Below are 57,671 nucleotides of genomic sequence, written 5' to 3'. Positions count from 1 at the left end.
GCTGGGTGCCGCCGGCGCCGGGGATGACGCCGAGCAGGATCTCGGGCTGGCCGACCTTCGCCCCGGCGCCCATGACCCGGAAGTCGGCGCACAGCGCGAGCTCGTAGCCGCCGCCGAGGGCGTAGCCGGTGATGGCGGCGATGACCGGCTTGGGGATGCGGGCGACCGTGGTGAAGCTGTGCGTGAGCTCGCGGCCCCAGGCCACCATCGTGGAGCCGGTCAACTGCGACATCGCCTTGATGTCGGCGCCGGCGGCGAACACCCGCTCCCCGCCGTAGACCACGACGGCGCGCACGTCGGCCCGCTCGGTCGCCTCGATCGCCGCGGTCCGCACCTCGGTGTGCAGCTGCTCGTCGATCGCGTTCATCTTGGGCCGGTCGAGGCGGATCGTGCCCACCCCGTCCTCCACCGACAGGGTCACGAACTCGGGCGCTGCCATGCACGGCCTCCAGCGAGGGGGGACGACGTCGTCGCCTGGACCCTAACCAGCGGGCCGTGGTCAGCCCCGGCGACGGGCGGTGAAGCGGCCGTCGGAGCGCTCGAGCGCCAGCGGCAGGCCGAACGTCTCCGACAGCAGCTCGGCGGTGATCACCTGCTCCAGCGGGCCCGACGCGACCACCGCCCCCTGGCGCAGCAGCAGCGCGTGCGTGTAGCCCGGCGGGATCTCCTCGACGTGGTGGGTGACCAGCACCTGCGCCGGGGCGTAGAGGTAGGTGGCGAGGTCCGACAGCCGGCTCACCAGGTCCTCGCGGCCGCCGAGGTCCAGGCCCGCGCCGGGCTCGTCGAGCAGCAGCAGCTCCGGGTCGGGCATCAGCGCGCGGGCGATCTGCACCCGCTTGCGCTCCCCCTCGCTGAGGGTGCCGAAGGGCCGGTGCGCGATCCGCTGCACGCCCCACTGCTGCATGAGCGTCGCGGCGCGGGTGAGGTCGTGGATGTCGTAGCGCTCCCGCGCGCGGCCGACGATCGCGTACCCGGCGGACAGGACGACGTCGCCGGTGCGCTCCCCCGACTCGATCCGCTGCGCCAGCGCCGCGCTGGTCAGGCCGATCCGCGGGCGCAGCTCGAAGACGTCGACCGCGCCCATCGTCTCGCCGAGCAGCCGCACCTCACCGCGCGTGGGGTGCATGTGCGCCCCGGCCAGCTGCAGCAGCGTCGTCTTGCCCGCGCCGTTCGGGCCGAGCACCACCCAGCGCTGCTCGGGCCGGACGGTCCAGTCCACCCCCCGCAGCAGGTGCGACTGCCCGCGGACGACGTCCACGCCGCTCATCTCGACGACCGGTTCTGCTCCGCCGACGGCGGGACTGCTCGACACGACCCCATCCAACCAACCCGCCCGCCTGCACCCGGGGAGGTGGCGGTCTTGGCACGATCACCCGGTGAGGACCACCAGCGAGGACGTCGAGGTCTGGCCGGGCTCCCCCGCTCCCCTGGGCGCGCACTGGGACGGCACCGGCACGAACTTCGCGCTGTGGTCGGCCGGCGCCACCGCCGTCGACCTGTGCCTGTTCGACGACGGCGGCTTCGAGCACCGGCACCGGCTGCAGGAGACCACCCACCAGGTCTGGCACGGGCGGCTGCCCGGCATCGGCCCCGGCCAGCGCTACGGCTACCGGGTGCACGGGCCCTGGGACCCCGGCGCCGGCCACCGGTGGAACCCGGAGAAGCTGCTGCTGGACCCCTACGCCCGCGCCGTCGACGGCGACCTCTCGCTGCACCCCGCGCTGTTCGCCTACCGCGCCGACGGCCCGGACACGGGCCCGGCCGACCCGCGGGACTCCGCGCCGTACGTGCCGCGCGGCGTCGTCGTCCACGACTCCTTCCCCTGGGACGGCGACCGGCGGCCGGCCACCTCCTGGTCGGACACCGTCGTCTACGAGGTGCACGTCAAGGGCGCGACCATGCGCCATCCCGGCGTGCCGCCGGCGCTGCGCGGCACCTACGCGGGGCTGGCGCACCCGGCGTTCGTCGAGCACCTGGTGTCGCTGGGCGTCACCGCCGTCGAGCTGCTGCCGGTGCACCACTTCGTCAGCGAGCCGCACCTGCTGCGCCGCGGGCTGACCAACTACTGGGGCTACAACACCCTCGGCTACTTCGCCCCGCACGCCGCCTACAGCTCGGCCGGGTCCGGCGGGGCGCAGGTGACCGAGTTCAAGGCGATGGTGAAGGCGCTGCACGCGGCCGGCATCGAGGTGGTCCTCGACGTCGTCTACAACCACACCGCCGAGGGCGACCACACCGGGCCGTCGCTGTCGCTCAAGGGCATCGACAACCCCGGCTACTACCGGCTCAACGGCGAGAACCGGGCCCGCTACACCGACTACACCGGCTGCGGGAACACCCTCGACGTCCGCCGGCCGCAGGTGCTGGCGATGCTCATGGACTCCCTGCGGTACTGGGTCACCGAGATGCACGTCGACGGCTTCCGGTTCGACCTCGCCGCCGCGCTGGCCCGGTCCTTCCACGACGTCGACCGGCTCTCGGCGTTCTTCGACGTCGTCCACCAGGACCCGGTGGTCAGCCAGGTGAAGCTCATCGCCGAGCCGTGGGACGTCGGCGAGGGCGGCTACCAGGTGGGCAACTTCCCGCCGCTGTGGACCGAGTGGAACGGCCGCTACCGCGACACCGTGCGAGACGTCTGGGCCGGCTCGCACGTCGGCGTCCGCGACCTGGCCTACCGGCTGACCGGCTCCTCGGACCTCTACCGCTCCGACGGCCGCCGCCCGTTCGCCAGCGTCAACTTCGTCACCGCCCACGACGGGTTCACCCTCACCGACCTGGTCACCTACGAGCGCAAGCGCAACGAGGCCAACGGCGAGGACAACCGGGACGGCGAGAGCCACAACCGCAACTGGAACTGCGGCGTCGAGGGACCCACCGACGACCCGGAGGTGCAGGCGCTGCGCGGCCGACAGGTCCGCAACCTGCTGACGACGCTGCTGCTGTCGACCGGCGTGCCGATGCTCACCGCCGGCGACGAGCTCGGCCGCACCCAGGGCGGCAACAACAACGCCTACTGCCAGGACAACGAGGTGTCCTGGATCGACTGGGACGCCGTCGACGGGGACCTGCTCGCCTTCGTCCGCCGGCTGGTGCGGCTGCGCCACGACGCGCCGGTGCTGCGCCAGGAGGCGTTCTTCGAGGGCCACGAGATCCCGGGCACCGGCGGCACCCGCGACCTGGCCTGGTTCGCGCCCGGCGGCGGGCAGCTGACCACCGCGGACTGGTTCGACACCGGCCTGCAGACGGTCGGCATGTACCTCGACGGCCGCGGCATCCGGCACCGCGACGAGCGCGGCCGCCCGGTCGTCGACGACTCCTACCTCGTGCAGCTGCACGCCGGGCCGGAGCCGGTGACGGTGCAGCTGCCGGGGGCGCCGTGGTCCGACGGCTACGAGCTCGTGCTGAGCACCGAGTACCCGACCGGGGCGCCGCCGCGGCCGGCCGTCGTCGCGCCGGGACCGATCGAGGTGCCGCCGCGCACCGTCTGGCTGCTGCGCGTCCTGCGCCGCCCGCACGATCAGGTGAGCTGATCGTGCGGCGTCCCGGCTCACCGTCGACGCCGAGCCAGGACGCGTTCCGGTGAGCCAGGACGCGTCGAGGTGAGCCCGGAGACGCCGCGGGCCCGGTCCCCTCGGGGAACCGAGCCCGCGGAGGGCAGTGCGCCTAGTCCTGGGGCTGCTCGTAGGTGATGACCGTCCAGCCGAGCAGGAGGCGGTCGCCGTCGGAGAGCGGGTGGGCGACGCCGGGCTCGAGCTGGGTCCACTCGGTGGCCTCGGGGCCGGCGACGTGGGTGCCGTTGAGCGAGCCGAGGTCGGTGAGGGTGACCTCGCGGCCGGAGCGCTGGATGGCCGCGTGCGCCGAGGAGAGCACGTTCTGCGTGTCGGCGATCGGCACCGGCCGGGCGTTGCCCGCGGTCACCAGCTCGTGGCTGTCGGGGCGGCGGCCGAGGACGAGGTCCTCGTCGACGGTGACGACCAGGCCGTCGTCGAAGCGCAGCACCGGCGCGGCGGCGGCGTCGGGCTTCCAGAACGCCGTCTCCTCGCCGCCGTCGTCGACGCGGGTGGAACCCTGCCCCGACGGCGAGGACCCGACCGCGGCGCCGTAGGACGGCGCGGCGGCGAAGCCGGCGTCCGAGCCCGCGCTGAACGACGACGCCGGCGTGTGGGTGGCCGGCGGGACGGCGGCCGGGGCGGCGGAGGCCGCCGCGAGCTGCAGCAGCGCGCCGGCGCCGGGGACCGCGCCCTCGACGAGGTCGTAGGCGACGCCCGGCGGCATCTGCGGCGTGGCCTGGCCCGGGCCGACGTAGAGCGTGGCGCCGAGCGGGAACCCGGCGGCCAGGCTGCACCCGTCGGCCGGCTGGCCGGAGACCGGGACGCCGTCGACGGCCGGCTGGCCCTTGCCGGACCACAGCGCGACGCCGGTGCCGGTGCCGCCGCTGGTGTCGACGAGGACGAGCGCGAAGGAGGCCGAGCCGCCCCCGAGCGCGGGCACCTGGGCGGCGACCGCCGCGAGGACGCGGTCGGCGCCGGGGCCGGACACGCCGAGGCAGGCGTGCAGGGCGGCGACGAGGGCCGGCGAGCCGGGAGCGTCGACCCAGAGCAGTCCCCCGCCGCGACGGGCCACGAGGGCGTCTCCGGGCAGGACTTCACAGCGGTCGGGCATGCGCGCCAGCCTAGTGACCGCACGCCGCCGCGCGTGGTCCGGCCGCACCGCCACGCCACCCGTGGGGACGCTGCGACCGGCGTGACTGGTGGGTCGCCGCTACGCGGAACGCACCAGGCCCAGCTCCGCCGGGTCGGCCAGGTGCTCGGAGTGCGGCAGCACGCGCACCGTGTACCCGAACGCGCCGGTGCGCTCGAGCGGCAGGGTCGCGGTGAACCAGTGCCGCGAGCCCTCGGTGTGCTCGTGCCGCATCGGCACCGTCGTCACCTGGTGCAGGCCGTCGGCGTCGTCGACCCGCCCGTAGGCCGCCTGCACCTCGACGTCGGCCGGGGTGAGGTGCGGCAGCTCCACCTCCGCGCGCAGCGCCAGGGTCGAGCCGATCTCCGGGGTGTCGCCGGCGCCGGTGGCCTCGACGTGGGCGACCCGCACGCCCGACCAGTTCTCCAGCAGGTGCGCCCGCCACTGCGCCTCGGCCCGCGCCGGCGCGTACCCGCCGTCGGCCATGGTCCGCGACGAGCCGGCGGCCGGCACGTACAGCCGCTCCACGTAGTCGCGCACCATCCGGGTGGCGAGCACCTTCGGGCCGGTCTCGCGCAGCGTGTGCCGGACCATCTCGACCCAGCGGGTGGGGATGCCGTCGCGGTCGGTCTCGTAGAACCGCGGCAGCACCTGGGTGGACAGCAGGTCGTAGATGGCCCGCGCCTCGACGTCGTCGCGTCGCTCGGGGTCGGTGACGCCGTCGGCGGTGGGGATCGCCCAGCCGTTCTGGCCGTCGAACCACTCGTCCCACCAGCCGTCGCGGATGGACAGGTTGAGCCCGCCGTTGAGCGCGGCCTTCATGCCCGAGGTGCCGCAGGCCTCCAGCGGCCGCAGCGGGTTGTTCAGCCAGACGTCGCAGCCCCAGTAGAGGTAGCGGGCCATCCCGATGTCGTAGCCGGGCAGGAACGCGATGCGGTGCCGGATCGCGGGGTCGTCGGCGAACTTCACCATCTGCTGGATCAGCTGCTTGCCGCCGTCGTCGGCGGGGTGGCTCTTCCCGGCGATGACCAGCTGGACCGGCCGCTCCCCGTCGAGCAGCAGGGCCCGGAGCCGGTCGGGGTCGCGCAGCATGAGGGTCAGCCGCTTGTAGGAGGGCACCCGGCGGGCAAAGCCGATGGTGAGGACGTCGGGGTCGAAGGCGGTGTCGGTCCAGCGCACCTCGGCCTCGGCCGCGCCGCGCGAGCGCGCCGTCTCGCGCAGCCGGCGGCGCACCTCCTCGACCAGCCGGCCGCGCAGCATCCGGCGGGTGTTCCACAGCTCCAGCGCCGGGATCCGGTCGACGCCGTCGAACGACGCCGGCCCGGTGCCCTCGAACGGGTCGCCGTCGCTGGAGGTCTGGGTGCCCAGCTCCACCAGCTCCCGGGCGGTCCAGGTGGGCGCGTGCACGCCGTTGGTGATCGAGGTGATCGGGACGTCGGCCTCGTCGAAGCCCGGCCACAGCGGGTTGAACATGGACCGGCTGACGTGCCCGTGCAGCTCGCTGACGCCGTTGGCCCGCTGCCCCAGCCGCAGGCCCATGTGCGCCATGTTGAACTTCGTCGGGTCGTCCTCGGCACCGAGCGGGATGAGGTGCTCGAGCGGGACGCCGAACCCGGCGAAGTACCGCTCGATCAGCGCGCGTGGGAACCGGTCGATGCCGGCGGGCACCGGCGTGTGCGTGGTGAACACCGTGCCGGCGCGGACGGCCTGCAGCGCCTCGGGGAAGGTCAGCCCGTGCGACTCGGTGAGCTCGCGGATCCGCTCGATCCCCTGGAAGCCGGCGTGGCCCTCGTTGGCGTGGAACACCTCCGGCTGCGGGGTGCCGGTGAGCTGGCAGTAGGCGCGCAGCGCCCGGACGCCGCCGATGCCGAGCAGCATCTCCTGGCGCAGCCGGTGGTCCTCGTCGCCGCCGTAGAGCCGGTCGGTGACCCCGCGCTCGGCCGGGGCGTTCTCCTCGATGTCGCTGTCGAGCAGCAGCAGCGACACCCGGCCCACCTGCGCCCGCCACACGTGCGCGTGCAGGGTGCGGCCCTCGGGCAGCGGGACGGCGATGACGACGGCGGCCCCGTCGGGCTGGCGCAGCAGCTTGACCGGCAGGCCGTGGGGGTCCAGCGACGGGTAGTGCTCCAGCTGCCAGCCGTCGGCCGACAGGCCCTGCTCGAAGTAGCCGGCCCGGTAGAGCAGGCCGACGCCGATCAGCGGCACGCCGAGGTCGGAGGCGGCCTTGAGGTGGTCGCCGGCGAGGATGCCCAGGCCGCCGGAGTACTGCGGCAGCACCTCGGTGATGCCGAACTCGGCGGAGAAGTAGGCGATGCTGCGCGGCGCCTCGGGGCCCAGCGACTGGTACCAGTGCTCGGAGGACAGGTAGTCGTCGAGGTCGTCGACGACGTCCTGGAGGCGGCGGAGGAACCGGCGGTCGGTCGACAGCGTGGCCAGCCGCTCGGCCGACACCTCGCCCAGGACCTTCACCGGGTCGTTGTTGCAGGTCCGCCAGAGTTCGGGGTCCAGCGCCTCGAACAGGTCGCGGGTCTCCGGGTGCCACGACCAGCGCAGGTTCATGACCAGCTGGGACAGCGGCATGAGGGCCTCGGGGAGGGCCGCCCGGACGGTGAACCTACGCAGAGCTCGCACGCGGGGAGCCTAGCCAGCGGGACGCCTCCGGACAGGTCGGAGGCACCACACGACCGGGTGCCGGGCACCCGGTGGGGGACGTCTCGGCGGCCGAGGTGTGACCGGTGCCGGACCTGGATAGCGTGGCCGGGATGACTCGCCGCGCTGACCTCCGCCTCGGCATCACCGATGTCGCCCCCGTCGTGTCCTGCGGGTCGTTCTCGGCCCGCGCCGTGGTCGGCGAGCACCTGCCGGTCACCGCCACCGTCTTCCGGGAGGGCCACGACGCCGTCGCGGCCGACGTCGTCTGGACCGCTCCGGACGGCACCCGGGGTCCCCTCAACCGCATGCGCCGCTTCGGCGAGGAGCCCGACCGGTGGATCACCACCGTGGTGCCCGACCGGGAGGGGCGCTGGACGTTCCGGGTCGAGGCGTGGAGCGACCCGCTGGCCACCTGGCACCACGCCGTCGAGGTGAAGATCGAGGCCGGCCAGGGCCCCGGGGAGCTGGCCAACGACCTCGAGGAGGGCGCCCGGCTGCTCGAGCGGGTCGCCGAGGGCGCCGACGACGAGTGGCGCGGCCGCCTCGGCGAGGCCGTCGCGGCGCTGCGCGACACCTCCCGCACGCTGCCCGACCGGGTCGCGCCCGCGCTGGCCGCCGGGGTGCAGCGCTACCTCGACGAGCACCCGGTCCGCGAGCTGGTCACCCCGACGCCGGAGTACGAGGTGTGGGTCGACCGGCCGCGCGCGCTCTACGGCTCCTGGTACGAGTTCTTCCCCCGCTCCGAGGGCCCCGTCGTCGGCGGCGTCCCCGTGCACGGGACGTTCCAGACCGCGGGCGACCGGCTGCCGGCGGTCGCCGAGATGGGCTTCGACGTCGTCTACCTGCCGCCGATCCACCCGATCGGCAAGGTCAACCGCAAGGGCCCGAACACGCCGCAGTTCCCCGGCGGCAACCCGCACGAGGTCGGCCCGGACGACGTCGGCTCGCCGTGGGCGATCGGCAGCGACGAGGGCGGCCACGACGCCGTCCACCCGCAGCTGGGCACGATGGAGGACTTCCGCGCCTTCGTCGCCCGCACCCGCGGCCTGGGCATGGAGGTGGCGCTGGACCTGGCGCTGCAGGCCGCGCCCGACCACCCGTGGGTCAAGGAGCACCCGGAGTGGTTCACCACCAAGCCCGACGGGACCATCGCCTACGCGGAGAACCCGCCGAAGAAGTACCAGGACATCTACCCGGTCAACTTCGACAACGACCCCGAGGGCATCTACGCCGAGGTGCTGCGGGTGGTGCGGGTCTGGATGGACGCCGGCGTGCGGATCTTCCGCGTGGACAACCCGCACACCAAGCCGCTGGACTTCTGGCACTGGCTGATCTGGAAGGTCAAGGAGACCGACCCGGACGTGCTCTTCCTCGCCGAGGCCTTCACGCGGCCGGCGATGATGCACCAGCTGGCGCGGATCGGGTTCACCCAGTCCTACACGTACTTCACGTGGCGGACCGCCCGCGGCGAGATCGAGGACTACGGCCGCGAGCTCGCCACCAACGCGCACTACATGCGGCCGAACTTCTTCGTGAACACCCCGGACATCCTGCACGCGAGCCTGCAGTACGGCGGCCCGCCGATGTTCAAGATCCGCGCGGTGCTCGCGTCGATGATGAGCCCGACCTGGGGCGTCTACTCCGGGTACGAGCTGTACGAGCACGTGGCGGTGCGGCCGGGCAGCGAGGAGTACCTCGACAGCGAGAAGTACCGGCTGCGCCCGCGTGACTGGGCCGGCGCCGAGGCGGCCGGCCGGAGCCTGGCGCCCTACCTGCGGAAGCTCAACGAGATCCGCCGCCGACACCCGGCGCTGCAGCAGCTGCGGACGCTGCGGTTCCACCAGGTCGACAACCCGAACCTCATCTGCTTCAGCAAGACCGACCCGGCCTCGCAGGACGCCGTCCTCGTGGTCTGCGCCCTCGACAGCCAGAACCGGCAGATCGGGACGACGGCGCTGGACATGCCGACCCTCGGGCTGGACTGGCACGAGCGCTTCGCCGTCACCGACGAGGTCACCGGCGCCCGCTACGACTGGGGCCAGTTCAACTACGTCGAGCTGGACCCCTACTGGGAGCCGGCGCACGTGTTCTCGGTCCACCTGCCCCGGCCGGTGACCTGGCCGCCGCCGGTCTCCTGACCCCTCCCCCACCTCCTGACGAACGAGGGCTTCCCGCACCGATGACGCTCCCCGTGCCCGACTCCCCCGACGCGGGCTCCGCGCTGCCACCGCGGGGCAGCGACCCGCTCTGGTACAAGCGCGCCGTCTTCTACGAGGTGCTCGTCCGCGGCTTCGCCGACAGCAACGCCGACGGCGTGGGCGACCTCCGCGGCATGATCGACAAGCTCGACTACCTGCAGTGGCTCGGGGTCGACTGCCTCTGGCTGCCGCCGTTCTTCGCCTCGCCGCTGCGCGACGGCGGGTACGACGTCAGCGACTACACCGCGGTGCTGCCGGAGTTCGGCGACATCGACGACTTCCGCGACCTGCTGCACGCCGCCCACGCCCGCGGCATCCGCGTGATCATCGACTTCGTCATGAACCACACCTCGGACCAGCACCCCTGGTTCCAGGCCAGCCGCAGCGACCCCGAGGGCCCCTACGGCGACTTCTACGTGTGGGCCGACGACGACACCGGCTACGCCGACGCGCGGATCATCTTCGTCGACACCGAGTCGTCCAACTGGACGTTCGACCCGGTCCGCAAGCAGTACTTCTGGCACCGCTTCTTCTCGCACCAGCCGGACCTCAACTTCGAGAACCCGAAGGTGCAGGAGGCGATCATCGACGCCCTGCGCTTCTGGCTGGACCTGGGCATCGACGGCTTCCGGCTCGACGCCGTCCCCTACCTGTTCGAGGAGGAGGGGACCAACGGCGAGAACCTCCCCCGCACCCACGAGTTCCTCAAGCACGTGCGCAAGGTGGTCGACGCCGACTACCCCGACCGCGTGCTGCTGTGCGAGGCCAACCAGTGGCCGGCCGACGTCGTCGAGTACTTCGGCGAGGACGGCGACGAGTGCCAGATGGCCTTCCACTTCCCGGTGATGCCGCGCCTGTTCATGGCCGCCCGCCGGGAGCAGCGGTTCCCGATCTCGGAGATCATGGCCCAGACGCCGCCGATCCCCGACAACTGCCAGTGGGGCATCTTCCTGCGCAACCACGACGAGCTGACCCTCGAGATGGTCACCGACGAGGAGCGCGACTACATGTGGGCGGAGTACGCCAAGGACCCCCGCATGAAGGCCAACATCGGCATCCGCCGCCGGCTGGCGCCACTGCTGGAGAACGACACCAACACCCTCGAGCTGTTCAACGCGCTGCTGCTGTCGCTGCCCGGCTCGCCGGTCCTGTACTACGGCGACGAGATCGGCATGGGCGACAACATCTGGCTCGGTGACCGCGACGGCGTCCGCACGCCGATGCAGTGGACGCCCGACCGCAACGGCGGCTTCTCCACCGCCGACCCGCAGCGGATGTACCTGCCGCTGAACCAGGACCCGGTCTACGGCTACCAGACCACCAACGTCGAGGCGCAGCTGCGCAACACCAACTCCATGCTGCAGTGGATCCGCCGGATGATCGCCGTCCGCAAGGAGCACCCCACCTTCGGCCTGGGCAGCTACGAGGAGGTCGGGTCGCGCAACCCCACGGTGCTGTCGTTCGTCCGCGAGTTCGGCGACGACGTCGTGCTGTGCGTCAACAACCTCTCCCGCTTCCCGCAGCCGGTGGAGCTGGACCTGCGCCGCTTCGAGGGCTACACGCCCATCGAGCTCACCGGCCGGGTCGAGTTCCCGCAGATCGGCGTGCTGCCCTACATGCTCACCCTGGCCGGGCACGGCTTCTACTGGTTCGAGCTGGCCAGGCCGGTGGAGCCGGCCGAGGAGCCGGCCGCGGAGCCGGAAGCCGCCACCAGCCCGGTCGCCGACTCGCTGCTGGCCGCCGGCCTGGTCAGCGAGGCCGAGGAGATCCCCGGCGACAGCGACACCAGGACCGGCGACGACGTCCCGCCCAGCACCGGAGGACCCCGATGAGCGGAGCACCCGAATGAGCGGAGCACCCGAATGAGCAAGGCCCTGGCCGACGTCCTGCGCGAGTGGATGCCGCACCAGCGCTGGTTCGGTGGCAAGGGACGGGAGTGGGCCGACGTCACCGAGGAGGGCTTCTTCCTCTCGCGGTCCGAGCCGGTCCTGTCGGTCCACCGCGTGCGGGTGACCTACGCCGACGGCGCCGTCGAGACCTACCTGGTGCCGCTGTCGTGGCGGGCGCACCCGGAGGAGGAGCTGTCCTCGGCGCTCGTGGGCGCCGTCCCGGCCAGGGGCGCGGACGGCGCCGACCGGGAGAACTACGCCTACGACGCGATGCGCGACCGCGACGCCACCCCGCCGTGGCTGGTGCACCTGGTGGCCGCCTCGACGGTGGGGCCGATGCACTTCCACCCCGCCGGCGTCGCGCCGATCCCCGAGGGCGTGCCCGGCGACGTCGTCTCGACCGAGCAGAGCAACACCTCGCTGGTCTACGGCCAGGACGCCATCTTCAAGCTGTTCCGCCGCCTCGAGCCCGGGCTCAACCCCGACGTCGAGATCGGCGAGGCGCTGCGCAAGACGGAGAACCCGCACATCGCGCCGCTGCTCGGCTACATCGAGATCGACGACCCCGACGGCGGCGAGCCGGCGACCGCGGCGATGCTGCAGACGTTCGTCCGCGGCGCCAGCGACGGGTGGCGGCTGGCCACCGCCAGCGTCCGCGACCTCTACGCGGAGGGCGACCTGCACGCCGACGAGGTCGGGGGCGACTTTGCCGCCGACAGCGAGCGGCTGGGCGCGGCGACCGCCTCGGTGCACGCCGACCTCGCCCGCGTCCTGGACACCGAGCCGGCCGACCGCGAGTGGTTCGCCGCCACCGCGCGGGCGATGACCGACCGGCTGGAGGCCGCGCTGCCCGTCGTCCCGCAGCTGGAGGAGCACCTCGAGGGCCTGCGCGCGGTGTACGCCGCGGTGGCCGACAGCCCGGAGCAGGTGGTGCGCCAGCGGGTGCACGGCGACTTCCACCTGGGCCAGGTGCTGCGGACGGCGACCGGCTGGGTGGTGCTCGACTTCGAGGGCGAGCCGGCCCGGCCGCTGGCCGAGCGGCGACAGCTGGACAGCCCGCTGCGCGACGTGGCGGGCATGCTGCGCAGCTTCGACTACGCCGCCCGGCACATGCTCGTGGAGCAGCCCGACGACCCCCAGCGCGCCTACCGGGCGCAGGAGTGGGCCGAGCGCAACCGCGGCGCGTTCTGTGCGGGCTACTCGGCGGCCAGCGGCATCGACCCGTGCGGGGACTCGCCCCTCCTGCGGGCCTTCGAGGCGGACAAGGCGGTCTACGAGTGCGTCTACGAGGCGCGCAACCGGCCGAACTGGCTGATGATCCCGCTGCACTCGCTGTCCCGGCTCACCGCCGCGAGCACTTGAGTCCCCCGCCAGACGACACGCAGCAGACGACGCAGCAGACGACGACGCAGCAGACGACGAAGAGGACGGCAACGCGACGATGACGACGAGCGACCCGACACCCGCGAGCGGGACGGCCGCCGAGACCGCTGACTCGCCGGCCACCAAGGAGCAGCTGCAGCGGGCGGTCGAGGAGATGACCGCGCAGGCCGAGACCGCCGAGGCCGAGCCGGTCGTGAACCCGACCCCGGCGCGCAAGCGGGCGCCGGCGAAGAAGGCCGCCGCGAAGAAGGCCCCGGCCAAGAAGGCCGCCGCGGAGAAGGCCCCGGCTGCGGACGCGGCCACCGCCGCGGTGGCCGGCGGCGACGGCGCCGCCGAGCCCGCCGCGGCGAAGAAGGCCACGAAGCGGACCGCGAAGAAGGCCGCGCCGGCCGCCGACGGCGAGGCGCCGGTCAAGGCCACCCGCAAGCGGGCGCCGCGCAAGACGGCCGCGGAGAGCATCACCGAGCCCACCGCCGAGGTGGTCGCCGAGCAGGGCGGCACCGCGGCGCCGGTGGTCGCGCCCGCGCCGATCGCCGAGCCCGGCTCCCCCACGGGCGCGCCCGCCGGGCAGCCGGAGCCGCCCTCGCCCGACCCGGCCGAGCCCTCGACGCCGCAGGCGCCCGAGGAGGAGTCGGCTGCTGTCGGCACCGCCGACGCGGGGACGGCCGCGCCCGCGCCCGCGCCCGCAGCCGGCGACGGTGGCGGCCTCACCAGCGGCGCCGGCGGCGGGGGCGAGCACGACGCCCCCGAGGAGGTCACCGAGGAGGACCTGCGGGCGATCGTCGACGGCTGGTCCCGCGACCCGCACCGGGTGCTCGGCGCGCACGCCGCCGCCGAGGGCTGGGTGGTGCGCACGCTGCGGCCCGACGCGTCCGCGGTGGTCGTCGTCGACCAGGACGACTCCCGCTACGAGGCCCGGCGGATCCACGGCGGCGGGATCTACGAGGCCGCGCTGCCGCAGCAGCCCGGGGACTACCGGCTCGAGGTGACCTACGGCGGGGACACCTTCACCGTCGACGACCCCTACCGCTGGATGCCCACGCTCGGCGACCTCGACCAGTACCTGATCGGCGAGGGCCGGCACGAGCGGCTGTGGGAGGCGCTCGGCGCGCACGTGCGGCGCTACGAGACCCCGCGCGGCACCGTCGAGGGCGTCTCCTTCGCCGTCTGGGCGCCCAACGCGCAGGGCGTGAAGGTCACCGGCGACTTCGACTACTGGGAGGCCCGGGCCTACCCGATGCGCCAGCTCGGCGGCATCGGCGTCTGGGAGATCTACATCCCCGGCGTCCAGGCCGGCACCCGCTACCGCTTCCACGTCCTGGGCGCCGACGGCGTCTGGCGGGAGAAGTCCGACCCGATGGCGTTCGCCACCGAGGTGCCGCCGGCCAACGCCTCCGTCGTCGTCGAGTCCTCCCACGAGTGGAACGACGACGCGTGGCTGGCCGAGCGCGAGCGCGGCAACTGGCACGAGCGGCCGATGAGCGTCTACGAGGTGCACCTGGGCTCCTGGCGGCAGGGCCTGTCCTACCGCCAGCTGGCCGAGGAGCTCGTCGACTACGCCGTCGCCGCCGGGTTCACCCACCTGGAGTTCCTGCCGGTCGCCGAGCACCCGTTCGGCGGCTCGTGGGGCTACCAGGTCACCAGCTACTACGCCCCGACGTCGCGGTTCGGCAGCCCCGACGACTTCCGGTACCTCGTCGACCGGGCGCACCAGGCCGGCCTCGGCGTCATCGTCGACTGGGTGCCGGCGCACTTCCCCAAGGACGCCTGGGCGCTGGGCCGGTTCGACGGCACCGCGCTCTACGAGCACGACGACCCGCGCCGCGGCGAGCAGCCGGACTGGGGCACGTTCGTCTTCAACTTCGGCCGCACCGAGGTGCGCAACTTCCTGGTCGCCAACGCGCTGTTCTGGGCCCAGGAGTTCCACGTCGACGGGCTGCGGGTCGACGCCGTCGCCTCGATGCTCTACCTGGACTACTCGCGCAAGGACGGCGAGTGGATCCCCAACGCGTACGGCGGGCGGGAGAACCTCGAGGCGGTGTCGTTCCTGCAGGAGGTCAACGCCACCCTCTACCGCGAGGTGCCGGGCGTGGTGACCATCGCCGAGGAGTCGACCGCCTGGCCCGGGGTCACCCGGCCCACCTACCTCGGCGGCCTGGGCTTCGGCTTCAAGTGGAACATGGGCTGGATGCACGACTCGCTGGCCTACGTCCAGCGCCAGCCGGTGCACCGCAGCTACCACCACAACCAGCTGACGTTCTCGATGATGTACGCCTACTCCGAGAACTACGTGCTGCCGATCAGCCACGACGAGGTCGTGTACGGCAAGGGCTCGCTGCTGCGGAAGATGCCGGGCGACCGGTGGCAGCAGCTGGCCGGCGTGCGCGGCTACCTCGCGTACATGTGGGCCCACCCCGGCAAGCAGCTGCTGTTCATGGGCTCGGAGTTCGCCCAGGACGGCGAGTGGGCCGAGAGCCGCTCGCTGGACTGGTGGCACCTGGACGACCCTGCGCACCGCGGCGTCCTGCAGCTGGTCACCGACCTCAACGCCCGGTACCGGGAGACCGAGGCGCTGTGGTCGCTCGACGTCGACCCGGCCGGCTTCCAGTGGATCGACGCCAACGACGCGTCGGGCAACGTCATCACCTTCCTGCGCTACGGCCGGCCGAAGGTCGCCGACGTCCCGACGCCGACCGAGGCGGCCGAGAGCGGCACCGACGCCGCGGTGGTCGAGGGCGGCGGGCAGACGCCGGGCCAGGTGCTCGCCGTCGTCTGCAACTTCTCCGGCGCCCCGCACCACGGCTACCGGATCGGCCTGCCGCGCGGTGGGCGCTGGCGCGAGGTCCTCAACACCGACGCCGAGGGCTACGGCGGCTCCGGGGTCGGCAACTACGGCGGGGTCGACGCGGTCGAGGAGCCCTGGCACGGCCAGCCGTTCTCGGCCACCGTCTCCGCGCCGCCGCTGGGCACCCTCTGGCTGCTGCACGAGGGCTGATCCCGGCCGCTCCCCCGGCTCCGACCTGCGACGGCCGGGCCGCTCCACCCGTGGAGCGGCCCGGCCGTCGTCGCGCGCGGACCCGTTCCCAGCCGCTGCCCGCCCGTGCATCATGGCCCGGCTCCGCGCCCCGGTGGCGCGGGCCGGCCCCGGCTCCCTCGGGGGCCCGCACCCCGGCAGAGAAGGAACCCCAGCTCCATGAGGCATGGTCTGCGCCGCGCGATCGTCGCGGCAGCGGCGGGCAGCGTGCTGCTCACCGGTTGCTCGAGCACCGTCGTCGGCGCCGCCTCCCGCGGGCCGGGCGTCCCGGTCGACGTGTCCGACGGCGAGTTCCCCATCACCGGTTCCGCGGACACCGAGGCCGACCGGCTGGCCCGCAACGCCCTGGCCGACCTCGACACCTTCTGGAGCGAGGCCTACCCCGAGTTCTTCGGCGAGGAGTACCAGCCGATCACCGGCGGCTACTTCTCGGTCGACTCCACGGACATCGACGAGTCCGCCTACCCCAGCACCGGCATCGGCTGCGAGCGGGCGCCCGAGGACCCCGACGGCGTGGCGAACAACGCCCACTACGACCCCAACTGCGACGCCGTCGCCTACGACCGCGCGCTGCTCGACCAGCTCAGCGCCGAGTTCGGGCCCTACCTCGGCCCCGCGGTGATGGCGCACGAGATCGGCCACGCCATGCAGGGCCGGTTCGGTTTCGCCGACTCGACGATCGTCGTCGAGACGCAGGCCGACTGCCTGGCCGGCGCCTTCACCCGGTGGGTGATCGACGGCAACGCCGAGCACATCGCGCTGCGCGTCTCCGAGCTCGACCAGGTGGTGCTCGGCTTCATCGGCCTGCGCGACCCGGTCGGGTTCTCCCCCGACGACGACCGGGCGCACGGCTCGGGCTTCGACCGGCTGTCGGGCTTCTACGCCGGCTACGAGGGCGGCGTCGGCACCTGCCGGGACGACTTCACCGAGCAGCGGCTGTTCGTCGCCACCGAGTTCCTCACCGAGGACGACCTCGACAACGAGGGCAACGCGGCGTACGACGAGATCGGCCAGATCATCGGCACCACCCTCCCCGCCTTCTACGAGTCGGTCTTCCCGGGCCTGGGTGAGCAGTTCAGCGCCCCGACCGTCGAGTCGTTCGACGGCACCGCGCCCGACTGCGGCGACATGGGCGCCGAGGACCGCGACCTCGGCTTCTGCGAGGCCGACGGCACCGTCTACGTCGACGAGGCCGACCTGCTCGGCCCGGCCTACGAGGGGATCGGCGACTTCGCCGTGGCCACCGCCGTCTCCCTGGCCTACGCCCAGGCGGCGCGGGCGCAGCTCGGCCTGTCCATCGACGACGCCACGGCCGTCAGCTCCGCGGTGTGCCTGACCGGCTGGTACGCCGGGCGGTTCTGGACCGGCGACTTCCAGGCGCAGGAGATCTCCCTCTCCCCCGGCGACGTCGACGAGGCGGCGATCTTCCTGCTCACCTACGGCCAGCAGGAGAGCGTCTTCCCGAACACCGACCTGTCCGGCTTCGAGATGGTCGACGCCTTCCGCGACGGGTTCCTCAACGGCGGCGCCGGCTGCGAGATCGGTCTCTGACAGCGCACCACCCGTGACGGCGCCCGTCTCCCCCCGGGAGGCGGGCGCCGTCCGCGTTCACGCAGGCCCGTGGCGGGTAGAGGCTCCCGCGATGGACCTCCGCACGCGCTCCCGGGGCGCACTCGCCGTCGTCGTGGCGCTCGGCGTCCTCCTGACGTCGGGGTGCTCGTACGTCGTCATCGGGCAGGCGCGCTCGCAGGGTGCGCCGTCGCAGTCGGTGGGCGACGACGCCCTGCGCGTCGTCGGCGCCACCGACGGGCCGATCGACACCCTCGCCCGCAACGCCCTCGCCGACCTGCAGACGTTCTGGTCGGACACCTTCCCGGCCGTCTTCGGTCAGCAGTTCCAGCCGCTGACCGGCGGCTACTTCAGCGTCGACCCGGACGACGTCGACCCGGCGGCCTACCCCGAGGGCATCGGCTGCGGCACCGACCCGCGCGAGCTGGAGAACAACGCCTTCTACTGCTCCTCGCAGGGCGTGCCCAACTCCGACTCGATCAGCTATGACCGCGCCTTCCTCGGCGAGCTGGCCGCGCAGTACGGCGAGGTCCTGCCGCAGCTGGTGATGGCGCACGAGTACGGCCACGCGGTGCAGGCCCGGGTCGGCTACCCGCGGACCTCGATCGCCACCGAGACCCAGGCCGACTGCCTGGCCGGCGCGTGGACCGCGTGGGTGGCCGACGGCAACGCCGAGTTCTCCTCCGTCGACACCACCGACCTCGACCAGCTGCTGCGCGGCTACTTCCTGCTGCGCGACCCGGTGGGCACCGGCACCGGCGAGCAGCAGGCGCACGGCTCCTACTTCGACCGCGTCTCGGCGTTCCAGGAGGGCTTCGACGACGGCGCCGAGGCGTGCCGCGACAACTACGGCCCCGACCGCGTCTTCACCCAGGGCGAGTTCACCAGTGACACCGACTTCGCCAACCGGGGCAACGCGGACCCCGCGACCACGCAGCAGATCATCGAGGACTCGCTGCCGGAGTTCTGGACCCGCGCGTTCAGCGAGGTGCTGGACGCCGAGTTCACCCCGCCGCAGCTGGAGGCCACCTCGAGCCCGCCGGACTGCGCCCCGTCCGACGTCGCCCTCGTCTACTGCCCCGACGGGGGCAGCGCCGGCCTGGTCGCCTACGACGGGGACTTCGCCGAGCAGGCCTACGAGCTCGGCGACTTCGCCCTGGTCACCGGGGTGGCCATCCCCTACGCGCTGTCGGCGCGCGACCAGCTGGACCTGTCCACCGACGACACCGACGCGCTGCGGTCGGCGGTCTGCCTGACCGGCTGGTACTCCGCGCAGGTCTACAACAACCAGCTCCGGTCGGTGCGGATCTCGCCGGGGGACATCGACGAGAGCGTGCAGTTCCTGCTCGAGTACGGCAACGACCCCGACGTGCTGGCCGACGTCGAGCTGACCGGCTTCCAGCTCGTCGACGTGTTCCGCGCCGGGTTCCTGCAGGGCGCCGGCCCCTGCGACGTCGGGGTCTGAGCCCCCGTCCGCCGAGCCGGCCCCCCGCAGGGCCCACCGCGAGTGGTGGGGCCTCCTAGTACAGGGCGGCCATCAGCTGGCGCCGCGCCGCGGCGACCCGGGGGTCCTCGGCGCCCACGACGTCGAACAGCTCGACCAGGTGCCTGCGGGCCGCGTCGCGGTCCTCGCCGGCGGTGCGGCGGACGACGTCGACCAGCCGGGTGAAGGCGCCCTCGACGTCGCCGGTGCCGAGCAGGAAGTCCGCGGCGCGGGTCTGGGCGGCGACGTCGTCGGGGGCGGCGTCGGCCTTCGCGAGCGCGTCGGGGCCGGCGGCGTCGGCGCGGCGGAACAGCTGCACCTGGCGCAGCGCGAGGCCGGCGACCGGGTGGTCGGGCTCGGCGTCGACGATGGCCCGGTAGGCGGCCTCGGCGGCCTCCAGGTCCCCGCGCTCGAGGGCGGCCTCGGCGGCGTCCAGGCGCGGGTCGTCGAGGCCCTCGTCCTCGGCGCCCTCCGCGCCGGGCACCGCGCCGCCGGTGGTGGCGCGCACCAGCTCGGTGACGAACTGGCGGGCCTGCTCCTCGGGGATGGCGCCGGTGAACTCGGCGACCAGCTGCCCCTGCCACACGGCCTTGACCGCCGGGATGCCCTGCACCCGCAGGCCCTGCGCCAGCGCGGGGTTGGCGTCGACGTCGACCTTGGCCAGCACCCACGAGCCGCCGCCCTCGGCGGCCAGCCGCTCGAGGACCGGGGACAGCTGCTTGCACGGCCCGCACCACTCGGCCCACAGGTCGAGGACGACCGGCACCTGGAAGGAGCGGTCGAGGACCTCGGTCTGGAAGGTGGCCTCGGTGACGTCCACGACGGCCGAGCCGGGGGCACCCGCCGTCGCGGCGGCGCTCGGGGGCGGGGCGGCCTGGGCCCGAGCGGCGGCCTCGGAGCGCGCCTTGACGGCGGCGAGGTCGACCGCACCGGCCAGGGAGGCGGCCAGCTGTGCCTGCTGGGCCTGCGCGCGCGGGTCGGGGCGTCCGGGACGGGTGGGCTGCATGCCGTCCATGATCCCACCGGCGGGCCGGTGTGGTGTCAGCCCTCGGCGGACGGGGCCGGATCGACCTCCGCGACGTCGCCGGCGCCCAGGCGCACCCGCCGGAGCAGCGCGAACAGCGTCTCCTGCTCGGCCTCGGGCAGGTCGCCCAGACCGAAGTCGAGCGCCATGAGCTGACCGGTGGCCACCTCGACGACCTCGCGGCCGCGGTCGGTGATCCCGGCCAGGACGCCGCGGCCGTCGGCGGGGTTGGGCCGGCGGTCGACGAAGCCGGCCGCCACCAGCCGGTCGATGGCGTTGGTGACGCTCGTCGGGTGCACCATCAGCCGGCTGCCGATCACCTTGAGCGGCAGCTGCCCGGTGCGGCTGAAGGTCAGCAGCACGAGGACCTCGTAGCGGGCGAAGGTCAACCCGTGCGGGCGCAGCACCTCGTCGAAGCGGGCCAGCAGGATCTGCTGGACCCGGAACACCGACGTCGCCGCGCGCATCGCCGAGGCGGGGCCGAAGCGCTGCTCCCAGGTCTCCCCCGCCCGCTCGATCGGGTCGAACGGCAGCCCCAGCGCCCGGACCATGCGCCCGACGCTACCTGCCTCCTGCCGCGCCCCCACCCCTGACGCCGACGCTGTCATTCGGACGCGTCACGTCGACCTGCTGCGGTCTCGGCCGCTCCGAGACGGCACCATGTCGACAACGGGCGCCGTGCCTGTGGACGGCGTCAGCGGGGCACGGGCCAGCTCCGCCATCCTCCGGCGGTGCCCATCCGACCCGTCCGACCCGCCCGGCTGCACGGCCGGGTCTTCCGCGGCTCGTCCCAGGTCGCCGCCGGTCGCCTGACCCGGGCGCAGCTGCGCAGCACCGCCTGGCAGCGCCTCTTCCGCGACGTCTACGCGTGCTCGTCGGTCGCGGTCACCCACGAGGTGCGCGCCGGCGCGGCGGCCCTGCTGCTCGTGCCGGGCGCGGTGGTCTCCGGCCGGAGCGCCGCCGTCCTCTGGGGCGTGGACGCCGCCGGACCGAACGCCGACGTCGAGCTCACCGTCCCGCCCGGGTCGTCGGCGTCGACGGCACCCGGCGTCCGGGTCCGCCGGCGGGCCCTCTCGGCGGACGAGGTGACCACCCGCCGCGGGGTCCCGGTGACGACCGCGGAGACCACCGCGGTCGACGTCGGCCGCGGCCCCGGACCGCTGGAGGAGTCGGTCGCGCTCGTCGACGCCCTGGTCGCGTCCCGGGTGACCGACCTGGCCGCCGTCCGGACGGCCACGGCAGCCGCGAGCGGACCCGGCTGCCGGCGCGCGCGGCGCGTCGCCGGCCTGGCCGACGGGCTGGCCGGCTCACCGCAGGAGACCCGGCTGCGGCTCCTGCTGCACGGCGCCCGCCTCCCCCGGCCGGTCGCCCAGCACACCGTGCTCGACAGCGACGGACGGTTCGTGGCCCGGGTGGACTTCGCGTGGCCGGAGCAGCGGTTGGCCGTCGAGTACGAGGGCCGGTGGCACGGCCGTCCGCAGCAAGTGGCAGCGGACCGGGCCCGGCTCAACCGGCTCACCGCGGCCGGGTGGCGGGTCGTGTTCGTGACCGCCGATGACCTGCGGGAGCCGGACCTGCTCGTCGCCCGCCTCGCCGCCGCGCTGACGACGACGCCGGTCGTCGACCTGTGGTCGCCTCGCGGGCGCTGAGACAGCCGCAGGTCGACGACCGGCGCTGTCACCGCCGTGGGCGGCCTCAGGCGGCGGGGCGCAGGCGGGGCACCTCGCGGACGCCGAACACCTCGCGCAGCGCCACCTGCGCGGCGTTGTCGCCGCAGGCGCCGTGCACCGCGGGCCCGGGCGGGGTGGCCGAGGACGCGAGGTACACGCCGTCGACCGGCGTCTTGTACGTGTTCCACCGCGGCACCGGGCGGAACAGCATCTGCCGCAGCGTGGCCTGGCCGTTGGAGATGTCCCCGCCGATGTACACCGGGTTCCACGCCTCCATCTGGACGGCGTTCTTGGTGACCCGGTCGACGACCGTGTCCTTGAAGCCCGGCGCGAACCGCTCGATCTGGTCCTCGATGGCCGCGGTCATGTCGACGTCGGAGCCGTGCGGCACGTGCACGTAGGCCCAGAAGACGTGCCCACCCTCGGGGGCGCGGGTCGGGTCGGGCACGGTCGGCTGGACGGCGAGCACGTACGGGCGCTCCGCGGCCCGCCCCTGGTTCGGGGCCCGCTCGCCGGCGATCGTCTCCTCCAGCGTCCCGGCGACGTGCAGCGTGCCGGCCCGCCGGACGTCGGGGTTGGTCCACGGCACCGGCTCGGACAGGATCCAGTCGATCTTGAACACGCCGGCGCCGTGCCGGTACCGCCGCACCCACCGCCGGTAACCCTCGTTCACGCGGTCGCCGGCCATCGACACGAACGCCTCCGGCGAGGTGTCCAGCAGCACCGCCGGGACGCCGTCGAACTCGCGCAGGTCCGTGACCAGGTGCCCGGTGACCACCTCGCCGCCCTGCTGCTCCAGCGCGGTGACCATCGCGTCGGCGAGGTTCTGCGACCCGCCCTCGACCAGCGGCCACCCGACGTGGTGGCCGAGCATCGTCAGCAGCATCCCGAGCGCGGACGTCAGCGGCTGGCTGAGGTCCAGCATGCCGTGCGCGGCGGCCCCGCCCAGCAGCGCGCGGGCCTCCTCGGTGCGGAAGTACCGGTGCGCCAGCCAGCTCACGTTGGGCAGCCCGTTGAGCCCGAAGTGCACGATCTGCGGCACGCTGCGGGTCGGCAGCCGCCGCAGCCGGCTGGTCAGGAAGAAGTCGACGACGTCCTGCCCGTGCTCCACCAGCGGCTCGAACAGCCGGCGGTAGGCCGCGCCGTCGGGCCCGAGCGCGTCGGCGGTCTCCTCCAGCGAGTGGTACTGGACCGCGGCCCGACCGCCGTCGAGCGGGTGCGCGAAGTTGACCTCCGGCTGCACCAGCCGCACGCCGCGGCTGGGCAGGTCGAACTCGCGGAAGAACGGCGCCGCCGCGGCCATCGGCTGCACGATCGAGCAGACGTCGTGCCGGTACCCGGGCCGCATGAGCTCCTCGGTCCGCATGCCGCCGCCGGGCCTGTCCGCGGCCTCCACCACCTGCACGCGCAGGCCGGCGGCGGCCAGCCGGAGGGCGGCGGCCAGGCCGTTCGGCCCGGCCCCGACGACGACGGCGTCCGGCTTCCCGTTCACCGGGCCAGTCTGCCCGGGGCAGGTCAGAGCTGCGCGAGGAGCCGGTCGGCCGCGCGGTAGGGGTCGGTCTCCCCCGCCACCACCTCGTCGGCGAGCGCGGCCAGCGCCGCGGACCCGCGCACCTCGCCGATCCGCTCGCGCAGCCCGGCCAGCGCGATCGCCTCGATCTCCCGGGCGGCCCGCTCGGCCCGGCGGCGGACGCCCTCCCCGGCGTCGGCGAGCCAGCGGCGGTGCGCCTCGACCTCGGCGAGGACGCGGTCGATCCCCTCGTCACGCGCGGCCACGGTCCGCACGATCGGCGGCCTCCACGCGCCCGGACCGGCGTGCCGCCCGCCGAGGGACTGCACGTACCGCAGGTCCCGCACGGTCTGGTCGGCGCCGTCGCGGTCGGCCTTGTTGACGACGAACACGTCGGCCACCTCGAGGATCCCGGCCTTCGCCGCCTGGATGCCGTCGCCCATGCCCGGCGCCACGAGCACCAGCGTCGTGTCGGCCAGCGAGGCGATCTCCAGCTCCGACTGCCCGACGCCGACGGTCTCCACCAGCACGACGTCGCAGCCGGCCGCGTCGAGCACCCGCAGTGCCTGCGGCGTCGCCCAGGCCAGCCCGCCGAGGTGCCCGCGGGAGGCCATCGACCGGATGTAGACGCCGGGGTCGCCAGCGTGGTCCTGCATCCGCACCCGGTCGCCGAGCAGCGCTCCGCCGGAGAACGGCGACGACGGGTCGACGGCGAGCACGCCCACGCGCCTCCCGGCCGCCCGCAGCGCGCGCACCAGCGCCGTCGTCGTCGTGGACTTGCCCACGCCCGGGGAGCCGGTCAGGCCGATCACCTGCGCGTGCCCGGTGTGCGGGGCCAGCGCGGCGGCGACCTGGCGCAGCACCGGGCTCGCGTCCTCGACCAGCGAGATCAGCCGGGCCACCGCGCGGGCCTCGCCGTCGCGCGCGCGGGCGACCAGGTCGGGGACGTCGACAGCGCGCCGGCCCCGCCGCCCGCGGGGGGCGACGGGGCCGGGCGTCCGGACAGCCGTCCCCTGCGGGGACTCGGTCACGCCTTCGCGGGCACGTGCAGGATCAGCGCGTCGCCCTGGCCACCACCGCCGCACAGCGCGGCGGCGCCGACGCCGCCACCGCGGCGGCGCAGCTCGAGCGCGACGTCGAGCACGATGCGGGCGCCGCTCATGCCGATCGGGTGGCCGAGGGCGATCGCGCCGCCGTTGGGGTTGACCTTCTCCGGGTCGATGCCGAGCTCCCGGGTCGAGACGAGGGCGACCGCGGCGAAGGCCTCGTTGAACTCGACCAGGTCGAGGTCCTTGGGGTCGATGCCCTCCCGCTCGCAGGCCCGCTGGACCGCGCGCGAGGGCTGGCTCTGCAGGGTGGCGTCCGGCCCGGCGACGACGCCGTGGGCGCCGATCTCGGCGATCGGGGTGATGCCCAGCTCCGCGGCCTTCTCCGCGCTCATGACCACGACCGCGCACGCGCCGTCGGAGATCTGCGAGGCGGTGCCGGCGGTGATGGTGCCGTCCTTGGCGAAGGCCGGCTTGAGCCGCGCGAGGGTCTCGACGGTCGTGTCGGCGCGGACGCCCTCGTCGTCGCGGAACTCGATCGGGTCGCCCTTGCGCTGCGGGACGAGGACGGGGGTGATCGCCTCGTCGAAGACGCCGTTCTTCCCCGCCCGGGCGGCCTTCTGGTGGCTCTCCGCGGCGAAGGCGTCCTGCTCCTCGCGGGTCAGGTCGTACCGGCTGTTCGCCTGCTCCGTGAGGGCGCCCATGGCGACCTGGTCGAAGGTGTCCGACAGCCCGTCGTGGGCCATCGCGTCCACGAGGGTGGTGTTCCCGTACTTGGTGCCGGTGCGGGAGTTGGGCAGCAGGTGCGGCGCCTGGGTCATCGACTCCTGGCCGCCGGCCACGACGACGTCGAACTCCCCTGCGCGGATGAGCTGGTCGGCCAGCGCGATGGCACTGAGGCCGGACAGGCACACCTTGTTGACGGTGATGGCCGGGACCGTCATGGGGATGCCGGCGGCGACGGCGGCCGGACGCGCCGGGTTCTGGCCGGCGCCGGCCTGCAGCACCTGACCCATGATCACGTACTCGACCTGGTCGCCCGAGATGCCGGCGCGCTCCAGGGCGGCCTTGATGGCGATGCCACCGAGGTCGGCGGCGGAGAAGTCCTTGAGGGAGCCGAGGAGCCGACCCATGGGGGTCCGGGCGCCGCTGACGATGACCGAGCGGGACATGCTGCCTCCAGTGCGGGTCGCCGACGCTGGCGACCGCGGGTCGGGCCGCGCCGGGCGGACGGGTCGCGGCGGTCGGGCTGCCGGACAGGATAGATCGGTTCTCCAACCGGGGTCGACGGCCAGCTCGGGGGGTGTGGGGCACCGACCGGGTCAGCCGCGCCGTGCTGGCCGCCGCCGTCCCGCCGTACCTGTACAGGAGCGAGGACGACCCCGACGGCGGGCTCGACGACGCCACCATCGAGCAGTTCCAGTAGGGCGGACTTCTCCACCCCCGGGCGGGCAGCGCCTGCTCGAGAGCCCGGCGGTCAGCGAGGCGCAGCGGCAGTACCCGCCGCAGATCGCCGCGTTCGGGTCGCCGAAGGGCACGGTCGACTGCATCACCGCGTTCGGCCGCACCGACTTCCGGGCCGACGTCGCGAAGGTCACCGTCCCCACGCCGGTGAGCCACGGCGACAGCGACGCGATCGTCCCGTTCGAGGTGAGCGGCACGCGCGCGCACGAGGCGATCGCCGGCAGCGAGCTGGTCGTCATCGAGGGCGGCCCGCACGGCGTCAACGCGTCGCACGCCGAGGAGTTCGACCGGGCGCTGCTGGACTTCCTCGCGCGCTGACCCCCTCCGCACGGCCGGCCGGGGGCCCGTCGTGGTCGACGGGCCCCGTGGCGTGATGGTGGCCACACCGGGGAGTCGTCTCAGACGTCTTGCGTCAGGATGACGCGGTGACCGCCGACGCGACTGCTCCCGCGGGCCTGCCCGCCGAGCTGTTCACCACCATCGACCACGTGGGCATCGCCGTCCCGGACCTGGACGAGGCGATCGCCTTCTACGCACGGGCCTTCGGCGTGCGCTCGGTCCACGAGGAGACCAACGAGGAGCAGGGCGTCCGCGAGGCGATGCTCGCCGTCGGCTCCGGCGACACCCGCATCCAGCTGCTCGCCCCGCTGACCCCGGAGTCGACGATCGCCAGGTTCATCGGCCGGTCGGGGCCGGGCCTGCAGCAGCTCGCCTTCCGCGTCGACGACGTCGAGGCGGTCAGCGCCACCCTCCGCGAGCGCGGCCTGCGGCTGCTCTACGACACCCCGAAGCGCGGGACGTCGGACAGCCGCGTCAACTTCGTGCACCCCAAGGACGCCGGCGGCGTCCTGGTCGAGCTGGTCGAGCCCGCCCGCGCCCAGCACTGACCACCCGCGGTCGGAGCCACCCGACCTGCGCGCGACCCCTGGGTTACCGGTCGGTAACCTGCCGCGCACCGCCCTACCACCCCTCCGAGCCGACGAAGACCCGGGAGAGACACGTGGACGAGATCAGGGACGCCATCCTCGCCGACCAGCTCAGCGACATCGGCGGTCTGCCGGTGCCGGAGTCCTACCGGGCGGTCCTCGTCCGCAAGGACGAGCAGGACATGTTCGCGGGGATGCCGACCAAGGAGAAGGACCCGCGCAAGTCGCTGCACGTGGAGGAGGTCGCCACCCCCGAGCTCGGCCCGGGCGAGGCGATCGTGGCCGTCATGGCCTCCTCGGTGAACTACAACACCGTCTGGACCTCGATCTTCGAGCCGGTCTCCACCTTCGGGTTCCTCGAGCGCTACGGCCGGCAGAACGACCTGACCAAGCGGCACGACCTGCCCTACCACGTGGTCGGCTCCGACCTGGCCGGCGTCGTGCTGCGGGTGGGCCCGGGCGTGAACAAGTGGAAGCCCGGCGACGAGGTCGTGGCGCACTGCCTGTCGGTGGAGCTGGAGGACCCGGCCGGCCACGACGACACGATGATGGACCCGCAGCAGCGGATCTGGGGCTTCGAGACCAACTTCGGCGGCCTCGCCGAGCTGGCGCTGGTCAAGAGCAACCAGCTCATGCCCAAGCCCGCGCACCTGTCCTGGGAGGAGGCGGCCGCCCCCGGGCTGGTCAACTCCACCGCCTACCGGCAGCTGGTGTCCCGCAACGGCGCGGGGATGAAGCAGGGCGACGTCGTCCTGATCTGGGGCGCCTCGGGCGGGCTGGGCTCCTACGCCACCCAGATGGCCCTCAACGGCGGCGCGATCCCCGTGTGCGTGGTCTCCAGCCCGGAGAAGGCCGACATCGTCCGCTCGATGGGCGCCGAGCTGGTCATCGACCGGTCCGCCGAGGGCTACCGGTTCTGGAAGGACGAGGACACCCAGGACCCGAGGGAGTGGCAGCGGTTCGGCAAGCGGATCCGCGAGCTGACCGGCGGCGACGACGTCGACATCGTCTTCGAGCACCCCGGCCGGGAGACCTTCGGCGCCAGCGTCTACGTCGCCAAGAAGGGCGGCACGATCGTCACCTGCGCCTCCACCAGCGGCTACATGCACTCCTACGACAACCGCTACCTGTGGATGAACCTCAAGCGGATCGTCGGGTCGCACTTCGCCAACTACAAGGAGGCGTGGGAGGCCAACCGGCTCATCGACAAGGGGCTGATCCACCCGACCCTGTCGAGGACCTACGCGATGGACGAGGTCGGCCAGGCGGCCTACGACGTCCACCACAACCTCCACCAGGGCAAGGTCGGCGTGCTGACCCTCGCCCCGCAGGAGGGCCTCGGCGTCAAGGACGCCGAGAAGCGGGAGAGGCACCTGCCCGCGATCAACCGCTTCCGCGGCGTCTGAGAGAACCCCGGACGGGGGTGCCCGGACGCCGGCAGGCGTCCGGGCACCCTGGGGGGAGCCGCCTCGTTGTCCGACGGGGCGCCGTCCGGGGCCCACCGGCACCACCCGGGGCGCACACGCCGAACGGCCGGACCCGCCTCGACACGCTGACGACCCTCCCCCGACTCTGCGAGGATGACCCGCATGACCGATCCCCGCCGCGACCTGCTGCCGATGCGCGAGGCCCAGCACTCGTTCGACGTGGTGCTGCGGGGTTACGACCGCCACCAGGTGGCCGAGACCATCGAGCGCCTCGAGGCCGACATCCGGGTCGCGCTCGCCGACCGGGACGCCGCGGCCGCCCGGGTCAGCGAGCTGGCCGGCCAGCTCTCGGCGATGCACGGGGAGATCGACCAGCTGCGCCGGAAGGCCGCGTCCTCCGGCCCGGCCACGTTCGAGAACATGAGCGAGCGCATCTCGCACATGCTCCGCCTGGCCGAGGAGGAGGCCGCCGACATCCGCGCGACCGCCGAGCAGGAGGCCCGGGCGCTGCGGGAGCAGACCGCCGCCGAGGAGCGCGCGATGCTCGAGCGGCACGCGGCCGGGCGGGCCGAGGTGGAGCGGATGCTCGCCGAGGCCCGCCAGAACGCCGAGCAGATCGCCAGCAAGGCGCAGATCCGCGCCGACGAGCTGGTGGCCAAGGCGCAGGAGAAGGTCGCCCGGCTCGACGCGGAGTCGCAGGCCCGCCGCGCCAAGGTCGAGGAGGACTTCGAGATCGCGCAGCGCGCCCGCCGCGCCGAGGCCGCGCGGATCGAGGAGGAGCGCGACCAGCAGTCGGTGCGGGCCGCGCAGGAGCGCGTCGCCGCCGCCGAGGCGCACGCGGCGGGCGTCGTCGCCGACGCCGAGGCCTCCGCCGCCGCCGTCCGCCGGGTGCGCGACGAGCTCGCTGCCCGGCTCAACGAGGCCCGACGGGTGCTGTCCACCCTGCCGGACCTGGCCGACCGGCCCCAGCAGCAGCGCCCGGGCCCGCCGGCGCAGCAGGCCGCCCGCCCGCCGGCCCCGGCGCCCCAGCCCGCCGCGCAGCCGGTTCCCCAGCCGGCGGCCTCGGCCCCGCAGTCGTCGCCGCAGGAGCAGCAGCCCGCGGCCCGCCGGGACGCCGACGGCACGCGGGCCGCGGTGCCGCCGGCCGTCGGCCGTCCCGCCGGGGAGCCGCAGACGCTCGTGCAGCCCGCCGTCGGCCCGCAGACGGCCGTGCAGCGCACCGTCGGCCCGCAGAGCGGCGGGCAGCCGGCGGCGCCGCGCCCGACCCCGCACGTCCGGCGCGCCGAGGCCCCGGCCGGAGAGGCCGCCGCCGCCCGGCAGCCCACGCGGCCGTCGTCGCCGCAGACGCTGCCCGCCGTGCAGCCGGCGGCCGGGCAGGAGTCCGCGTCCGGCCGGCCGTCGGTGGCCGAGACCCAGCAGATCCGCCCGGTGCACACCGCGAGCCAGGAGGAGGGCCGGCACGGCGGCGGGTCGAGCCGCGCCGAGCAGCCGTCCCCCGACGGCGCCCCGGAGCCCCAGGGCCCGCAGACCGCGGTGCAGCCGGCCGTCCGCAGCGGCGACACCGGCGGCCAGCCCGCCGTCCCCAGGCGTCCCTGACCTGCTGCCCGGCGCGCCGCGGCCCGCCGGGCGCTCGCCGACGCCGTCGGCGGGGCGCCGGTGCCCGCGGACCCGGAGGCCACCGAGCGGCTGCGGGCGTGGCTCGCCGCACAGCTGCCGCCCTTCGCCCCGGACGACGTCGAGGTGACCGACGCCGGGGTGCTCGTGTCGTCCCGCCACGCCTCCGCGCCGGAGACCCCGGTGACCACCGCCTGGCGGCGCGCCCGGCGGACCCCACGGGTGTGGGCCGCGGACCCGCGAGGTAGACGTCGGGTCATCCCCTGACGACAGCGGGTCCGAGCCTGCACCGGGAGGCGGAAGTGAGCAGGACGAGCCGGGTCCTGGCGGTGGTGGCCCTGACCGCGGCGGTGGCGGGGCTGCCCGCCGGCCCGGCGGCCGCGGACGACGGCGGCCTGCTCCGGCTCGCGCACCTGTCCCCCGACACCCCCGCCGTCGACGTCTACGTCGACCCGGTCGCCGGCCCCGCGGCCGGCCAGGTCTTCCCCGCGGTCGGCTACGGCGCGGTGTCGGACTACCGACCGCTCCCGGCCGGCGCCTACGCGGTCAGCATGCGCGCGGCCGGCGCGGACCCGCAGAGCCCGCCGGTGCTGTCGACGACGGTGCAGGTCGCCGCGGACAGCGCGCACACCGTGGCCGGCGTCGGCCCCTTCGCCGACCTGGGCCTCGAGGTGCTCGACGACGACCTCACCCCGCCGCCGCCGGGCACCGCGCGCCTGCGGGTCGTCGCCGCGGCGGCCGGCGCGCAGACCCTCGACGTCGCCGTCCCCGGCGGGCCGTCGCTGGCCACCGGCCTGGGCTTCGCCGACACGACCGGCTACGTCGACGTCCCCGCGGGCGCCACGGCGGTCACCGTGACGCCACAGGGCGGCCGGGCCACGGACCTCCCGGTGCAGGTCGACGCCGGCTCGGTGTACAGCGTGCTGGTGCTCGACCGGGCCGGCGGCGGGCTGACCGTCCGCACCACGCTCGACGCCGCCGGCCCCGGGGTCGTCCCCTCGGGCGGGGTGGAGGCCGGCGCCGGTGGCGCGGCCGACGCCTCCTCGCTGCCCGCCCTGGTCGCGACCGCGGCCGCCGTCCTCGCCGCCGCCGCGGCCCTGTTCCTGCCCACCGCGCGGCGGACGGCGACCGGCGCCGCTCCGGGCCGGCACGCCGCGGGTCACCGGCGTCGACGACCCGGCCGGCCGCCCACCACCGCGCACGCCGGTCCCGGCACCGCGCGCCCCGGAGCCGCGCGGGCCTGCTGCGGCCGGCGCTGGCCGTCCCCGCCCTCGTCGCGGGGGTGGTCGTGCTGCGGGGGCCGGCCGCTCCCCCGCCGGCCGCCGCCGGCACGCCGACCGCCACGGTCTCAGGGCCGGTCGTGCTCGCGCAGCGGTCGGCTCCCGCGGCCGCGCCGCCGGTCCGGGTGCGGGCGCCGGCCATCGGTCTCGACAGCGGGCTGGTCGACCTCGGCCTCGACGCCACCGGCGCGCTGGCGGCCCCGGCCGACCCGGCGGCGGCCGGCTGGTACACCGGCGGCCCGGCGCCGGGTGACGTCGGCCCGGCGGTGCTGGCCGGGCACGTCGACTCCCGCAGCGGCCCGGCGGTCTTCTGGCGCCTGCGCGAGCTCGCCCCCGGGGACGAGGTGCTCGTCGACCGCGCCGACGGCAGCACCGTCGCGTTCACCGTCAGCCGGGTCGAGCGGCACCCGAAGGACGCCTTCCCCACCGCGGCCGTGTACGGGCCGACGGCGGACGCCCAGCTGCGGCTGGTCACCTGCGGCGGCGACTTCGACCGCTCGGCGCGCAGCTACGAGGACAACGTCGTCGTCTTCGCGACCGCGAGGTGAGGGAACGGCCTCCTCGCAGGGGCCCGCCGCGGGCCGGCGAGCGGTGTGGGGCGAGGAGGTCCTCCGTCAGCGGCGGCGGTCGCGGGCCTGCCAGCAGGCGGTATGCCAGTGTCGGCGCAGGTCGGCGGCGGAGTCGGTGTCCCAGGGCTCCAGGTCCGAGTCGCGGGCGTAGGCCGGCCAGCTGACCACGTGCGGGGTGCCCGGCCGGATCTCCTGGTCGCAGCCCGGGCAGCGGTAGGGCTTGGTGCTCGCCGCCCCGGTCAGCCGGCGGACGACCCAGTCGCCGTCGGCGGCCTCCTCGACCTCCTCGCTCCGACGCGCGAGCGGGGGGCGGCCGGCCGGCCGCCCCCCGCTGCGTCGTCCCCTGCGGGGCACCTCAGCGCCGGGAGTAGTCCCGGAACCCGCGGCCGGTCTTGCGGCCCAGGTAGCCGGCGGTGACCAGGTGCTCGAGCAGCGGCGCGGGCGCGAACCCGGGCTCGCGGAACTCGGTGTACAGCTCGCGCTCGATGGCCAGCGACACGTCGAGGCCGACGACGTCGAGCAGCTCGAACGGGCCCATCGGGTAGCCGCAGCCGACCTTCATGGCGGCGTCGATGTCGTCGGCGGTCGCGTAGTGCGCCTCGAGCATCTTCACCGCGTCGTTCAGGTACGGGAACAGCAGCGCGTTGACGATGAACCCGGCCCGGTCCGTGCAGGACACCGCGTGCTTGCCGAGCTGCGCGCAGACCGCGTGGGCGGTGGCCGCGACGTCGGGGGCGGTGGCGATGGTGCTGACCACCTCGACCAGCTTCATCACCGGCGCGGGGTTGAAGAAGTGCAGGCCGACGACGTCGGCGGGGCGCTCGCTGGCCTTGGCGCACTCGATGACCGGCAGGCTCGACGTCGTCGTGGCCAGCACCGCGCCGGGCTTGCAGATCTCGCCGAGGTTGGCGAACAGCGCCTGCTTGGTGGCCAGGTGCTCGACGACGGCCTCGATGACCAGGTCGACGTCGGCGAGGTCGTCCAGCGACGCCGTCCCGGTGACCCGGGCGAGCACCTCGTCCCGGCCGGCCTCGTCGAGCCGCCCGCGCGCGACCTGCTTGTCCAGCGACCTGCGCAGCGCGGTGTGCACGGCCTCGACCTTGTCGAGGGTGCGGGCCACGAAGACGACTTCGTAGCCGCCCTTGGCGGCGACCTCGACGATGCCGGTGGCCATCGTCCCGGAGCCGACGACGCCGATCTTCGACACGGGGCGGGCGCCCTCGGCGGCGCCGCCGGCGGCCGGGGTGCGCTCGTCGGGCACGACCTCGGCGGAGCCGGGCGCGGCGTAGGTGTAGAAGCCGCGGCCGGACTTCCGGCCCAGCAGGCCCGCGGTCATCATCTGCTTGATGACCGGGCTGGGCGCGTGCAGCCGGTTGCGCGACTGCTTGTACATCGTGTCGAGGATCTCGTAGGCGGTGTCGATCCCGATGAGGTCCATGAGCGCGAGCGGGCCCATCGGCAGGCCGCAGCCCAGCCGCATGGCGGCGTCGATGTCCTCGCGGCTGGCGTAGCGGTTCTCGTACATGGAGACCGCGTGGTTGAGGTAGCCGAACAGCAGCGCGTTGGCGATGAAGCCGGCCTTGTCGCCGATGGTCACGTCGACCTTGCCCAGCCGCTCGGCCAGGGCCTCGACGTCCTCGATGACCGCGGGCTCGGTGACGACGGTCCGCACGACCTCGACCAGCTTCATGACCGGCGCCGGGTTGAAGAAGTGCATCCCGATGACCTTGCTCGGCCGGCCGGTGGCCACCGACAGCTCGGTCACCGACAGGCTGGAGGTGTTGGTCGCGAGGATGGTGTCCGGCGGGCAGATCTTGTCCAGCTTCGCGAACAGCTCGGCCTTGAGCTCCATCCGCTCCGGGACGGCCTCGATGACCAGCTCCGCGACGGCGAGGTCCTCCAGCGACGTGGTGAAGCGGATCCGCCCGAGGATCGCCTCGCGCTCGGCCTCGTCGAGCTTGCCGCGCGCGACCGCTTTCCCGGTGGACTGCTCGACGTGCCCGCGGCCGCGGGCCAGCGCGTCGTCGCCGACCTCCACGGCTGTCACGGACAGGCCCGCGCGGGCCAGCACCTCGGCGATGCCCGCACCCATGGTGCCCAGGCCCACCACGCCGACCTCGGTCAGTTCTCTGGCCACGCTGCCATCTCCTCCCGTGCGTTGACCGGGGCAGTCTCCCACCCGGACGGCCCGCGTCCGCTACCGGCCGGTAGGTCCCTCCCTGGCCCCGTCCAGGGTGCCGCCCCGAGCTCGCGAAGGGTGGGGAGGACGGGGTCCTCACGCGGTGGGTGGCGGTCTCAGAACAGGCGCTGGGTGGGGTCGTCGGTGCCCTTGAGGACGGCGTAGTCGACGGTCACGCACTCGATGCCGCGGTCGCCGGCGAGCACCCGCGCCTGCGGCTTGATCTCCTGCGCGGCGAACACGCCCTTGACCGGGGCCAGCAGGGGGTCGCGGTTGAGCAGCTCGAGGTAGCGGGTCAGCTGCTCGACGCCGTCGATCTCGCCGCGCCGCTTGACCTCCACGGCGACGGTGCGCCCGTCGGCGTCGCGGCAGAGCAGGTCGACCGGGCCGATCGCCGTCGGGTACTCGCGGCGGACCAGCGACCAGCCCTGCCCGAAGGTCTCCACGTGCAGCGCGAGCAGCCGCTGCAGCTCGGCCTCGACGCCGTCCTTCTGCAGGCCGGGGTCCACGCCCAGCTCGTGCGCGGAGTCGTGCTCGACCGACTCGATGGTGATGACCAGCTGCTCACCGGCCTTGTTGGTGACCGTCCAGGTGCCGGACCCGTCGACGAGCTCGTCCCGGAGCGTGCACGGCGGGCTCATCCAGTTCAGCGGCTTGTAGGCGCGGTCGTCGGCGTGCACCGACACCGAGCCGTCGGCCTTGACCAGCAGCAGCCGCGAGGCCATGGGCAGGTGGGCGGTCAGCCGCCCGATGTAGTCGACCGAGCAGCGGGCGATGACCAGACGCACGGGGGCCGACGGTACCGGTCCGGTCACGACGGGAACCGCCGAGCCGGGTCGCGCGTCGCAGGACCGTGACGACGACGTCGACGGTGCGCGCGGCCGCGCTGCTGGCCGGTGCGCTGGCGCTGGCCGGGTGCGCGCAGGACGGGACCGACGCCGCGGCGCCGTCGCCCGACCCCCTGCCCGCGGGGCCCGTGCTGCAGGTCGAGCACACCGGCGGCTTCGTGCCCGCGGAGGACCTGGCCACCCGCCTGCCGCTGGTCACCGTCTACGGCGACGGCCGGGTGTTCACCGAGGGTCCGCAGATCGAGATCTGGCCCTCGCCCGCGCTGCCGAACGTGCAGGTGACCGAGGTCGGCGAGGCCACCGTCCGCGACCTGCTCGACCGCGCCGTCGACGCCGGGGTGACGGAGGACGCCGACCTCGGCGAGCCGCCGGTCGCCGACGCGCCCACCACCCGCATCACCCTGACCACCGGCGAGGGCACCGCGGTCCGCGAGGTGTACGCCCTGGCCGAGACCCCCGACGGGTCGCTGACCCCGGAGCAGGCCGAGGCCCGCGGGCGGCTGCAGGACCTCGTCGACGAGCTCACCGGCCTGGCCGCCGCGGGCCCGGCGGAGTCCTACGTGCCGCAGACGGTCGCCGCGGTGGTCCAGCCCCACACCGGCGGCGACCCGGAGTTCCCCCAGCCCGACGTCGCCTGGCCGGGTCCCGGGCTGCCCGGCACGCCGCTGGGCGCCGGGCTGACCTGCGTGAGCGCCACCGGGCAGCAGGCGGCCGACGTGCTCGCGGCCGCCGCGACGGCGAACGTGCTCACGCCGTGGGCCACCCCCGACGGCGCCCGCTGGTCGATCGCGTTCCGGCCGGTGCTCCCGCACGAGACCGGCTGCGCCGACCTGACCGGGTGACCCGGCCTCAGTCGGTCCAGGCCGGCGGGCGCTTCTCCAGGAACGACCGCATGCCCTCGCGGGCGCCGTCGATCTGGCTGGCCGACGCCATCACCTCGACGGCGACGGCGTAGGCGTCCCGCTCGGTCCGGTCGAGCTGGGCGTACATCGTCCGCTTGCCCCACGCCTTGCTCGCCCGCGAGCCGCGGGTGGCCCGGGCCACGAGCTCGTCGACGGCGGCGTCGAGTTCGCCGTCGGGAACGACCCGGTTGACCAGCCCCCAGTCCAGCGCGGTCCGCGCGTCGATGACGTCGCCGGTGAGCGCCAGCTCCATCGCCCGCTTGCGGCCGACGTTGCGGGCGATCGCCACCATCGGCGTGTGGCAGAACCAGCCGCCCTTCCCGCCCGGGGCGGCGAAGCCGGCCGACTCCGCGGCCACCGCGAGGTCGCAGGAGGCGACCAGCTGGCAGCCCGCGGCGGTGGCCAGGGCGTGCACCCGCGCGACGACGACCTGCGGCACGTCCTGCAGCGTCTGCACCAGCTCGGTGCACAGGGCGAGCAGGCTGCGGACCTCGGTCACCGGCCGGTCGACGACGTCCCGGAAGTCGTGCCCGGCGCTGAACACCGGCCCCTCCGCGCCGAGGACGATGCCCGCCGCGTCGCTGCCGCCGGCGTCGGTGACGGCGGCCAGCAGCTGGGTGAGGTGGTCGCGGGACAGCGCGTTGCGCCGCTGCGGGCGGCACATGGTGATGCGGACGACGTCGCCGTCGCGCTCGACGCGGGGAGCTCCCTCGGCGGTCACGTGACCGACCTCACCACGGGTGGCCGGTCGGGGGCAACGCGGCTGGGGACGCTGGAGGGGTGGACGCCGAGGAGGTCACCGACACCGCGCCCCGCGCCGCCGGGCGGACGCTGTTCACGCAGGGCTGGCGGGACGTCGCCTTCCTGCACTGGGCGGTCGACCCGGACGTCGTCGCGCCGCTGCTGCCGCCGGGCACCCGGCCGGACACCACCCCGGACGGGCGCAGCTGGGTGGGGCTGGTGCCCTTCCGCATGCGCCGCATCGGCGTCCTCGGCTCGCCCGGCCTGCCCTACGTCGGCTCGTTCCTCGAGACCAACGTGCGCCTGTACTCCGTGGACGGGGAGGGCCGGCGCGGCGTCGTCTTCGCGTCCCTCGACGCCGACCGGCTGCTCCCGGTCCTGGTCGCCCGCGCCGCGGGGCTGCCCTACCTGTGGTCGCGGATGCGCCTGACCCGCGACGGCGACCTGCTGACCTACACCAGCCGGCGGCGCTGGCCCGGGCCGCGCGGCGCCGGCGGCCGGATCGAGGTGCGGGTGGGTCCGCGGCTGGAGCGGCCCGGTCCGCTGGAGCGCTTCCTCACCGGCCGCTGGGGGCTGCACCAGACGAGCCGGGGCCGCACGCGCTACTGGCCCAACGAGCACCCGGCCTGGCCGCTGCACCGCGCCGAGCTCCTGACCTGGGACGGCGACCTGCTCGCCGCGGCCGGGCTGCCCGGCGTCGGCGGCCCGCCGGACAGCGTGCTGTTCTCCCCCGGCGTCGACGTCCGCTTCGGCCCCCGGGTCTGACGCACGGAGCCGTTCCGCAACCCCCTGGGCAAGACGGCGCACAGCCGCGACACTGCCCGGGTGGGAGCACCGCAGCCCGTGGCGACCGCCGGCCCGACGACCGACGACGCCGACGAGGACTGGGTGCACCGCCTGCTCGACCTCGCGCGCGCCCGGCTCGGGATGGACGTCGCCTGGCTGTCGGTGTTCACCGAGGACCGCCAGGAGATCGCCTCGGCCACCGGCGAGCTCGGCGCCATGAACGTCTCCGAGGGCATGTCGATGCCGCTCGAGGAGTCCTTCTGCGTGCGGGTGCTGTCCGGCCAGCTGCCGCCGGTGGTCACCGGCGCCGACCGCAACCCGGTCACCCGCGAGCTCGCGGTCACCCGGCAGCTGGGGATCGGCTCCTACGTCGGCGCCCCGGTGCGCGGCGGGGACCGGCGCCCCCTCGGGATGCTGTGCTGCATCAGCCGGGACGCCGGCGAGCAGCTGGACGGCTCGTCGGTGCGGACGGTGGAGATGCTCGCCGAGCTGATCGGCGAGCGGCTGACCGCCGAGGAGGCCGCCCAGACCGAGCTGGCCGCCCGGCACGCGCGGGTCTGCGACGTCCTGGAGCGGCGCGCGGTGGAGGTGCACGTCCAGCCGGTCGTCGACATGCACAGCGGCACCGTCGTCGCGCACGAGGCGCTGTCCCGCTTCCCCGGCAGCGAGGGCAGCCCGGCGACGCTGTTCGCCGACGCCGCGGTCGTCGGCCTGGGCGTGGAGCTGGAGCTGCTGGCCGTGCACGCCGCCCTGGAGGCCGGGGACCGGCTGCCGCGGGGCCTGCGGCTGGCGGTCAACCTCTCCCCCGAGGCGCTGCTCGCCCCCGAGGTCGGCGAGGCGCTCCTCGAGGGCGTCCGGCGGACGGCGCTGACCGTGGAGATCACCGAGCACAGCCCGATCGCGGACTACGGGCCGGTCCTGGGCGCGCTGGCGCCGCTGCGGGCGGCCGGGATCCGGCTCAGCATCGACGACGCCGGCGCCGGCTACGCGAGCCTGCGGCACATCCTGCGGCTGCGGCCGGACACCATCAAGCTCGACATCGCGCTGGTCAGCGGGGTCGACGTCGACCCGGCGCGGCAGGCGATGACCGCGGCGATGGTGGCCTTCGCCGCCGACACCGGCGCCACGCTGGTGGCCGAGGGCATCGAGACCACCGCCGAGCGCGACGCCCTGCTCTCCCGCGGCGTCCGCTACGGCCAGGGCCACCTGTTCGGCCGGCCGGCGCCGATCTCCTGAGCGAGGACCCCGCCCTCCCCCTCGCGGGCTCGGGGCGGTGCGCTGGACGGGGCCGGGCCGGCGGCTCAGACGGAGGCGGGCACCCGCTCGTCGAGGCCGTTCGCCTCGCGGACCACGTCCACGACCTGGCCCATGATGTCGGTGAGCCCGAAGTCCTTCGGCGTGAACACCCGGGCCACGCCCTGCTCGCGCAGCCGGCGGGCGTCGCTGTCGGGGATGATCCCGCCGACGACGACCGGGACGTCGTCCAGGCCGGCCTCCTGCAGGCCCCGCAGCACCGCCGGCACCACCTGCAGGTGCGAGCCGGAGAGCACCGACAGCCCGACGACGTGCACGTCCTCCTCGATCGCGGCCGAGACGATCTGCGCGGGCGTGAGCCGGATGCCCTGGTAGACCACCTCGAAGCCGGCGTCGCGGGCGCGGACGGCGATCTGCTCCGCGCCGTTGGAGTGCCCGTCGAGGCCGGGCTTGCCGACCAGGAACCGCAGCCGCCCGCCGAGCTCCTCGCCGGTGGCGCGCACCCGCTCGCGGACCCGCGCCAGCGTCTCGTCGGCCTCGCCGCCGCCGGTGGCCGCGGCCACGCCGGTGGGGGCGCGGTACTCGCCGAACACCTCGCGCAGCACGCCCGCCCACTCCCCCGTCGTCACGCCCGCCCGGGCGCACTGCAGGGTCGCCTCCATGAGGTTGACGTCGCTGCCGGCGGCCTCCCGCAGCGCGGCCAGCGCGGCCTCCACCGGCGCCGGGTCGCGCTCGGCCCGCCACTTCCGCACCGCCTCCTGGGCGGCGTTCTCGACGGCGGGGTCGACGACCTGGATGGCGGCGTCGAGGTCGGCCAGCAGCGGGTTGGGCTCGGTGCCCTCGAACCGGTTGACGCCGACGACGACGTCCTCGCCGTTCTCCATCCGGCGCCGCCGCTCGGCCAGCGAGGCGACGAGCTGCCCCTTCATGTAGCCGGACTCGACGGCGGCCACCGCCCCGCCCATCTCCTGCACCCGGGCGATCTCGGCGCGGGCGCCCTCGACCAGCTCGGACACCTTCCGCTCCACGACGACCGACCCGGTGAACAGGTCGTCGTACTCGAGCAGGTCGGTCTCGTAGGCGAGCACCTGCTGCAGCCGCAGCGACCACTGCTGGTCCCACGGCCGGGGCAGGCCCAGCGCCTCGTTCCACGCCGGCAGCTGCACCGCGCGGGCGCGGGCGTCCCTGGACAGCGTGACCGCGAGCATCTCCAGCACGATCCGCTGCACGTTGTTCTCCGGCTGCGCCTCGGTCAGGCCCAGGGAGTTGACCTGCACGCCGTAGCGGAAGCGGCGGTGCCTGGGGTCCTGCACGCCGTAGCGCTCCTGCGTCAGCTCGTCCCAGAGCTGGGTGAAGGCGCGCATCTTGCACATCTCCTCGACGAAGCGGACGCCCGCGTTGACGAAGAAGGAGATGCGCGCGACCACCTCGCCGAAGCGCTCCTGCGGCACCTGGCCGGAGTCGCGCACCGAGTCCAGGACGGCGATCGCGGTGCTCATCGCGTAGGCGATCTCCTGCACCGGCGTCGCCCCGGCCTCCTGCAGGTGGTAGCTGCAGATGTTGATCGGGTTCCACTTCGGCATCGCCGTCACCGTGTAGGCGACCATGTCGGTGATCAGCCGCATCGAGGGCCCGGGCGGGAACACGTAGGTCCCCCGCGACAGGTACTCCTTGATGATGTCGTTCTGCGTCGTCCCGGCGAGCTTCGCGACGTCGTGCCCGTGCTCCTCGGCGACCGCCTGGTAGAGCGCGAGCAGCCACATGGCGGTGGCGTTGATCGTCATCGACGTGTTCATCTCGTCGAGCGGGATGCCGTCGAACAGCGCCCGCATGTCGCCGATGTGCGTCACCGGGACGCCGACCTTGCCGACCTCACCGACGGCGAGCTCGTCGTCGGGGTCGTAGCCGGTCTGCGTCGGCAGGTCGAAGGCGACCGACAGGCCGGTCTGCCCCTTCGCCAGGTTCCGGCGGTAGAGCGCGTTGGACTCGGCCGGCGAGGAGTGGCCGGCGTAGGTGCGCATGACCCAGGGACGGTCGCGCTCCTTCGGCGATGAAGGGAACGGCATGCCAGCGGAGTGTAGGGGTGTTACCGGCCAGTAGCAGCACCGGTCCGGGAGCCCCGCGGTGGCACACTCGGTCGTGTGCGACCGGGCCGGGAGAGGCCCGGACGCCGCCCGCCGAGGGGAGGCGCCGTGCTGCAGCCGGGCAGTCTGAGCTACATCGCCGGGCCGGTCATCGCGATCGTCGTCATGGTGCTGCTGGCCCTCTTCATGCGCTGGGCCTTCGGCGGGAGCCCCACCGGGGGCGTGCGCCGGCGCCGTCCCCCACCCACCGACGACGGTCTGCTCACGCGGGTCGCCACGCTGTCCCGCCGCGAGTCGGCGCTCGCGCTGCGCGCGGTGCTCTCCGACGCCGGGATCCGCTCGACGGTCCGCTTCCCCGAGGCGCACCGCGCCGACGTGCTGGTCTTCCCCGAGGACGCCGCCCGCGCCCGGGCGCTCGCGTCCTCCTTCCCCGCGGCGTAGCCCTCCCGCGGGCTCAGAGGTCGCCCGGGCGCTCGACGCGCTCGATCTGCACGCCCAGGCCGCGCAGCTGCTCGACGAAGTCGGGGTAGCCGCGGTCGACGTGGTGCACGTCCTGCACCTCGGTGACGCCGTCGGACAGCAGCCCGGCCAGCACCAGCCCGGCGCCGGCGCGGATGTCGGTGGCCACCACGGGCGCCGACGACAGCCGCTCCCGCCCGCGCACGACGGCGTGGTGGCCGTCGATGCGCACGTCGGCGCCCAGGCGCACCAGCTCGTTGACGAACATGAACCGGCCCTCGAACACGTTCTCGGTGATCAGGGCCGTGCCGGTAGACACCGCGGCCAGCGCGACCGCCATCGGCTGCAGGTCGGTCGGGAACCCGGGGAACGGCAGCGTGACGACGTCGACCCCGCGCGGCCGCTCGTCCATGGCGATCCGGACGCCGTTCTCGACGACCTCCACGGTGGCGCCGGCGCTGACCAGCTTGTCCAGCGGGACGGCGAGGTGGTCGGGGACGGCCCGCTCGACGACGACGTCGCCGCGGGTCATCACCGCGCCGATCGCCCACGTCCCGGCGACGATGCGGTCGGGCACCGTCGAGTAGGTCACCGGCGACAGCGCGTCGACGCCCTCGACGGTGAGCGTGGAGGTGCCCGCGCCGTCGATGCGGGCGCCCATCGCGGTGAGCATCGAGCAGATGTCGACGATCTCCGGCTCGCGGGCGGCGTTGTCGATGACCGTCGTCCCCTCGGCCAGGACCGCGGCCATGAGCAGGTTCTCCGTGGCGCCGACCGACGGGAAGTCCAGCCAGATCGAGGTGCCCACCAGCCGCGGCGCGGAGGCGACGAGGAAGCCGTGCTCGCTGTGGATCGAGGCGCCGAGCCGCTCCAGGCCGGAGATGTGCATGTCCAGCCCGCGGGAGCCGATCGCGTCGCCGCCGGGCAGCGCCACCCGGGCGCTGCCGCAGCGGGCGACCAGCGGGCCGAGCACGCTGATCGAGGCGCGCATCTTGCGGACCAGGTCGTAGTCGGTCTCGGTGGCGGGGTCCTCCGGCACGTCGACGACGACCCGGCCGCCGCCCCCGGGCTGCCCCGAGCGCTCGTAGCCGACGCCGCAGCCGAGCCGGCGCAGCACCTCGCTCATGATCGCGACGTCGAGGATGTCGGGGACCTCGTCGATCGTCGTCCGCCCGGAGGCCAGGAGCGCGGCCGCCATGAGCTTGAGGGCGCTGTTCTTCGCCCCCGTGACCCGTACCCGGCCCCTGAGGGCGGTGCCGCCGGTCACCTCGAAGCACTGCACCCGACCACCCTACGGCGCGTGCGCGGGCGGCTCCGGGCAGCGTCCCAGGCCGGTGGGCGCGCCCGCAGCAGCGCCTAGGCTGGGCGACCATGACGGTCCGGCTCACCCGCATCTACACGAAGACCGGTGACGCCGGGCAGACGCACCTGGGCGACATGAGCCGGGTGGCCAAGACCGACCCGCGGCTGGTCGCCTACGCCGACGTCGACGAGGCCAACAGCGTGCTCGGCGTGGCCCTGGCGCTGGGCGCGCCGTCGCCCGAGCTGGTCGAGCTCGTGCGCAGCGTGCAGAACGACCTGTTCGACGTCGGCGCCGACCTGTCCACGCCCGTGGTGCCCGACCCCGCGCACCCGCCGCTGCGGGTGACCGCCGCCTACACCGAGCGGCTGGAGGCGGCCTGCGACGAGCACAACGAGGCGCTGCCGACGCTGACCAGCTTCGTGCTGCCCGGCGGGACGCCGCTGGCGGCGCTGCTGCACCAGGCGCGGGTGGTCGTCCGGCGGGCCGAGCGCAGCGTGTGGGCGCTGCTGGAGGCCGACGGCGAGCGCACCAACCCGGAGACCGCCCGCTACCTCAACCGGCTCTCGGACCTGCTGTTCATCCTCGCCCGCGAGGCCAACCCCGGCGGCGACGTCCTGTGGGAGCCCGGGGCGCACAGCGGCGTCCACGCCCAGCGGGCCGCGCAGGGCTGACTCAGGCCCCTAGTGCACGGGCGGGGCCGACTCCACCCAGGAGAGGAACCCCGTCACCGTGGAGGGGTCCATGGCCAGCTCCTTGCGGCCGGCGCCGGTGGCGCAGGTCAGGACGACGGCGTCGTCGGGCAGGGCGACGTCGTCCCGGCCCGGGGGCCGCCGGCCCTCGACCTGCACCTCCGTGCGGCACAGCCGCTGCTGCGGGCGGACCGACAGCGACAGCGCCCGGTACCAGAGCAGCGCCTCTCCCCCGTACCAGGCGACGCCCACCGACCACCGGGAGCTGCCGACCGGGCGCAGCCACATCGTCACCGCGCCGAGGCCGGAGAGCAGCAGCCGGCGTCGGATGAGGAAGGCGACCACCAGGACGACGACCAGCACCCCGGCGAGGACGAGCAGGGCGGTGGTCACCGTCGGCCGGGGCGGGCGGGGTCCGGTCGGGTCAGTCGGCCTGTCCGGCGGCCCGCAGGCGGGACTGGGCGCGGCGGGCGGCGGCGAGGGCCTCGGGGTCGTCGCCGGCGGACTCGGCGCGGCGCAGCGCCTCGCGGGCCCGCTCGACGTCGATCTCGGAGGAGATCTCCGCGGTCTCGGCGAGGATGGACACGCCCTTGGGCGTCACCGACAGGAAGCCGCCGTGGGCGGCGACGACCATGTCCGGGCCCTCGGTCGTCCGGACGGTGACGACGCCACCGGGGGCGAGCTCACCGAGTAGCGGGGCGTGGCCGGGCAGGACGCCGATCTCGCCCTCGGTCGTGCGGGCGATGACCATGCTCGCCTCACCGGACCAGATGGTCCGCTCGACGGCCACCAACTCGACCTGCAGGGTCGCCACGACACTCCTCCGGGTCCACCGACGGGCGGTGCTGGGACGCCGGCCGGAAAACGGGCACGGCGACGGTCGTCGCCCACTCTAGCCGCGGGACCCGGACCACCCGGCGCGGGCCGCCCGGCGGTCACCCGGCCGGGCGGCGGACCCGGTCCTCCGTCAGGCGGCGCGACGGTAGAGCAGGGTCCAGCGGCCGACGCGGACCCACGGGTGGCGCACCGTCGAGGCGGGTGCCCACTCCTCGGTGTCGTAGGCGATGTCGTGCACGTGCGGTACGGACGTCGGCGGCCAGGTCCACCCGGGATCGGCGGTCCCGGCCGGCAGCCGGGTCACCGTGCCGTCGGTGCTGGTCGCGTCCAGCCACTCCATGGTCTTCTCCCACACCGCGCGTCCGGTCCCTCCGGGCGCCACCTGTCCGATCGGCAGCAAGGCTCCCGCTCTCGAGGTGCACCCGGGAAGGCACCTGCCCACGAGCGCGGGTGCGTCAACCCCCCGGCGCGCCACGCCCGGGCCGGTCCCGACCGTGTGTGACCGGTCCTTCACACGAGGGGTACCCGGACGCACGACGGCCGGGCGTCCCCGCAGGGACACCCGGCCGTGACGTGGTGTGGTGTGGTCCCGTCCAGAGGCTCACCCCGAGCGTGCGAGGGGCGAGGAGGACGGGTCCTTCCTCAGCCGCGCTTGAGCTTCTCCGCGTTGCGCTCGAGGTCCTCGAGCCCACCGCACATGAAGAAGGCCTGCTCGGGCACGTGGTCGTAGTTGCCCTCGGTGAGCGCCTTGAAGGCCTCGAGGGTCTCCGACAGCGGCACGAACGAGCCCGGCTGACCGGTGAAGGCCTCGGCCACGAACATGTTCTGCGAGAGGAACCGCTCGATCCGCCGTGCGCGCTGCACGGTGACCTTGTCCTCCTCGGAGAGCTCGTCGATGCCGAGGATCGCGATGATGTCCTGCAGCTCCTGGTAGCGCTGGAGGATCTGCTTGACCGTCTGCGCGACCTGGTAGTGGTCCTGGCCGACGTACTGCGGGTCGAGGATCCGGCTGGTGGAGTCGAGCGGGTCGACGGCCGGGTAGATGCCCTTCTCCGAGATCGGCCGGGAGAGCACCGTCGTCGCGTCGAGGTGGGCGAACGTGGTGTGCGGCGCCGGGTCGGTGATGTCGTCGGCGGGCACGTAGATCGCCTGCAGCGAGGTGATCGAGTGACCCCGCGTCGAGGTGATCCGCTCCTGCAGCTCGCCCATCTCGTCGGCGAGGGTCGGCTGGTAACCCACGGCGGAGGGCATGCGGCCCAGCAGCGTGGACACCTCGGACCCGGCCTGGGTGAACCGGAAGATGTTGTCGATGAAGAGCAGCACGTCCTGGTTCTGCTCGTCGCGGAAGTACTCCGCCATCGTCAGCGCCGACAGCGCCACCCGCAGCCGGGTGCCCGGCGGCTCGTCCATCTGGCCGAAGACCAGCGCGGTGGACTCGATGACGCCGGACTCGGTCATCTCGGTGATGAGGTCGTTGCCCTCGCGGGTGCGCTCGCCGACGCCGGCGAACACCGACACGCCACCGAACTCCTGGGCGACCCGGCGGATCATCTCCTGGATCAGCACGGTCTTGCCCACGCCGGCACCGCCGAACAGGCCGATCTTCCCGCCGGCCACGTACGGGGTGAGCAGGTCGATGACCTTGATGCCGGTCTCGAGCAGCTCGGTGCGGCCCTCGAGCTGGTCGAACCGCGGCGCGTGCCGGTGGATCGACCAGTGCGGGGCGTCGGCGCCGTGGCCGGGGGCGTCCAGGCAGTCGCCGAGGGCGTTGAAAACGTGGCCCTTGGTGACGTCGCCGACCGGCACGCTGATCGAGGCGCCGGTGTCGCTGACCGCGGCGCCGCGGACCAGGCCGTCGGTGGGCTGCATGGAGATGGTGCGGACCACGTTGTCGCCCAGGTGCTGGGCGACCTCGAGGGTCAGCGTCTTGCTCAGGTCGGCGAGCGCGACGTCGACCCGGAGGGCGTTGAACAGGTCGGGCATCGCGTCGCGCGGGAACTCGACGTCGACGACCGGCCCGGTGACCCGGACGACGCGGCCTGTCGCCTGGGTGGTCGGACGGTCCTCGGTGACGGTCATGAGGGGGCTCCTCGGTCAGGTGGATCGGAGGCCCGGCCCCCGCCTCGGGCGGGGGCCGGGGTGGTCAGTCGTCGGCGTTGGCTGCGACCAGCGCGTCGGCGCCACCGACGATCTCGCTGATCTCCTGGGTGATCTCGGCCTGGCGCGCCTGGTTGGCCTGGCGGGAGAGGCTCTTCGCCAGCTCCTCGGCGTTGTCCGAGGCCGACTTCATCGCCCGCCGCCGCGACGCCGACTCCGAGGCCGCGGCCTCGAGCAGCGCCGCGTAGATGCGGGTGGTGACGTACTTCGGCAGCAGCGCGTCGAGCAGCGCGTCGGGCGAGGGCTCGAACTCGTACGAGGTGGGGACCCCGGAGTCGCCGGTGCGCCCGGCCTCGCGGTCCTCCCGCTCGAAGTCGAACTCCTCGACCTCCTCGACCTCCAGCGGGGCCAGCCGCTTGGCGACCGGGACCTGCGCGAGCAGCGACCGGAACTCGGTGTAGACGATGTGCAGCTCGTCCACGCCGGCCACGCCGTCAGGACCCGCGCCGTCGGCGTCGTCGGCCCCGGCGGTGAACGCGTCGATGAGGACGCGCCCGACCTCCTGGGCGTCGGTGTAGGCCGGCTGCTCGGAGAACCCGGTGAAGGTCTGCACCACCGGCCGGTTGCGGAAGGAGTAGTAGGTCTCCCCCTTGCGGCCGATGACGTAGACCTGCGGCTCCTTGCCCTCCTGCCGCAGCAGCGACAGCAGCTCCTCGGTGCGCCGCAGCACGTTGACGTTGTACGAGCCGGCGAACCCGCGGTCGGAGGTGACCACCAGCACCGCGGCCCGCCGGGTCGACTGCCGCTCGGTGAGCAGCGGGTGCTCGAGCGAGGCGGACGACGCCAGCGCGGACAGGACCCGGGTGATCTCCCGGGCGTACGGCTTGGACGCCTCCACCCGGGCCTGGGCGCGCACGATGCGGGCGCCGGCGATCAGCTCCTGGGCCGAGAAGATCTTCTTCGTCGACTGGGTGGAGCGGATGCGGCGCCGCAGCGCGCGGAGGGAACCGGCCACCGGTCAGGCCTTCTTGACCTGGACGCGCTCCTGGCCACGCTCGGACGCGTCCATGGCCTCGGCCTCGGGCTCGTTGACCAGCGAGGTGCCGTCGGAGGTCGTGAACTGCTGGTAGAAGCTCTCGACGGCGCGCTCGAGGCTGCTCACCGCGTCGTCGCCGAGGGCCCGCGAGGTGCGGATCTCGTCGTAGACGCCGCTCTCGCCGCGGCCGATGTAGTCGAGGAACTCCGACTCGAACCGGCGGACGTCGGACACCGGCACGCGGTCGAGCTTGCCGGTGGTGCCCAGCCACAACGAGACGACCTCGCGCTCGACCGGGTACGGCTGGTACTGGCCCTGCTTGAGCAGCTCCACCAGGCGCTGGCCGCGGTCGAGGGTGGCCCGGCTGGAGGCGTCCAGGTCCGAGGCGAACGAGGCGAACGCCTCGAGCTCGCGGTACTGGGCCAGGTCCAGGCGCAGGCGGCCGGCGACCGACTTCATCGCCTTGATCTGCGCCGAGCCGCCGACCCGGGACACCGAGATGCCCACGTTGATGGCCGGGCGGACACCGGAGTTGAACAGACCGGTCTCGAGGAAGATCTGCCCGTCGGTGATCGAGATGACGTTGGTCGGGATGTAGGCCGACACGTCGTTGCCCTTGGTCTCGATGAGCGGGAGACCCGTCATCGACCCGGCGCCCAGGTCGTCGGAGAGCTTGGCGCAGCGCTCCAGCAGCCGGGAGTGGAGGTAGAAGACGTCACCCGGGTACGCCTCGCGGCCCGGCGGGCGGCGCAGCAGCAGCGAGACCGCGCGATAGGCCTCGGCCTGCTTGGACAGGTCGTCGAAGACGATCAGGACGTGCTTGCCCTCGTACATCCAGTGCTGGCCGATGGCCGAGCCGGTGTAGGGGGCGATGTACTTGAAGCCGGCGGCCTCCGACGCGGGAGCGGCGACGATGGTCGTGTACTCCATCGCGCCGGCCTCCTCGAGGGAGGCGCGGATCGCCGCGATCGTGGAGCCCTTCTGGCCGACGGCGACGTAGATGCAGCGGACCTGCTGCTTCGGGTCGCCGGTCGCCCAGGCCTGCTTCTGGTTGATGATCGTGTCGAGCACGATCGCCGTCTTGCCGGTCTGGCGGTCGCCGATGACCAGCTGGCGCTGCCCGCGGCCGATCGGGGTCATGGCGTCGATGGCCTTGATCCCGGTCTGCAGCGGCTCGTGCACCGACTTGCGCTGGACGACGGTGGGGGCCTGCAGCTCCAGCGCGCGGCGGCCGGTGGTGGCGATCTCGCCGCCGCCGTCGATCGGGTTGCCGAGCGGGTCGACGACGCGGCCGAGGTAGCCGTCGCCGACCGGCACCGACAGGACCTCGCCGGTGCGGCGGACCTGCTGGCCCTCCTCGATGCCGGCGAAGTCACCGAGGATGACGACGCCGACCTCGCGGACGTCGAGGTTCAGCGCGAGACCGCGGACGCCGCTCTCGAACTCGAGCAGCTCGTTGGTCATGACCGAGGGCAGGCCCTCGACCCGGGCGATGCCGTCGCCGGCCTCGGTGACGATCCCGACCTCCTCCCGGGACACGTCCGGGGAGTACTCGGTGACGTAGTTCTGGATGGCACTGCGGATCTCGTCTGCGGAGATCGTCAGCTCGGCCATGGCACGCGTCCTCTTCCCTGCTGGGTCGTGCTGTCTGTGGTCTGGGGTGGGGCGGGTCAGCCGGCGAGCCGGCGGCCGGCGGACTCGAGCCGGTTGGCGATGCTGCCGTCGATGACCTCGTCACCGACGCGCACGACCAGGCCGCCGAGCACCTCGGGGTCGACCGTCACCTGCAGGCCGATCGTCCGCCCGTAGATCCGGCCGAGCACGTCGCGCAGCCGCTGCTCCTGCGTCGCGGTCAGCGGCACCGCCGTCGTGACGTGGGCGACCGAGCGGCCGCGCCGGGCGGAAGCGGCCACGGACAGCCGCTCGACCCGGTTCTCCGCGTTACCGACGTGCCGGACGGTCAGCGAGTTCCGCAGCAGCTGCTCGGTGACCGGGCTGACCCGGCCCGACAGGAGCCGGTCGAGCAGCGCCGCGCGCCCCTCGGCCGGTGCCGCGTCGTCGGAGAGGATGCGGGACAGCCCCGGGTCGCCGCCGACGATCCGGCCGAAGCGGAACAGCTCGTCCTCGACACCCTCGAGCTCGCCACGCGCCTCGGCGGCGTCCAGCGAGGCCTCGGTGGCCAGGGTCTCGGCGGCCTCGACCAGGTCCAGCGGCCGCGACCACCGCTGGCGGGCGACGGTCTCGACCAGGTCGACGGCGGCCTCGGAGACCCGCCCGCCGAGGATCCGGCGGGCCAGTCCGGCCCGGTCGGCCGGCTTGGCCGCCGGGTCGGACAGGGCCCGGCGCAGCGCGACGTTGCCGTCGAGCAGCCGCGCGACGGCGAACAGCTCGTCGGCCAGGGCCAGCAGGCCCGGGCCGGCGGCACCGGCCGTCGTCGCGGCGAGGCGCTCGCGGCTGACCGCGAGCGCCTCCCGGCTGGAGGCGTCCATCAGCGGTCGCCGCCGGGGACGAACACCGTGCTGCCGGTGCGGCCGTTGCCCGCCGCACCGCCGGCCATGCCGTCGAGCTGGTCGAGGAACCGGTCGACGGTGCCGCGGCGCCGGGCCTCGTCCTCCAGGGACTCCCCCACCACGCGGCCGGCGAGGTCGACGGCCAGCGTGCCGATCTGGCCGCGCAGCTCGTTGATGACCGACTGGCGCGAGCTGGCCAGCTGCTCCTCGCCGCGGGCGACGATGCGCGCCGACTCCTCCTGCGCCTGGGCCCGCAGCTCCTCGAGGATCTGCTGGCCCTCGGCCCGGGCCTGGTCCCGGATCTGCGCGGCCTCGGTGCGTGCCTCGGCCAGCTGGGCGCGGTACTGCTCCAGCGCGGCCTTGGCCTCGGCCTGCATGGCCTCCGCCCGCTCGATGCCACCCTCGATGGCCTCGCGGCGGGCCCGGAAGACCTGCTCGAAGCGCGGGGCGATGAACCGGAAGAAGACCAGCATGACGATCGCGAACGCGATCAGCCCGATGACGATCTCGCCCAGCGGCGGGATCAGCGGGTTGTGGGCTTCCTCCGCTGCGAGGATTCTCATGGTCTCAGTGTCCCTGTCTCAGTCGGTGCCGGCCCGCGGGCGCGGATCAGGTGCCGAAGACGAAGGGGACGACGAAGCCGATGAGCGCGAGCGCCTCGGAGAGCGCGAACCCGAGGAACGCGTAGGTACGGGTCAGGCCGGCCGACTCGGGCTGCCGGGCGGTGGCCTGGATGTAGGCGGCCCACACGATGCCGACGCCGATGCCCGGGCCGATGGCGGCGAGGCCGTAGCCCACGGAGCCGATGCTGCCGGACAGCTCAGCCAGAAGATCCATGACGGGGTGTTCCTCCTGTGTCGTCGCCCGGTGTCTCCGGGCGGCTTGCGGGGGTCTTGGGGGGGTGGTGCGGTCCGGGAGGTGCGCGCTCAGCCGGTCAGTGCTCGGCCTCGATCGAGCCGTTGAGGTAGGTCCCCATCAGCACGGTGAAGACGTAGGCCTGCAGGAAGATGACCAGCAGTTCGAAGAAGGTCATGACGATCGCCATCAGCGCCGAGATCGGGCCGAAGACGATCGAGAAGTTGTCCCGGCTGAACAGGTAGACCGCGCCGAGGGAGAAGACCACCAGCAGCATGTGGCCGGCGAACATGTTCGCGAAGAGCCGGACGGCGAGCGTGAAGGGCCGGACGATGAAGTTCTGCAGGATCTCGATCGGCGTGACCAGGACGTACATCGGCTTGGGCACGCCGGGCAGGAACAGGATGTCCTTGAAGTAGCGGCCGGCGCCCTGCTCGCGGATGCCGATGTAGATGTAGAGCACCCAGCAGATGCCGGCGAGGACCAGCGGGAACGCGAACCGCGACATGGGGGAGATCTGCGCCAGCGGCAGGATCGCCATCAGGTTGTTCGCGAGGATGAAGAAGAACAGCGACGCGAGGAACGGCGCGAAGGGGATCCCCTTGGGGCCGACGACGTCGCGGGCGATCCCGTCCCGGACCAGCGAGTAGCCGCTCTCGCCGATGAACTGCATCTTGCCCGGCACGATCTGCGGCCTGCGGACCGTGAGGACCATGAAGACGAGCATCGCCAGCGTGGCGAACCACAGGCCGAGCGTGATGCGCGTGATCTCGAAGTCGATGCCGAGCAGCGAGAACTCGGCGAGGGGCTCCGGGTAGAACTCGCTCAGGCCGGGGGCCTGGAAGCCGTCGCCGGACCCGCCGCCCTCGGCGGCGAGCACGTCCGTGAGCGCGAGGGCGCTGGAGGTCACCGTGGTCCCTTCTGCGTCCTGGGCCGGCTCCGTCGTCCGCCCGGGGTGTTGCCCTGCTCGGGTGCACCAGGGTCTGGTGGCAGCCCGCCGAACCGTTTGACGACCAGGTAGATGGCCGCCGAGATGCCGAGGAGGATCCCGACCGGCAGGAACACCCGCGTGTCCAACCACCGGTCGAGCAACCACCCGGCACCGCCCCACACGGCCATCCCGGAGATCATGGTCCCGATGACGGCCCAGCCGGTCTCGGCACCGCTGCCCCGAGGGGCTGGTCGCGCAGGTCGGGGCCGGGGCTCCCCACGGGTGGGGTCGTCCTCGGCCATCGCCGGGACACTATCAGCCGGGCGTGGGGGCGCCTCCCGGTGCCGGGGGGACCGTCGCCTGACCGGGTGGCGCGGGCGGCGTGACGTAGTACAGCGGACGGGTCCAGACCCACCGCAGCTGCACGCCGCTCCACAGCAGGGCCCCCACGACCACCGCCCACGCGAGGGTCCGCCGGTCGAGCCAGCCGTCCTCCGGCAGCGCGTTGAGGATGCCGAACAGCACGACCGCCTTGACGAAGAAGGTGCCCAGGGCGGCCGGCAGCGTGAAGGTGTCGTCGACCCGCCCGGCCCAGGCGATGACCACACCGGAGAGGACGAAGAACGCCGTCACGACCAGGGCTCCGACCAGCACCCCGACCGCGTCGGCCCACCCGGCGACCAGCCCGGCCACCAGCGCGGCGACGACCGCGACCGTGCCGGTGACCAGCGTGCCGACCTTGAGGAACGACAGGTCCCACGGGACCTGCGGGGCCGGGCGGGGCGCGCTCACCGCAGCCCCTGGCCGGCGCCGGCCGCACGGGGGGCGGACGGCGTCGGCGGCGCCGGGGCAGGTGCGGCGGCCGGCACCGGGGGCGGCGCGGGCGTCGCCGGCTCCGGGGACCGGCGCCCGGCGCGGTGCGCCCGCGCGGTCGGGTGGGCGGCGCGGCTGCGGCGGCGCTGCTCGGCGATCTCGGCGGCCCGGGCCTCGCGGGCGGCACGCCGGGCGTGCGGGGCGAGGACGACGACGACACCCACGACGAGCAGCACCCCGATCACGACGAGCAGCTCGACCGTCCCGCCGGTGACCGACAGGGCCACCGCGCCGAAGGACAGGAGAGCCGCCCAGAAGTACATGGTCAGCACCGCCCGGCGGTGCGAGTGTCCGATGGACAGCAGCCGGTGGTGCAGGTGCATCTTGTCCGGCGAGAACGGCGACTGCCCGCGCCGGGTGCGGCGGACCACCGCGAGGAGCAGGTCGACGAACGGGATGAAGAGCACCGCGATCGGCACCAGCAGCGGCAGGGCCAGCGGCAGGAGGCTGGCCGCGGAGTCGAAGGACTGGGCGTCGACCCGGCCGGTGGCGCTCACCGCGGCGGCCGAGAGCATCAGCCCCACGAGCATCGACCCGGAGTCGCCCATGAAGATGCGCGCCGGGCTGAAGTTGTGCGGCAGGAAGCCCAGGCAGGCGCCGGCGAGCACCGCCGTCACGAGGGCCGGGGCGCTGGCGACCTCGTCGTAGCCGACCCGGCTGAGGTTGTAGCTGTAGGCGAAGAAGGCCAGCGCCGCGATGGCCGAGACGCCCGCGGCCAGCCCGTCGAGGCCGTCGATGAAGTTGAGCGCGTTGACCGTGAGGACGGTCAGCAGGATGGTCAGCGGCACGCCGACGTCCGGGCCGAAGGAGATGGTCCCGATGTCGGCGACCGGCAGGAACAGGAACGCCAGCTGGACACCGAGCAGCACCATGACGCCGGCGGCGGCGATCTGGCCGGTGAGCTTGGTGAGCGCGTCGAGGCCGAACTTGTCGTCGAGCACGCCGAGCAGGCAGATGAGCCCGCCGGCGACGAGGACGGCGGCGGTCTGCGAGTCGTCGAAGGTGCGCTGCAGGGCGGGCAGCCGGGTGGCCACCAGCACCGCCGCCGCGACCCCGAGGTACATGGCCACGCCGCCGCCGCGCGGGGTGGGGATGACGTGCACGTCGCGCTCGCGGGGGGCGGCCATCATCCGCAGCCGCACCGCCGCGATCCGCACCACCGGCGTGGCCAGGAAGGTGACCAGGCCCGCGGTCAGCAGGACGACGGCGTACTCGCGCACGGCTCAGCCCCCGTGCGGACCGCGCGCGGTCCCGGCCGGGCGCGCGGCGGGCGTGCTCATCGCGACGGGGCTCCCGGGGGCGAGGCGGCGGGCGGACGGGACTGGCGGTACCCCCACGGTATCCCCCCGTCACCGGACGGAGCGGGATCCGCAGCCGCCGGCGACGGGGCCCTAGTCCGTGACCTCGGGCACGACCTCGCGCAGCCGCTCGACCGGCACCGCGCCCACCCGCAGCACGCGCGGCACCGGGCCGGTGCAGTCGACGATCGTGCTGGCCGCCGAGCCCGCGCGCGGGCCGCCGTCGAGGACGACCGCGGCGTGCTCGCCGAGCTGCGCGTCCGCCTCCTGCGCGTTCGTGGCGGCGGGCCGGCCGGAGCGGTTGGCGCTGGACACGGCGAGCGGGCCGGTGCGGCGCAGCAGGTCGCGGGCGACGTCGTCGTCGGGGAGGCGGACGGCGACCGTCCCCTCGGCGTCGCCGAGGTCCCAGGCCAGCGACGGCGCGTGCTCGACGACGAGGGTCAGCCCGCCCGGCCAGAAGGCCTCGGCCAGCCGCTGCGCCACCCGGGGCACGCTCATGGTCAGCCCGGCCATCGTCGAGGCCTCCCCGATCAGCACGGGGACCGGCATGGCGCGGCCGCGGTTCTTCGCCGCCAGCAGGCCGGAGACCGCGGCGGGCGAGAACGCGTCGGCGCCGACGCCGTAGACGGTGTCGGTGGGCAGCAGGACCAGCTCGCCGCGGGCGATCGCGGCGGCGGCGGCGGCGAGACCCGCGGCGCGCTGCTCGGGGTCGGTGCAGTCGTAGAGGTCGGCCACGGGCGGTCAGTCTCCCCCAGCCCGGACGGCGGTCGTGAACCGCGGCCTCCCGGCGAGGTCGGGGTGGTCCGCGACGGCGGTGAAGTCGCCGGTGCCGCGCACCAGCGCGGGCAGCGCACTCCCCTGCGCGTCGGCGTGCTCGACGCCCAGCCCGCCGCCGGGGCGCAGCAGCCGGGCCGCCGTCGTCAGCAGCCCGCGGACGACGTCGAGTCCGTCCGGGCCGCCCCACAGCGCCAGCGGCGGGTCGTGGTCGACGACCTCCCGCGGCACCCGCGCGCCGTCGGGGACGTAGGGCGGGTTGGAGACGACGAGGTCGACGGTGCCGTCGAGGTCGCGCAGCAGGCCCGGGTCGGTCATGTCGCCGGCGAGCACGGTGACCGGCCGGTCCCCTGCCGCGGCGCGCAGGCCGGCGTTGTGGCGGGTCCACTCGATCGCCTGCGGGTCGCGCTCGACGGCGGTGACCCGCGCGCCGGGGTGCTCGTGCGCGATCGACAGCGCGATCGCGCCGGACCCGCTGCCCAGGTCGACGACGACCGGCTCGTCGACGCCGGCCAGCCGCGCCAGCGCCCACTCGACGAGCTGCTCGGTCTCGGGCCGGGGCACGAACACGCCGGGGCCGACGGCGAGCTCGAGGTGGCGGAACGGCGCCCGGCCGGTGAGGTGCTGCAGCGGGACGCGGGCGGCCCGCTGGTCGAGCAGCGCGGCGAAGCGGGCGGCGGCGTCGTCGTCGACGTCGTCGAGGGTGAGCAGTGCCGTCCGGGTGGCGCCGAGGACGTGGGCGAGCAGCAGCTCGGCGTCCACGCGGGGCGACTCGACGCCGGCCTCGGCCAGGCGGCGGGCGGCGCCGGCGAGCAGCGTGCGGGTGTTCAGGACCCGGCCGCCAGCAGCTCGGCGGTGTGCGCGCGGGTGAGCGCGTCGATGACCGGGTCGAGCTCGCCGTCGAGGACGGCGTCGAGGTTGTGGGCCTTGAAGCCGACCCGGTGGTCGGAGATGCGGCTCTCCGGGAAGTTGTAGGTGCGCACCCGCTCGCTGCGGTCGACCGTGCGGACCTGGCTGCGGCGCTGGTCGCTGGCGGTGGCCGCGGCCTCCTCGCGGGCGGCGGCCAGCAGCCGCGAGCGGAGCACCCGCAGCGCCGACTCGCGGTTCTGCAGCTGGCTCTTCTCGTTCTGCGAGCTGACCACGATGCCGGTGGGCAGGTGGGTGATGCGGACGGCGGAGTCGGTGGTGTTCACGCTCTGCCCGCCGGGGCCGGACGAGCGGAAGACGTCGATGCGCAGGTCGTTCGGGTCGACGGTGACGTCGACCTCCTCCGCCTCGGGCAGCACGAGGACGCCGACGGCGGAGGTGTGGATCCGGCCCTGCGACTCGGTGACCGGCACCCGCTGCACCCGGTGGACGCCGCCCTCGAACTTCAGCCGCGACCAGATGCCCTCGTCGGTGCGGGACTTCACCGCGATCGAGACGTCCTTGTAGCCGCCGAGCTCGGCGGGGACGGCGTCGAGGACCTCGGTGGCCCAGCCGCGGCGCTCGGCGTAGCGCAGGTACATGCGCAGCAGGTCGCCGGCGAACAGCGCGGACTCCGCGCCGCCCTCCCCCGCCTTGATCTCGAGGATGACGTCCTTGTCGTCGTCGGGGTCCTTCGGGAGCAGCAGCTCGCGCAGCCGGTCGGTGAGCTCGTCGATGCGGGTCTCGAGGCCGCGGGCCTCCTCGGCGAAGGAGGGGTCCTCGGCGGCCAGCTCGCGGGCGGCGTCGAGGTCGTCGCGGGCGGTGTCGAGCGCGCGGGCGGTCTCCACCACGGGCGCGAGCTGGGCGTAGCGGCGGCCCAGGCGCCGGGCGCGGCCGGCGTCGGCGTGCACCGCGGGGTCGGCGAGCTCCGTCTCCAGCGCGGCGTGCTCCTCGAGCAGCCCGCGCAGCCGGTCGGGCGCGGCGTCGGTCGGGCTGCTCATGGCGTACCTCTCGTGCGGAGTGGAGCGGGGGTGGACACGACGACGGCGCCCGTCCCACGCGAGGTGGGACGGGCGCCGTCGGGGGTGCTACTTGCCGGCGGTGGCGCCGCGCTTGCCGAACCGCTTCTCGAAGCGGGCCACGCGGCCACCGGTGTCGAGGATCCGCTGCTTGCCCGTGTAGAAGGGGTGGCAGGCGGAGCAGGTCTCGACGGTCAGCGTGCCGCCGGGGGCGGTGCTGCGGGTGGTGAAGGTGTTCCCACACCCACAGGTCACCGTGGTGGTGTGGTAGTCGGGGTGGATACCGGACTTCATGATGCGGGCCTCTTCCGGGGACGTCTCGGTGCTGTTGTCGTGAACGCCGGCGGCCGGCCGGTCATTCCGGCCCTGCTCGGCGCGCTGGCGCGGGGCTCGGCCGACCAGTATCCCCGATCGGCCGAGCGCGGCGGCGGGCGGTGCGTCAGTCGCGCTCGGGGCCGAGCGTCGTCTTCTGGATCTGCATGAGGAACTCGACGTTGTTGCGCGTCTTGCGCAGCTTGTCGAGCAGCAGCTCCAGCGCCTGCTGCGGCTCGAGCGCGGCGAGCACCCGGCGCAGCTTGATGACGATGGCCAGCTCGTCGGGCGAGAGGAGGATCTCCTCCTTGCGGGTGCCCGACGCGTTGACGTCGACGGCCGGGAAGACCCGCTTGTCCGCCAGCCGGCGGTCGAGCTTGATCTCCGCGTTCCCCGTGCCCTTGAACTCCTCGAAGATGACCGTGTCCATCGTCGAGCCGGTCTCGACCAGCGCCGACGCGAGGATGGTCAGCGAGCCGCCGTTCTCGATGTTGCGGGCGGCCCCGAGGAAGCGCTTGGGCGGGTAGAGCGCCGTCGAGTCGACACCGCCGGACAGGATCCGCCCGCTGGCGGGGGCGGCCAGGTTGTAGGCGCGGCCCAGGCGGGTGATCGAGTCCAGCAGGACGACGACGTCGTGGCCCATCTCGACCAGGCGCTTGGCGCGCTCGATCGACAGCTCCGCGACGGTGGTGTGGTCCGACGGCGGCCGGTCGAAGGTCGAGGCGATGACCTCGCCCTTCACCGAGCGCTGCATGTCGGTGACCTCCTCGGGCCGCTCGTCGACGAGGACGACCATGAGGTGGCACTCGGGGTTGTTCGTGGTGATCGCGTTGGCGATCGCCTGCAGCACCATCGTCTTGCCGGCCTTGGGCGGCGACACGATGAGCGCGCGCTGCCCCTTGCCGATCGGCATGACCAGGTCGATGACCCGGGTGGTCAGCTGGTGCGGGTCGGTCTCCAGCCGCAGCCGCTCCTGCGGGTAGAGCGGGGTCAGCTTGGTGAACTCCGGCCGGTTGCGTGCCTGCTCGGGGTCCAGGCCGTTGACCGAGTCGAGGCGGACCAGCGCGTTGTACTTGTCCTTGCGCTCGCCCTCGCGCGGCTGGCGGACCGCGCCGGTGATCGCGTCACCGCGGCGCAGGCCGTGCCGGCGCACCTGGGACAGCGACACGTAGACGTCGTTGGGGCCGGTCAGGTACCCCGAGGTCCGGACGAACGCGTAGTTGTCCAGGACGTCGAGGATGCCGGCGACCGGCAGCAGGACGTCGTCCTCGCTGACCGTCGGCTCGCTGGGCTGGTCGAAGCGGTCCCGGCCGTTGCGGCGGTTGCGGTCCCGGTAGCGGCGCCCGCGACGGCCGCGGCCGCCCTCGAAGTCGTCGTCGTCCTCGTCGTTGCGGTTGTCCGCGCGGTCGTTCCGGTCGGTGCGGTCGTTCGGCCGGGCGTTGCGGTCGGTGCGCTCGCCGCGGTCGGGGCCGCGCCCGTCGCGCTGGCCATCGCGCTGGCTCTCGCGGTTGCCGTCGCGCTGCCCGTCGCGGTTGCCGCGCTCGGCGCGGTCGCCGTCGC

The 57,671-nt window shown here is 74.3% G+C and carries 53 protein-coding genes and 1 pseudogene (1 of these 54 running past the window's edge); 21 read left to right on the top strand and 33 right to left on the bottom strand.

Annotation, left to right across the window (positions count from 1 at the left end):
- Together ACFO3M_RS19130 and ACFO3M_RS19125 are read right to left on the bottom strand one after the other, a co-directional pair.
- Window positions 1–439: the 5' portion of an enoyl-CoA hydratase/isomerase family protein gene (locus ACFO3M_RS19130; protein WP_387992572.1), read on the bottom strand. Its footprint begins 347 nt before the window's first position; the window shows 439 of its 786 coding nt (coding positions 1–439); its start codon is at window positions 437–439; the stop codon falls past the left edge of the window.
- 60 nt (window positions 440–499) lie between these two features.
- Window positions 500–1,312 (bottom strand): ABC transporter ATP-binding protein, encoded by an 813-nt coding sequence (locus ACFO3M_RS19125; RefSeq protein WP_387992569.1) that lies wholly within the window; start codon window positions 1,310–1,312, stop codon window positions 500–502.
- A 64-nt stretch (window positions 1,313–1,376) separates the two neighbouring features.
- Here ACFO3M_RS19125 and glgX point away from each other — a divergent pair, with 64 nt between their 5' ends.
- Window positions 1,377–3,530 carry a glycogen debranching protein GlgX gene (gene glgX / locus ACFO3M_RS19120; RefSeq protein ID WP_387992566.1) on the top strand — a complete coding sequence of 718 codons (2,154 nt, stop codon included), beginning with the start codon at window positions 1,377–1,379 and terminating at the stop codon, window positions 3,528–3,530.
- Between the two features lie 133 nt (window positions 3,531–3,663).
- Here the strand turns inward: glgX and ACFO3M_RS19115 are convergent, their stop codons facing one another.
- On the bottom strand, window positions 3,664–4,662 hold the full coding sequence (locus tag ACFO3M_RS19115; protein ID WP_387992563.1) for an FHA domain-containing protein: 999 nt from the start codon (window positions 4,660–4,662) through the stop codon (window positions 3,664–3,666).
- A gap of 99 nt (window positions 4,663–4,761) precedes the next feature.
- A complete protein-coding gene (glgP, locus tag ACFO3M_RS19110; protein ID WP_387992560.1) occupies window positions 4,762–7,311 on the bottom strand; it encodes an alpha-glucan family phosphorylase in 2,550 nt (849 codons plus the stop codon).
- A 131-nt stretch (window positions 7,312–7,442) separates the two neighbouring features.
- Between glgP and ACFO3M_RS19105 the strand changes: the two genes are divergently transcribed.
- The 6 genes from ACFO3M_RS19105 (at window position 7,443) to ACFO3M_RS19080 (ending at window position 18,870) form a co-directional block, all read left to right on the top strand.
- Complete coding sequence (locus ACFO3M_RS19105) at window positions 7,443–9,470, top strand: alpha-1,4-glucan--maltose-1-phosphate maltosyltransferase (protein WP_387992557.1); 2,028 nt, start codon at window positions 7,443–7,445, stop codon at window positions 9,468–9,470.
- 41 nt (window positions 9,471–9,511) lie between these two features.
- Window positions 9,512–11,362, top strand: a complete 1,851-nt coding sequence (gene treS / locus ACFO3M_RS19100; protein ID WP_387992554.1) for a maltose alpha-D-glucosyltransferase — start codon at window positions 9,512–9,514, stop codon at window positions 11,360–11,362.
- Window positions 11,363–11,392: 30 nt separating this feature from the next.
- Complete coding sequence (locus ACFO3M_RS19095; protein WP_387992552.1) at window positions 11,393–12,781, top strand: maltokinase N-terminal cap-like domain-containing protein; 1,389 nt, start codon at window positions 11,393–11,395, stop codon at window positions 12,779–12,781.
- 79 nt (window positions 12,782–12,860) lie between these two features.
- The gene (gene glgB / locus ACFO3M_RS19090; protein ID WP_387992549.1) at window positions 12,861–15,797 is read left to right on the top strand and encodes a 1,4-alpha-glucan branching protein GlgB; all 2,937 of its coding nucleotides are present in this window, start codon (window positions 12,861–12,863) and stop codon (window positions 15,795–15,797) included.
- 198 nt (window positions 15,798–15,995) lie between these two features.
- Window positions 15,996–17,387: a neutral zinc metallopeptidase gene (locus tag ACFO3M_RS19085; protein ID WP_387992546.1), complete on the top strand. Its 1,392-nt coding sequence runs from the start codon at window positions 15,996–15,998 to the stop codon at window positions 17,385–17,387.
- Window positions 17,388–17,478: 91 nt separating this feature from the next.
- Entirely contained in the window at window positions 17,479–18,870 is a 1,392-nt protein-coding gene (locus ACFO3M_RS19080; RefSeq protein WP_387992544.1) for a neutral zinc metallopeptidase, read from the top strand.
- Window positions 18,871–18,925: 55 nt separating this feature from the next.
- Here the strand turns inward: ACFO3M_RS19080 and ACFO3M_RS19075 are convergent, their stop codons facing one another.
- Complete coding sequence (locus tag ACFO3M_RS19075; protein ID WP_387992541.1) at window positions 18,926–19,894, bottom strand: tetratricopeptide repeat protein; 969 nt, start codon at window positions 19,892–19,894, stop codon at window positions 18,926–18,928.
- A gap of 35 nt (window positions 19,895–19,929) precedes the next feature.
- Window positions 19,930–20,463 carry a MarR family winged helix-turn-helix transcriptional regulator gene (locus tag ACFO3M_RS19070; RefSeq protein WP_387992538.1) on the bottom strand — a complete coding sequence of 178 codons (534 nt, stop codon included), beginning with the start codon at window positions 20,461–20,463 and terminating at the stop codon, window positions 19,930–19,932.
- Window positions 20,464–20,643: 180 nt separating this feature from the next.
- Here ACFO3M_RS19070 and ACFO3M_RS19065 point away from each other — a divergent pair, with 180 nt between their 5' ends.
- Entirely contained in the window at window positions 20,644–21,561 is a 918-nt protein-coding gene (locus tag ACFO3M_RS19065; RefSeq protein ID WP_387992537.1) for a hypothetical protein, read from the top strand.
- A gap of 46 nt (window positions 21,562–21,607) precedes the next feature.
- On the opposite strand, the gene ACFO3M_RS19060 is transcribed toward ACFO3M_RS19065, so the two are convergent.
- From ACFO3M_RS19060 to ACFO3M_RS19050, 3 genes are read right to left on the bottom strand one after another with little or no spacing between them, the layout of a single operon-like run.
- Window positions 21,608–23,074: a phytoene desaturase family protein gene (locus tag ACFO3M_RS19060; protein WP_387992534.1), complete on the bottom strand. Its 1,467-nt coding sequence runs from the start codon at window positions 23,072–23,074 to the stop codon at window positions 21,608–21,610.
- A gap of 23 nt (window positions 23,075–23,097) precedes the next feature.
- The gene (meaB, locus tag ACFO3M_RS19055) at window positions 23,098–24,123 is read right to left on the bottom strand and encodes a methylmalonyl Co-A mutase-associated GTPase MeaB (RefSeq protein WP_387992531.1); all 1,026 of its coding nucleotides are present in this window, start codon (window positions 24,121–24,123) and stop codon (window positions 23,098–23,100) included.
- Window positions 24,120–25,310, bottom strand: coding sequence for an acetyl-CoA C-acetyltransferase (locus ACFO3M_RS19050; RefSeq protein ID WP_387992528.1), 1,191 nt, complete (start codon window positions 25,308–25,310; stop codon window positions 24,120–24,122). The genes meaB and ACFO3M_RS19050 overlap by 4 nt, the downstream gene beginning before the upstream one ends.
- 131 nt (window positions 25,311–25,441) lie before the next feature.
- On the opposite strand from ACFO3M_RS19050, the gene ACFO3M_RS19045 reads away from it, so the two are divergent.
- The 8 genes and pseudogenes from ACFO3M_RS19045 (at window position 25,442) to ACFO3M_RS19010 (ending at window position 31,397) form a co-directional block, all read left to right on the top strand.
- Window positions 25,442–25,564: a hypothetical protein gene (locus ACFO3M_RS19045; RefSeq protein WP_387992526.1), complete on the top strand. Its 123-nt coding sequence runs from the start codon at window positions 25,442–25,444 to the stop codon at window positions 25,562–25,564.
- A 185-nt stretch (window positions 25,565–25,749) separates the two neighbouring features.
- Entirely contained in the window at window positions 25,750–25,920 is a 171-nt protein-coding gene (locus tag ACFO3M_RS19040; protein ID WP_387992523.1) for an alpha/beta fold hydrolase, read from the top strand.
- Between the two features lie 107 nt (window positions 25,921–26,027).
- Window positions 26,028–26,489 (top strand): methylmalonyl-CoA epimerase, encoded by a 462-nt coding sequence (gene mce / locus ACFO3M_RS19035; protein WP_387992521.1) that lies wholly within the window; start codon window positions 26,028–26,030, stop codon window positions 26,487–26,489.
- Window positions 26,490–26,602: 113 nt separating this feature from the next.
- The gene (gene ccrA, locus ACFO3M_RS19030) at window positions 26,603–27,934 is read left to right on the top strand and encodes a crotonyl-CoA carboxylase/reductase (protein WP_387992518.1); all 1,332 of its coding nucleotides are present in this window, start codon (window positions 26,603–26,605) and stop codon (window positions 27,932–27,934) included.
- Between the two features lie 183 nt (window positions 27,935–28,117).
- Window positions 28,118–29,551: a hypothetical protein gene (locus ACFO3M_RS19025; protein WP_387992515.1), complete on the top strand. Its 1,434-nt coding sequence runs from the start codon at window positions 28,118–28,120 to the stop codon at window positions 29,549–29,551.
- Window positions 29,552–29,611: 60 nt separating this feature from the next.
- The gene (locus tag ACFO3M_RS19020; protein ID WP_387992512.1) at window positions 29,612–29,836 is read left to right on the top strand and encodes a hypothetical protein; all 225 of its coding nucleotides are present in this window, start codon (window positions 29,612–29,614) and stop codon (window positions 29,834–29,836) included.
- 35 nt (window positions 29,837–29,871) lie between these two features.
- Window positions 29,872–30,321 (top strand): annotated as a pseudogene (locus ACFO3M_RS19015) (DUF4397 domain-containing protein); the annotation flags it as partial.
- A gap of 530 nt (window positions 30,322–30,851) precedes the next feature.
- Window positions 30,852–31,397, top strand: a complete 546-nt coding sequence (locus ACFO3M_RS19010; RefSeq protein WP_387992509.1) for a class F sortase — start codon at window positions 30,852–30,854, stop codon at window positions 31,395–31,397.
- A 66-nt stretch (window positions 31,398–31,463) separates the two neighbouring features.
- Here the strand turns inward: ACFO3M_RS19010 and ACFO3M_RS19005 are convergent, their stop codons facing one another.
- The 3 genes from ACFO3M_RS19005 to nucS all read right to left on the bottom strand — a co-directional run bounded on the left by ACFO3M_RS19005 (window position 31,464) and on the right by nucS (window position 34,385).
- Window positions 31,464–31,772, bottom strand: a complete 309-nt coding sequence (locus ACFO3M_RS19005) for a hypothetical protein (protein ID WP_387992508.1) — start codon at window positions 31,770–31,772, stop codon at window positions 31,464–31,466.
- Window position 31,773: 1 nt separating this feature from the next.
- On the bottom strand, window positions 31,774–33,555 hold the full coding sequence (locus tag ACFO3M_RS19000) for a 3-hydroxyacyl-CoA dehydrogenase family protein (protein ID WP_387992505.1): 1,782 nt from the start codon (window positions 33,553–33,555) through the stop codon (window positions 31,774–31,776).
- Between the two features lie 158 nt (window positions 33,556–33,713).
- Window positions 33,714–34,385 carry an endonuclease NucS gene (gene nucS, locus ACFO3M_RS18995; protein WP_387992502.1) on the bottom strand — a complete coding sequence of 224 codons (672 nt, stop codon included), beginning with the start codon at window positions 34,383–34,385 and terminating at the stop codon, window positions 33,714–33,716.
- Between the two features lie 65 nt (window positions 34,386–34,450).
- Between nucS and ACFO3M_RS18990 the strand changes: the two genes are divergently transcribed.
- Window positions 34,451–35,287, top strand: a complete 837-nt coding sequence (locus tag ACFO3M_RS18990; protein WP_387992500.1) for a hypothetical protein — start codon at window positions 34,451–34,453, stop codon at window positions 35,285–35,287.
- A gap of 7 nt (window positions 35,288–35,294) precedes the next feature.
- Here the strand turns inward: ACFO3M_RS18990 and ACFO3M_RS18985 are convergent, their stop codons facing one another.
- A complete protein-coding gene (locus ACFO3M_RS18985; protein ID WP_387992497.1) occupies window positions 35,295–36,068 on the bottom strand; it encodes an enoyl-CoA hydratase-related protein in 774 nt (257 codons plus the stop codon).
- 59 nt (window positions 36,069–36,127) lie between these two features.
- On the opposite strand from ACFO3M_RS18985, the gene ACFO3M_RS18980 reads away from it, so the two are divergent.
- Both ACFO3M_RS18980 and ACFO3M_RS18975 read left to right on the top strand, forming a co-directional pair.
- A complete protein-coding gene (locus tag ACFO3M_RS18980; protein ID WP_387992494.1) occupies window positions 36,128–36,853 on the top strand; it encodes a YqjF family protein in 726 nt (241 codons plus the stop codon).
- A 60-nt stretch (window positions 36,854–36,913) separates the two neighbouring features.
- The gene (locus ACFO3M_RS18975; protein ID WP_387992491.1) at window positions 36,914–38,110 is read left to right on the top strand and encodes a sensor domain-containing phosphodiesterase; all 1,197 of its coding nucleotides are present in this window, start codon (window positions 36,914–36,916) and stop codon (window positions 38,108–38,110) included.
- Between the two features lie 65 nt (window positions 38,111–38,175).
- Here the strand turns inward: ACFO3M_RS18975 and ACFO3M_RS18970 are convergent, their stop codons facing one another.
- Window positions 38,176–40,194, bottom strand: coding sequence for a protein meaA (locus ACFO3M_RS18970; protein WP_387992488.1), 2,019 nt, complete (start codon window positions 40,192–40,194; stop codon window positions 38,176–38,178).
- Window positions 40,195–40,320: 126 nt separating this feature from the next.
- On the opposite strand from ACFO3M_RS18970, the gene ACFO3M_RS18965 reads away from it, so the two are divergent.
- Complete coding sequence (locus ACFO3M_RS18965; protein WP_387992485.1) at window positions 40,321–40,653, top strand: hypothetical protein; 333 nt, start codon at window positions 40,321–40,323, stop codon at window positions 40,651–40,653.
- Between the two features lie 13 nt (window positions 40,654–40,666).
- On the opposite strand, the gene murA is transcribed toward ACFO3M_RS18965, so the two are convergent.
- On the bottom strand, window positions 40,667–41,953 hold the full coding sequence (murA, locus tag ACFO3M_RS18960; protein WP_387992482.1) for a UDP-N-acetylglucosamine 1-carboxyvinyltransferase: 1,287 nt from the start codon (window positions 41,951–41,953) through the stop codon (window positions 40,667–40,669).
- 89 nt (window positions 41,954–42,042) lie between these two features.
- On the opposite strand from murA, the gene ACFO3M_RS18955 reads away from it, so the two are divergent.
- A complete protein-coding gene (locus ACFO3M_RS18955) occupies window positions 42,043–42,645 on the top strand; it encodes a cob(I)yrinic acid a,c-diamide adenosyltransferase (protein ID WP_387992479.1) in 603 nt (200 codons plus the stop codon).
- A 9-nt stretch (window positions 42,646–42,654) separates the two neighbouring features.
- On the opposite strand, the gene ACFO3M_RS18950 is transcribed toward ACFO3M_RS18955, so the two are convergent.
- The 18 genes from ACFO3M_RS18950 to rho all read right to left on the bottom strand — a co-directional run.
- Window positions 42,655–43,056, bottom strand: a complete 402-nt coding sequence (locus ACFO3M_RS18950; RefSeq protein WP_387992476.1) for a DUF2550 domain-containing protein — start codon at window positions 43,054–43,056, stop codon at window positions 42,655–42,657.
- A 31-nt stretch (window positions 43,057–43,087) separates the two neighbouring features.
- A complete protein-coding gene (locus tag ACFO3M_RS18945) occupies window positions 43,088–43,477 on the bottom strand; it encodes a F0F1 ATP synthase subunit epsilon (RefSeq protein WP_387992473.1) in 390 nt (129 codons plus the stop codon).
- Between the two features lie 153 nt (window positions 43,478–43,630).
- Window positions 43,631–43,855: a hypothetical protein gene (locus ACFO3M_RS18940; RefSeq protein WP_387992470.1), complete on the bottom strand. Its 225-nt coding sequence runs from the start codon at window positions 43,853–43,855 to the stop codon at window positions 43,631–43,633.
- A gap of 287 nt (window positions 43,856–44,142) precedes the next feature.
- Window positions 44,143–45,579: a F0F1 ATP synthase subunit beta gene (gene atpD, locus ACFO3M_RS18935; RefSeq protein WP_387992467.1), complete on the bottom strand. Its 1,437-nt coding sequence runs from the start codon at window positions 45,577–45,579 to the stop codon at window positions 44,143–44,145.
- A 64-nt stretch (window positions 45,580–45,643) separates the two neighbouring features.
- Window positions 45,644–46,612: a F0F1 ATP synthase subunit gamma gene (locus ACFO3M_RS18930; protein WP_387992464.1), complete on the bottom strand. Its 969-nt coding sequence runs from the start codon at window positions 46,610–46,612 to the stop codon at window positions 45,644–45,646.
- A gap of 3 nt (window positions 46,613–46,615) precedes the next feature.
- Window positions 46,616–48,247, bottom strand: a complete 1,632-nt coding sequence (gene atpA / locus ACFO3M_RS18925; protein ID WP_387992461.1) for a F0F1 ATP synthase subunit alpha — start codon at window positions 48,245–48,247, stop codon at window positions 46,616–46,618.
- 56 nt (window positions 48,248–48,303) lie between these two features.
- Window positions 48,304–49,122, bottom strand: coding sequence for a F0F1 ATP synthase subunit delta (locus tag ACFO3M_RS18920; protein WP_387992458.1), 819 nt, complete (start codon window positions 49,120–49,122; stop codon window positions 48,304–48,306).
- Window positions 49,122–49,706 (bottom strand): F0F1 ATP synthase subunit B, encoded by a 585-nt coding sequence (locus tag ACFO3M_RS18915; protein ID WP_387992455.1) that lies wholly within the window; start codon window positions 49,704–49,706, stop codon window positions 49,122–49,124. The genes ACFO3M_RS18920 and ACFO3M_RS18915 overlap by 1 nt, the downstream gene beginning before the upstream one ends.
- 46 nt (window positions 49,707–49,752) lie before the next feature.
- Window positions 49,753–49,980, bottom strand: coding sequence for an ATP synthase F0 subunit C (atpE, locus tag ACFO3M_RS18910; protein WP_387992453.1), 228 nt, complete (start codon window positions 49,978–49,980; stop codon window positions 49,753–49,755).
- 97 nt (window positions 49,981–50,077) lie between these two features.
- Window positions 50,078–50,908 (bottom strand): F0F1 ATP synthase subunit A, encoded by an 831-nt coding sequence (gene atpB / locus ACFO3M_RS18905; RefSeq protein ID WP_387992450.1) that lies wholly within the window; start codon window positions 50,906–50,908, stop codon window positions 50,078–50,080.
- Complete coding sequence (locus tag ACFO3M_RS18900) at window positions 50,905–51,129, bottom strand: AtpZ/AtpI family protein (RefSeq protein ID WP_387992448.1); 225 nt, start codon at window positions 51,127–51,129, stop codon at window positions 50,905–50,907. Before ACFO3M_RS18900 ends, atpB begins: the two co-directional genes overlap by 4 nt.
- A gap of 115 nt (window positions 51,130–51,244) precedes the next feature.
- Window positions 51,245–51,721 carry a hypothetical protein gene (locus ACFO3M_RS18895; RefSeq protein WP_387992445.1) on the bottom strand — a complete coding sequence of 159 codons (477 nt, stop codon included), beginning with the start codon at window positions 51,719–51,721 and terminating at the stop codon, window positions 51,245–51,247.
- Window positions 51,718–53,022, bottom strand: a complete 1,305-nt coding sequence (locus ACFO3M_RS18890) for a glycosyltransferase family 4 protein (protein WP_387992442.1) — start codon at window positions 53,020–53,022, stop codon at window positions 51,718–51,720. Before ACFO3M_RS18890 ends, ACFO3M_RS18895 begins: the two co-directional genes overlap by 4 nt.
- 171 nt (window positions 53,023–53,193) lie before the next feature.
- Entirely contained in the window at window positions 53,194–53,835 is a 642-nt protein-coding gene (locus ACFO3M_RS18885; protein WP_387992439.1) for an L-threonylcarbamoyladenylate synthase, read from the bottom strand.
- A gap of 6 nt (window positions 53,836–53,841) precedes the next feature.
- On the bottom strand, window positions 53,842–54,690 hold the full coding sequence (gene prmC / locus ACFO3M_RS18880) for a peptide chain release factor N(5)-glutamine methyltransferase (protein WP_387992648.1): 849 nt from the start codon (window positions 54,688–54,690) through the stop codon (window positions 53,842–53,844).
- 11 nt (window positions 54,691–54,701) lie between these two features.
- Window positions 54,702–55,781, bottom strand: a complete 1,080-nt coding sequence (gene prfA / locus ACFO3M_RS18875; RefSeq protein WP_387992436.1) for a peptide chain release factor 1 — start codon at window positions 55,779–55,781, stop codon at window positions 54,702–54,704.
- An 87-nt stretch (window positions 55,782–55,868) separates the two neighbouring features.
- A complete protein-coding gene (gene rpmE / locus ACFO3M_RS18870; protein WP_387992433.1) occupies window positions 55,869–56,093 on the bottom strand; it encodes a 50S ribosomal protein L31 in 225 nt (74 codons plus the stop codon).
- A gap of 145 nt (window positions 56,094–56,238) precedes the next feature.
- Window positions 56,239–57,671, bottom strand: a 1,433-nt coding sequence (gene rho, locus ACFO3M_RS18865) for a transcription termination factor Rho (protein ID WP_387992430.1), incomplete at its 5' end; no start/stop codon positions are given.

Origin of the sequence: Geodermatophilus arenarius (assembly GCF_042654585.1) — a bacterium.
Classification (GTDB): Bacteria; Actinomycetota; Actinomycetes; order Mycobacteriales; family Geodermatophilaceae; genus Geodermatophilus; species Geodermatophilus arenarius.
Note: the sequence above shows the minus strand (reverse complement) of the source record. Positions and strands in the feature narration are given on the sequence as shown.

Bases quoted from the DNA above. Each gene is read 5' to 3' on its own strand.
- treS (WP_387992554.1), top strand. From the start codon at position 9,512: ATGACGCTCCCCGTGCCCGACTCCCCCGACGCGGGCTCCGCGCTGCCA.
- ACFO3M_RS18920 (WP_387992458.1), bottom strand. From the start codon at position 49,122: ATGGACGCCTCCAGCCGGGAGGCGCTCGCGGTCAGCCGCGAGCGCCTC.
- atpA (WP_387992461.1), bottom strand. From the start codon at position 48,247: ATGGCCGAGCTGACGATCTCCGCAGACGAGATCCGCAGTGCCATCCAG.
- ACFO3M_RS19095 (WP_387992552.1), top strand. From the start codon at position 11,393: ATGAGCAAGGCCCTGGCCGACGTCCTGCGCGAGTGGATGCCGCACCAG.
- atpD (WP_387992467.1), bottom strand. From the start codon at position 45,579: ATGACCGTCACCGAGGACCGTCCGACCACCCAGGCGACAGGCCGCGTC.
- ACFO3M_RS19080 (WP_387992544.1), top strand. From the start codon at position 17,479: ATGGACCTCCGCACGCGCTCCCGGGGCGCACTCGCCGTCGTCGTGGCG.
- prfA (WP_387992436.1), bottom strand. From the start codon at position 55,781: ATGAGCAGCCCGACCGACGCCGCGCCCGACCGGCTGCGCGGGCTGCTC.
- ACFO3M_RS18955 (WP_387992479.1), top strand. From the start codon at position 42,043: ATGACGGTCCGGCTCACCCGCATCTACACGAAGACCGGTGACGCCGGG.
- ACFO3M_RS18915 (WP_387992455.1), bottom strand. From the start codon at position 49,706: ATGAGAATCCTCGCAGCGGAGGAAGCCCACAACCCGCTGATCCCGCCG.
- ACFO3M_RS19070 (WP_387992538.1), bottom strand. From the start codon at position 20,463: ATGGTCCGGGCGCTGGGGCTGCCGTTCGACCCGATCGAGCGGGCGGGG.
- ACFO3M_RS19050 (WP_387992528.1), bottom strand. From the start codon at position 25,310: ATGTCCCGCTCGGTCATCGTCAGCGGCGCCCGGACCCCCATGGGTCGG.
- ACFO3M_RS18970 (WP_387992488.1), bottom strand. From the start codon at position 40,194: ATGCCGTTCCCTTCATCGCCGAAGGAGCGCGACCGTCCCTGGGTCATG.
- ACFO3M_RS19025 (WP_387992515.1), top strand. From the start codon at position 28,118: ATGACCGATCCCCGCCGCGACCTGCTGCCGATGCGCGAGGCCCAGCAC.
- glgB (WP_387992549.1), top strand. From the start codon at position 12,861: ATGACGACGAGCGACCCGACACCCGCGAGCGGGACGGCCGCCGAGACC.
- ACFO3M_RS19115 (WP_387992563.1), bottom strand. From the start codon at position 4,662: ATGCCCGACCGCTGTGAAGTCCTGCCCGGAGACGCCCTCGTGGCCCGT.
- rpmE (WP_387992433.1), bottom strand. From the start codon at position 56,093: ATGAAGTCCGGTATCCACCCCGACTACCACACCACCACGGTGACCTGT.
- atpE (WP_387992453.1), bottom strand. From the start codon at position 49,980: ATGGATCTTCTGGCTGAGCTGTCCGGCAGCATCGGCTCCGTGGGCTAC.
- ACFO3M_RS19075 (WP_387992541.1), bottom strand. From the start codon at position 19,894: ATGCAGCCCACCCGTCCCGGACGCCCCGACCCGCGCGCGCAGGCCCAG.
- ACFO3M_RS18900 (WP_387992448.1), bottom strand. From the start codon at position 51,129: ATGATCTCCGGGATGGCCGTGTGGGGCGGTGCCGGGTGGTTGCTCGAC.
- ACFO3M_RS19105 (WP_387992557.1), top strand. From the start codon at position 7,443: ATGACTCGCCGCGCTGACCTCCGCCTCGGCATCACCGATGTCGCCCCC.
- ACFO3M_RS19085 (WP_387992546.1), top strand. From the start codon at position 15,996: ATGAGGCATGGTCTGCGCCGCGCGATCGTCGCGGCAGCGGCGGGCAGC.